Origin of the sequence: uncultured Paenalcaligenes sp. (assembly GCF_947630565.1) — a bacterium.
Taxonomy (GTDB): Bacteria; Pseudomonadota; Gammaproteobacteria; order Burkholderiales; family Burkholderiaceae_B; genus Paenalcaligenes; species Paenalcaligenes faecalis.
The window spans coordinates 1-57671 of record NZ_CANRIC010000002.1; the positions used below are offsets into that span (position 1 = coordinate 1).

Annotated in this window: 52 protein-coding genes and 1 pseudogene (1 of these 53 running past the window's edge); 12 read left to right on the forward strand and 41 right to left on the reverse strand. The window is 45.8% G+C overall.

Going from position 1 to position 57671, the window contains the following annotated elements; translation table 11 throughout:
* Positions 1-101 precede the first annotated feature (101 nt).
* The 6 genes from sodC to Q0Z62_RS00730 all read left to right on the forward strand — a co-directional run bounded on the left by sodC (position 102) and on the right by Q0Z62_RS00730 (position 7175).
* Positions 102-632 carry a superoxide dismutase [Cu-Zn] SodC gene (gene sodC, locus Q0Z62_RS00705; RefSeq protein WP_298050195.1) on the forward strand — a complete coding sequence of 177 codons (531 nt, stop codon included), beginning with the start codon at positions 102-104 and terminating at the stop codon, positions 630-632.
* Positions 633-682: 50 nt separating this feature from the next.
* Positions 683-886: a hypothetical protein gene (locus Q0Z62_RS00710; protein ID WP_269901766.1), complete on the forward strand. Its 204-nt coding sequence runs from the start codon at positions 683-685 to the stop codon at positions 884-886.
* Positions 887-1009: 123 nt separating this feature from the next.
* Complete coding sequence (locus tag Q0Z62_RS00715) at positions 1010-2317, forward strand: PAS domain-containing methyl-accepting chemotaxis protein (RefSeq protein WP_298050199.1); 1308 nt, start codon at positions 1010-1012, stop codon at positions 2315-2317.
* Positions 2318-2358: 41 nt separating this feature from the next.
* Positions 2359-5001, forward strand: coding sequence for a GAF domain-containing protein (locus tag Q0Z62_RS00720; RefSeq protein WP_298050201.1), 2643 nt, complete (start codon positions 2359-2361; stop codon positions 4999-5001).
* Positions 4998-6767, forward strand: a complete 1770-nt coding sequence (locus Q0Z62_RS00725; RefSeq protein ID WP_298050203.1) for an EAL domain-containing protein — start codon at positions 4998-5000, stop codon at positions 6765-6767. Before Q0Z62_RS00720 ends, Q0Z62_RS00725 begins: the two co-directional genes overlap by 4 nt.
* A 3-nt stretch (positions 6768-6770) precedes the next feature.
* Complete coding sequence (locus Q0Z62_RS00730) at positions 6771-7175, forward strand: YchJ family protein (protein WP_298050205.1); 405 nt, start codon at positions 6771-6773, stop codon at positions 7173-7175.
* A 52-nt stretch (positions 7176-7227) separates the two neighbouring features.
* Here the strand turns inward: Q0Z62_RS00730 and Q0Z62_RS00735 are convergent, their stop codons facing one another.
* The 5 genes from Q0Z62_RS00735 to Q0Z62_RS00755 form a co-directional block, all read right to left on the reverse strand.
* Entirely contained in the window at positions 7228-8529 is a 1302-nt protein-coding gene (locus tag Q0Z62_RS00735; protein WP_298050207.1) for a TRAP transporter large permease subunit, read from the reverse strand.
* Positions 8529-9080, reverse strand: coding sequence for a TRAP transporter small permease (locus Q0Z62_RS00740; protein ID WP_269901759.1), 552 nt, complete (start codon positions 9078-9080; stop codon positions 8529-8531). Before Q0Z62_RS00740 ends, Q0Z62_RS00735 begins: the two co-directional genes overlap by 1 nt.
* 65 nt (positions 9081-9145) lie before the next feature.
* A complete protein-coding gene (locus tag Q0Z62_RS00745) occupies positions 9146-10114 on the reverse strand; it encodes a TRAP transporter substrate-binding protein (protein ID WP_298050210.1) in 969 nt (322 codons plus the stop codon).
* 91 nt (positions 10115-10205) lie between these two features.
* Positions 10206-13862 (reverse strand): hydantoinase B/oxoprolinase family protein, encoded by a 3657-nt coding sequence (locus Q0Z62_RS00750; protein ID WP_298050212.1) that lies wholly within the window; start codon positions 13860-13862, stop codon positions 10206-10208.
* Positions 13863-14029: 167 nt separating this feature from the next.
* On the reverse strand, positions 14030-14968 hold the full coding sequence (locus Q0Z62_RS00755; protein WP_298050214.1) for a LysR family transcriptional regulator: 939 nt from the start codon (positions 14966-14968) through the stop codon (positions 14030-14032).
* 105 nt (positions 14969-15073) lie between these two features.
* Here Q0Z62_RS00755 and rlmF point away from each other — a divergent pair, with 105 nt between their 5' ends.
* Positions 15074-15949 (forward strand): 23S rRNA (adenine(1618)-N(6))-methyltransferase RlmF, encoded by an 876-nt coding sequence (rlmF, locus tag Q0Z62_RS00760; protein WP_269901755.1) that lies wholly within the window; start codon positions 15074-15076, stop codon positions 15947-15949.
* On the opposite strand, the gene Q0Z62_RS00765 is transcribed toward rlmF, so the two are convergent.
* From Q0Z62_RS00765 to Q0Z62_RS00775, 3 genes are read right to left on the reverse strand one after another with little or no spacing between them, the layout of a single operon-like run.
* Positions 15946-17037 (reverse strand): hypothetical protein, encoded by a 1092-nt coding sequence (locus Q0Z62_RS00765; RefSeq protein WP_298050217.1) that lies wholly within the window; start codon positions 17035-17037, stop codon positions 15946-15948. The two genes, rlmF and Q0Z62_RS00765, sit on opposite strands and share 4 nt — an antisense overlap.
* On the reverse strand, positions 17034-17744 hold the full coding sequence (locus tag Q0Z62_RS00770; protein WP_298050219.1) for an OmpA family protein: 711 nt from the start codon (positions 17742-17744) through the stop codon (positions 17034-17036). Before Q0Z62_RS00770 ends, Q0Z62_RS00765 begins: the two co-directional genes overlap by 4 nt.
* Positions 17745-17746: 2 nt before the next feature.
* Positions 17747-19003 (reverse strand): MotA/TolQ/ExbB proton channel family protein, encoded by a 1257-nt coding sequence (locus Q0Z62_RS00775; protein ID WP_298050220.1) that lies wholly within the window; start codon positions 19001-19003, stop codon positions 17747-17749.
* Positions 19004-19103: 100 nt separating this feature from the next.
* On the opposite strand from Q0Z62_RS00775, the gene Q0Z62_RS00780 reads away from it, so the two are divergent.
* Positions 19104-20318 carry an MFS transporter gene (locus Q0Z62_RS00780; RefSeq protein ID WP_298050221.1) on the forward strand — a complete coding sequence of 405 codons (1215 nt, stop codon included), beginning with the start codon at positions 19104-19106 and terminating at the stop codon, positions 20316-20318.
* A 456-nt stretch (positions 20319-20774) separates the two neighbouring features.
* On the opposite strand, the gene Q0Z62_RS00785 is transcribed toward Q0Z62_RS00780, so the two are convergent.
* The 5 genes from Q0Z62_RS00785 to Q0Z62_RS00805 are packed head-to-tail and all read right to left on the reverse strand — an operon-like array spanning position 20775 to position 25374.
* Positions 20775-21497, reverse strand: coding sequence for an endonuclease (locus tag Q0Z62_RS00785; protein ID WP_298050222.1), 723 nt, complete (start codon positions 21495-21497; stop codon positions 20775-20777).
* A gap of 45 nt (positions 21498-21542) precedes the next feature.
* Positions 21543-23456 carry an FUSC family protein gene (locus Q0Z62_RS00790; RefSeq protein WP_298050223.1) on the reverse strand — a complete coding sequence of 638 codons (1914 nt, stop codon included), beginning with the start codon at positions 23454-23456 and terminating at the stop codon, positions 21543-21545.
* A 2-nt stretch (positions 23457-23458) separates the two neighbouring features.
* Positions 23459-24013, reverse strand: a complete 555-nt coding sequence (locus Q0Z62_RS00795) for a gamma carbonic anhydrase family protein (RefSeq protein WP_269901748.1) — start codon at positions 24011-24013, stop codon at positions 23459-23461.
* The gene (locus tag Q0Z62_RS00800) at positions 24014-24463 is read right to left on the reverse strand and encodes an NfeD family protein (protein WP_298050224.1); all 450 of its coding nucleotides are present in this window, start codon (positions 24461-24463) and stop codon (positions 24014-24016) included.
* Positions 24460-25374 (reverse strand): SPFH domain-containing protein, encoded by a 915-nt coding sequence (locus tag Q0Z62_RS00805; protein ID WP_269901746.1) that lies wholly within the window; start codon positions 25372-25374, stop codon positions 24460-24462. Before Q0Z62_RS00805 ends, Q0Z62_RS00800 begins: the two co-directional genes overlap by 4 nt.
* A gap of 250 nt (positions 25375-25624) precedes the next feature.
* Between Q0Z62_RS00805 and Q0Z62_RS00810 the strand changes: the two genes are divergently transcribed.
* Positions 25625-25792: a hypothetical protein gene (locus Q0Z62_RS00810; RefSeq protein ID WP_269901745.1), complete on the forward strand. Its 168-nt coding sequence runs from the start codon at positions 25625-25627 to the stop codon at positions 25790-25792.
* A 56-nt stretch (positions 25793-25848) separates the two neighbouring features.
* Here Q0Z62_RS00810 and Q0Z62_RS00815 read toward each other — a convergent pair whose 3' ends face one another.
* Positions 25849-26424, reverse strand: a complete 576-nt coding sequence (locus tag Q0Z62_RS00815; protein WP_269901744.1) for an HdeD family acid-resistance protein — start codon at positions 26422-26424, stop codon at positions 25849-25851.
* Positions 26425-26556: 132 nt separating this feature from the next.
* Between Q0Z62_RS00815 and Q0Z62_RS00820 the strand changes: the two genes are divergently transcribed.
* Complete coding sequence (locus Q0Z62_RS00820; RefSeq protein WP_298050225.1) at positions 26557-27180, forward strand: bifunctional 2-polyprenyl-6-hydroxyphenol methylase/3-demethylubiquinol 3-O-methyltransferase UbiG; 624 nt, start codon at positions 26557-26559, stop codon at positions 27178-27180.
* Here the strand turns inward: Q0Z62_RS00820 and Q0Z62_RS00825 are convergent.
* From Q0Z62_RS00825 to Q0Z62_RS00860, 8 genes are all read right to left on the reverse strand, one after another.
* Positions 27141-27950: a phosphodiesterase gene (locus Q0Z62_RS00825; protein WP_298050226.1), complete on the reverse strand. Its 810-nt coding sequence runs from the start codon at positions 27948-27950 to the stop codon at positions 27141-27143. The two genes, Q0Z62_RS00820 and Q0Z62_RS00825, sit on opposite strands and share 40 nt — an antisense overlap.
* A 13-nt stretch (positions 27951-27963) precedes the next feature.
* Positions 27964-28824: a carbohydrate ABC transporter permease gene (locus tag Q0Z62_RS00830; RefSeq protein WP_298050245.1), complete on the reverse strand. Its 861-nt coding sequence runs from the start codon at positions 28822-28824 to the stop codon at positions 27964-27966.
* Between the two features lie 21 nt (positions 28825-28845).
* Positions 28846-29736, reverse strand: coding sequence for a sugar ABC transporter permease (locus tag Q0Z62_RS00835; RefSeq protein WP_269901741.1), 891 nt, complete (start codon positions 29734-29736; stop codon positions 28846-28848).
* 42 nt (positions 29737-29778) lie between these two features.
* Positions 29779-31041: an ABC transporter substrate-binding protein gene (locus Q0Z62_RS00840; protein ID WP_269901740.1), complete on the reverse strand. Its 1263-nt coding sequence runs from the start codon at positions 31039-31041 to the stop codon at positions 29779-29781.
* Between the two features lie 33 nt (positions 31042-31074).
* Entirely contained in the window at positions 31075-32175 is a 1101-nt protein-coding gene (locus Q0Z62_RS00845; RefSeq protein WP_298050227.1) for an ABC transporter ATP-binding protein, read from the reverse strand.
* 226 nt (positions 32176-32401) lie between these two features.
* Complete coding sequence (locus Q0Z62_RS00850) at positions 32402-32785, reverse strand: DUF4168 domain-containing protein (protein ID WP_298050228.1); 384 nt, start codon at positions 32783-32785, stop codon at positions 32402-32404.
* Between the two features lie 193 nt (positions 32786-32978).
* Positions 32979-34040, reverse strand: a complete 1062-nt coding sequence (locus tag Q0Z62_RS00855) for a c-type cytochrome (RefSeq protein WP_298050229.1) — start codon at positions 34038-34040, stop codon at positions 32979-32981.
* A gap of 11 nt (positions 34041-34051) precedes the next feature.
* The gene (locus Q0Z62_RS00860; RefSeq protein WP_269901736.1) at positions 34052-34726 is read right to left on the reverse strand and encodes a c-type cytochrome; all 675 of its coding nucleotides are present in this window, start codon (positions 34724-34726) and stop codon (positions 34052-34054) included.
* A 243-nt stretch (positions 34727-34969) separates the two neighbouring features.
* Here Q0Z62_RS00860 and Q0Z62_RS00865 point away from each other — a divergent pair, with 243 nt between their 5' ends.
* Both Q0Z62_RS00865 and guaD read left to right on the forward strand, forming a co-directional pair.
* The gene (locus Q0Z62_RS00865; protein ID WP_298050230.1) at positions 34970-36136 is read left to right on the forward strand and encodes a benzoate/H(+) symporter BenE family transporter; all 1167 of its coding nucleotides are present in this window, start codon (positions 34970-34972) and stop codon (positions 36134-36136) included.
* Positions 36133-37434, forward strand: a complete 1302-nt coding sequence (gene guaD, locus Q0Z62_RS00870; protein WP_298050231.1) for a guanine deaminase — start codon at positions 36133-36135, stop codon at positions 37432-37434. The genes Q0Z62_RS00865 and guaD overlap by 4 nt, the downstream gene beginning before the upstream one ends.
* Positions 37435-37508: 74 nt before the next feature.
* On the opposite strand, the gene rpoD is transcribed toward guaD, so the two are convergent.
* From rpoD to rlmN, 19 genes and pseudogenes are all read right to left on the reverse strand, one after another.
* The gene (gene rpoD / locus Q0Z62_RS00875) at positions 37509-39830 is read right to left on the reverse strand and encodes an RNA polymerase sigma factor RpoD (RefSeq protein ID WP_269901733.1); all 2322 of its coding nucleotides are present in this window, start codon (positions 39828-39830) and stop codon (positions 37509-37511) included.
* Positions 39808-39987, reverse strand: coding sequence for a hypothetical protein (locus tag Q0Z62_RS00880; RefSeq protein ID WP_269901732.1), 180 nt, complete (start codon positions 39985-39987; stop codon positions 39808-39810). Before Q0Z62_RS00880 ends, rpoD begins: the two co-directional genes overlap by 23 nt.
* Positions 39988-40116: 129 nt before the next feature.
* Positions 40117-42009 (reverse strand): DNA primase, encoded by a 1893-nt coding sequence (gene dnaG, locus Q0Z62_RS00885; protein ID WP_269901731.1) that lies wholly within the window; start codon positions 42007-42009, stop codon positions 40117-40119.
* On the reverse strand, positions 42006-42218 hold the full coding sequence (gene rpsU / locus Q0Z62_RS00890) for a 30S ribosomal protein S21 (protein WP_269901730.1): 213 nt from the start codon (positions 42216-42218) through the stop codon (positions 42006-42008). Before rpsU ends, dnaG begins: the two co-directional genes overlap by 4 nt.
* A 141-nt stretch (positions 42219-42359) precedes the next feature.
* Positions 42360-42905, reverse strand: coding sequence for a phosphoribosyltransferase (locus Q0Z62_RS00895; RefSeq protein ID WP_269901729.1), 546 nt, complete (start codon positions 42903-42905; stop codon positions 42360-42362).
* Between the two features lie 211 nt (positions 42906-43116).
* On the reverse strand, positions 43117-44415 hold the full coding sequence (locus Q0Z62_RS00900; RefSeq protein WP_269901727.1) for an adenylosuccinate synthase: 1299 nt from the start codon (positions 44413-44415) through the stop codon (positions 43117-43119).
* 74 nt (positions 44416-44489) lie between these two features.
* Positions 44490-45659: an ATP phosphoribosyltransferase regulatory subunit gene (locus tag Q0Z62_RS00905; protein WP_269901726.1), complete on the reverse strand. Its 1170-nt coding sequence runs from the start codon at positions 45657-45659 to the stop codon at positions 44490-44492.
* Positions 45660-45838: 179 nt separating this feature from the next.
* Complete coding sequence (hflC, locus tag Q0Z62_RS00910) at positions 45839-46705, reverse strand: protease modulator HflC (protein WP_269902161.1); 867 nt, start codon at positions 46703-46705, stop codon at positions 45839-45841.
* 9 nt (positions 46706-46714) lie between these two features.
* Entirely contained in the window at positions 46715-48055 is a 1341-nt protein-coding gene (hflK, locus tag Q0Z62_RS00915) for an FtsH protease activity modulator HflK (protein WP_269902160.1), read from the reverse strand.
* Positions 48030-49126: pseudogene (gene hflX / locus Q0Z62_RS00920) on the reverse strand (GTPase HflX). The gene hflK and the pseudogene hflX overlap by 26 nt, the downstream one beginning before the upstream one ends.
* Before the next feature lie 81 nt (positions 49127-49207).
* Entirely contained in the window at positions 49208-49444 is a 237-nt protein-coding gene (gene hfq, locus Q0Z62_RS00925) for an RNA chaperone Hfq (RefSeq protein ID WP_269901724.1), read from the reverse strand.
* A gap of 95 nt (positions 49445-49539) precedes the next feature.
* Entirely contained in the window at positions 49540-50619 is a 1080-nt protein-coding gene (gene hisC / locus Q0Z62_RS00930; protein ID WP_269901723.1) for a histidinol-phosphate transaminase, read from the reverse strand.
* The gene (gene der / locus Q0Z62_RS00935; RefSeq protein WP_269902159.1) at positions 50620-51984 is read right to left on the reverse strand and encodes a ribosome biogenesis GTPase Der; all 1365 of its coding nucleotides are present in this window, start codon (positions 51982-51984) and stop codon (positions 50620-50622) included.
* A 5-nt stretch (positions 51985-51989) separates the two neighbouring features.
* Positions 51990-53147, reverse strand: a complete 1158-nt coding sequence (gene bamB / locus Q0Z62_RS00940) for an outer membrane protein assembly factor BamB (RefSeq protein WP_269901722.1) — start codon at positions 53145-53147, stop codon at positions 51990-51992.
* A 3-nt stretch (positions 53148-53150) separates the two neighbouring features.
* Entirely contained in the window at positions 53151-53786 is a 636-nt protein-coding gene (locus Q0Z62_RS00945; RefSeq protein WP_269901721.1) for a tetratricopeptide repeat protein, read from the reverse strand.
* 5 nt (positions 53787-53791) lie between these two features.
* Positions 53792-55075, reverse strand: a complete 1284-nt coding sequence (hisS, locus tag Q0Z62_RS00950) for a histidine--tRNA ligase (protein WP_269901720.1) — start codon at positions 55073-55075, stop codon at positions 53792-53794.
* Between the two features lie 37 nt (positions 55076-55112).
* Positions 55113-56390: a flavodoxin-dependent (E)-4-hydroxy-3-methylbut-2-enyl-diphosphate synthase gene (ispG, locus tag Q0Z62_RS00955; RefSeq protein WP_269901719.1), complete on the reverse strand. Its 1278-nt coding sequence runs from the start codon at positions 56388-56390 to the stop codon at positions 55113-55115.
* Positions 56387-56872, reverse strand: a complete 486-nt coding sequence (locus tag Q0Z62_RS00960) for a helix-turn-helix transcriptional regulator (RefSeq protein ID WP_269901718.1) — start codon at positions 56870-56872, stop codon at positions 56387-56389. The genes ispG and Q0Z62_RS00960 overlap by 4 nt, the downstream gene beginning before the upstream one ends.
* Positions 56869-57671, reverse strand: the 3' portion of a protein-coding gene (gene rlmN / locus Q0Z62_RS00965; RefSeq protein ID WP_269901717.1) for a 23S rRNA (adenine(2503)-C(2))-methyltransferase RlmN. The gene runs 349 nt beyond the window's last position; only the last 803 of its 1152 coding nucleotides appear in the window; its start codon lies off the right edge, out of view; its stop codon occupies positions 56869-56871. Before rlmN ends, Q0Z62_RS00960 begins: the two co-directional genes overlap by 4 nt.

Consider the following 57671-nt stretch of genomic DNA (forward strand, 5'->3'; position numbering starts at 1 on the left):
CCTGTACCGCAATTTGCAATTGGATGTGTTATTTTACTGCTAAAGACCTCAAAATAACGTATTACTAATTACGTATCATGACGTTCTCAGGAGACTTTTAGATGAAAAAACAATTATCCACCGCCTTAATTGGGGCCGCCTTAGGGTTAAGCGCAGCCGCTCATGCTGACACTTTGATGATTCCTATGCATCTAGTCGATGAAAAAGGGGCGTCTCAGCCCATAGGAGAGGTGGTAGTCAGTCCATCTGACTATGGACTGGTCTTTACTCCTGCTCTACAAGGGCTCAGTCCTGGGCTACATGGCTTCCATATCCATGAAGCCCCCAGTTGTGACCCTAGTGAACAAGATGGAAAAATGGTGCCTGCAGGGGCGGCTAAAGGGCACTGGGACCCAGAAAAAACGGGCATTCATGGAGAGCCTTGGGGCACAGGTCACTTAGGTGATTTACCCCCACTCTATGTCGCCGACAATGGAGAAGCTGCCCAACCAGTATTGGCGCCACGCCTAAAAAATATTGAAGACTTACGCGGCCACTCACTCATGGTTCATGAAGGTGGCGACAATCACTCCGATCATCCTAAACCGCTTGGGGGCGGAGGCCCTAGAATGGCTTGCGGAGTAATTAATTAACAATTAAAGGTATACTGTATTTATCCACTAACAAACAAAAGGAGTCTGTTATGTCAGGATCAATCGAAGGTACTGTTGGTGCAGCCCTTTCTCTACAGCACTGGAATGCTGTCCAAGAGAAAGACAATCTGCTACTTAGAAAAGTGTTGGATAATCAGGCTGACAGTGTATTGAGTCTCATTAACTCTGCCACGGGCCCACAACCACTAGCCCAAGGCGGTATGGTTGGAACCAACATTCATGTAACAGCTTAAATCCAATACCTATTCGGTAAAAAGGGGGATCAGCAGCTTGATCCCCCTAAGACGTTAAGCATGTACATCTATACATGATGGGCTCAACTACCCCTTTTTTGAGCCCCGCTGGGAGCGTTTCAATTGCTTTTTTCCAAAAATAAACTACCCATTACCTCATCCAAACAAGCGCAACAAATTATTACAGCCATTCGTAAGACGATGGCTGTTATTGAGTTCACTCCTAACGGCACTATTCTTACCGCTAATAATGCATTCTGTGAGTTAATGGGCTATTCGCCCCAAGAGCTAGAGCATCAACATCACCGGTTATTTTGCTCGCCTGACATTTACCAAAGCCCGCGCTATCAACAAGCATGGAACCGATTAGCGGCAGGAGAAAGCCGGAGCAATCGATTTGTACGAATCAATAAAGCAGGAGAGGAAATCTGGCTTGAGGCGAGTTATATCCCCGTCTCTGATTCAAATGGCAGCGTCGTGCGTATCATTAAAATCGCGACTGACATTAGCGAACAAATTCGACGTGAACAAGCAGAACATAGCGTGATGACTGCGATTGACAGGTCAATGGCCGTTATTGAGTTTTCATTAGATGGCTTAGTCATTAGTGCCAATGAAAATTTTCTAAAAACAATGGATTATTCTATTGATGAAATTCTAGGGCAACATCACGCGATGTTTTGTAGTCCAGCCTATACCGCCAGTCCTGAATATTCCGCTTTTTGGGCAAAACTAAACCGTGGTGAGTTTATCTCAGATCGCTTTGAGCGCATTGATAAGCACGGAAAAAAGGTCTGGCTACGTGCTACCTATAACCCCTTATATGATGCTACAGATCGCTTATACGGCGTGATCAAAATCGCAAGTAATATTACCGCCCAAGTAGAACAACGCCATGCTGAGTCCAATGCGGCTTTATTAGCCATGCAGATTGCAAGTCAAACAGACAATAGCGCAGAGCAAGGAGCCTCTAGTGTTACGCAAACCGCATCTATGGTACAAGACATTGCTGTCAGTTTAAACCAAACGGCAGAAGCCATTTCGGACCTAAGCATTCAGTCAGCAAAGATCAGTGAACTAGTCAATAGCATCCAAGACATTGCAGTGCAGACTAATTTATTAGCGCTAAATGCTGCCATTGAAGCCGCCCATGCGGGTCCACAAGGTAGAGGGTTTGCTGTGGTTGCTGATGAGGTTCGAGGGCTAGCCGCACGTACTCATCAAGCAACACTTATGATCTCTGATGTTGTGCGACAAAACCAAGTTTCCACTAAAAATGCTGTTTTGCAGATGCAAAACAATCAACGTAGTGTAGAACAGGGTGTAACAATGGCTACACAAGCTGGCGTCATCATGCACACGATTCAAAATGATGCGCGTAAAGTCGTCCATGCCATAGAGCAGGTTGCTGACACCCTGGGCAGCAAATAACAGATGTATACCATTACGCTTTCCACCTCAAGAGGTTTTCTATGACAAAGGTATCTTTGCCTAAAACAGAACAAGAAAGACTAGAAACTCTCGCTCACCTCGAAATTCTAGACACCCTCAATGATCCTGCGTTTGATAATTTAACGCAAATCGCTGCCAATCTATTTGATGTGCCTATTTCGATCGTATCTTTAGTTGACGCAGATCGCGCTTGGTTTAAGTCCAGCGTAGGCTTAAATATCACGCAATTACCTCGTAAGGGTTCATTTTGCTGTCGAGCCATTACCGCCGATCAACTGCTGGTCATTGAAGATACATTGCTAGATTCAGAGTCAACCTCTAGCCCTTTGGTGACTGATTCACCCTTTATCCGCTTTTATGCTGGAGCGCCTATACGAGCCGAAAATGGCTTGATGCTAGGTACGCTTTGCCTACTGGATTACAAGCCCCGACACCTCACTCCTAAAGATCAACACCGGCTTACATTATTAGCACGCCAGGTTGAGCAGCTAATTCATTTGCATTATCGCACTATTCAATTAGCCCATCTTTCCAAAGCTCGCATCACAACTAATGCTCGTTATGAGGCCATTATTGAGGGCGCTGCTGCTGGAATTATTCGTATTGATGGTCGTGGCTCGATGCTACAGGTCAATAACTCAGCCCTACATATGCTCGGTTATGAACGTGATGAGCTATTAGGGCAAAACGTAAAAATGCTAATGCCTGCTCGTTGGGGTGACCACCATGATGGCTATTTATCAGCCTATCAAACTACAGGCAACAAAACCATTATAGGTACTGGGCGTGAAGTTGCGGCTTTGCATAAAAATGGCTCTACCATCCCTGTACACTTAGCCGTCAGTGAGGTGCAGTATGGGCATGCTCAAGCTGCACCAGAGGCGCGTGAATTTATTGGTATTTTGTCCGATTTACGAGCAGTTGTCGCAGCCAGAGAAAGAGAAGCGCAAGAGCGCGCTCTACTACAGGTATTACACCGTGGCCTCACTGACTACAGAGCCTTATTGTCTGGAAATACTCTGTGGGGTTTTTTACAAGAAGCCTTACAAGAGCTAACGGGCAGTGATTATGCTTTAATTGGTGAGGTTATTCCCAAAAATGGCAAATCAGCCCTAAAAATCCATGCTATCAGTGACTTATCCTGGAACGAAGCCTCTCGTAAGCTGATGGAGGAATTACGTAGTGGACAGATGCTCTTAACCGGTCCAAATACCATGTTGGGTCAGGTGTTTACTCAGGGGAAAATGGTACTAAGTAATAACATGGAAACAGATGCACGCGGTGGAAACCTTCCCCCGGGGCATCCTCCCTTATACCGTTATTTAGGTGTGCCTATTATTGATCGCGGTGAACTCATTGGTATGTATGCCATTGCAAATGGCAAAAAAGATTATGACGAAGCCTTAGTTCAGTGGTTAGAGCCTTTTACCTCTACCTGTGCATTACTCATTAATCTTTATAGACAACTCAGTGAGCAGCAACGTTTTACGGAAGAACTTAAAGTGGCTAAAGACTCTGCTGAACTCTCTAGCCAAGCCAAAACGGACTTTCTTTCCTCCATGAGCCATGAGCTACGTACACCATTAAATGCCATATTAGGTTTTGCTCAGCTATTAGCGAATGGACGACAGCCTCTTTCCGAGCGCCAACAACGTCAGGTCGACCAAATTCTACGTAGTGGCCGCCACTTATTAAACTTAATCAATGAGGTTTTAGACTTAGCTCGTATTGAGTCAGGTCATACACAAGTCTCTTTGGAACCAATTAAACTACAAGAGTTAATTGATGAAACTGCAGAAATTATTCGCCCTTTGGCTTTAGAGCAGCAATTACAGTTAGATATTATTGTCGATAAAACACATACCTATTTTGTACAAGCTGACTACACCCGTCTAAAGCAAATTCTGATCAATTTACTCAGTAATGCCGTCAAATATAATAAACCGAATGGCTCTATCACCTTATCTTGCGTAGCTATAGATGGACTCATGCGTTTTAGCATTCAAGATACAGGTATTGGTATTGCTGCGGACCACCTTGACTCTTTATTCGAGCCTTTCAACCGATTAGGGGCAGAAACAGGAAGCATAGAAGGCACAGGGGTTGGGCTGGCTCTTACACGCAAACTAGCCCGCCTGATGAATAGTGACGTGTATGTTAAATCCAATCCGAATGAGGGCAGTCTATTTTGGTTTGATTTACCGATTACCTCGGTTTGTTCTAATCCAACGATAGACACGACCGAAACGACGACATTAAGCACCCCTACGGCAGATAGTCATCAATACAAAGTCTTGTATATCGAAGACAACCCTGAAAACCAACGTCTTATGCAAGATCTCTGTAGTGAAATTATTGGGGTTCATTTGCAATGCGTGTACTCGGCTGAGATTGGCTTTGAAGTTGCTTGTTCTGACCCACCAGATCTCATTCTTATGGATATTGATTTACCAGGAATGAATGGCTTTCAAGCCCAACGTATGCTGAAGCAAAACCCACTCACCTCTGCTATTCCTGTCTTAGCTATTTCGGCTAGCTCTGCACCCCAAGATATCAAATGTGCGGAGGAAGCTGGCTTTATTGGTTTTTATATAAAACCGTTTAACTTAGATGAAATGACTCAACACCTGAAAAAAATCTTGACCCAAAAGGATCATTCATGACTATCGTTGCCCAGTTATTTAGTGAGGCAGACATTCTAGTCGTTGATGACAACCCCGTGAATGTAGAGCTACTCATGGACCTCCTTGAAGATGAAGGCTATACCAACATAGAAGGTATGTGTAACCCGCTTCAAGTAGAAGACAGAGTGCAACGTCAACGCCCTGACTTAATTCTGCTCGACATTAGAATGCCTGGTCTGAGCGGATTAGAGTTGTTACAACGACTCAATCACACGATGGGTGACAAAGCCCCAGCTGTCATTATTTTGACGGCTCAAATCGATGAAACCACTCGTCATGATGCGTTAGAACTTGGTGTCCAAGATTTTTTAACTAAGCCATTTAATCATATTGAAGTCTTGCAGCGTATTCACAATACTCTGCAACTACAACGTTTACTGGTAGAGCGCACAGAGCGAGCGAATTTACTTGAAGAGCTAGTCCAAGCGCGCACCACCGAGCTTGCAATACGTTCGCGTCAAGACCCAGTAACCGAACTACCCAATCGACATGTGATTCTTGAGCACTTACTCACCTTACAATCCGACAAAAAAGACGCTTTTGCTTTCTTTATTGCGCTAGAAGGCTTAGATGAAATAGCCCGCTTACACGGTTATGAGGTGGTAGATCAGACTCTTTGCAAAACCTCTTTACTCCTCAACTCGATCACAGAGATACCCATAGCCCTACTCGGAGTTTGGGGGAGCGATAAGTGGGTTGTTTTATGTGAAGACTCATCTACACCCGCCCTCTCTGTAGCATTGATCGCCCAATGCTTGCTTGACACTATTCAAGCCCCATTACGTTTAGGGCAACTACTATTACATGTACGTGCTCGCATTGGCATCAGCCAACTGCACCCCTCTGATAGCCCTGAACAAACCATACGCAGAGCCGCAGTAGCCCTGCCCTCCACAGACGGACTCTGGCAGTGCTATAGCCAAGAGCTAGAAGATGCTTTGATGCGTAAAATTCACGTTCGTGATGCTTTACATCAAGCTATCGAAGGCAATGAATTTCACTTACTCTATCAACCTAAAGTAGATGTACGTAACGGGCAAGTTCGAGGTGTAGAGGCGTTATTGCGGTGGGAAAGCCCCGTACTAGGAAGGGTCTCTCCTGTGGAGTTCATTCCTGCAGCAGAGGCCAGTGGTGATATTATTCACATTGGTAAATGGGTTATTAAGCAAGCCATTCAAGCCATTTCGCGTTGGCGTGAACAACAACAAGTTGATGAGTTTTTTACTGTTGCAGTGAACGTTGCTAGCTCACAGCTAATGCAGCACGACTTTGCTGAATGGTTAATTAAAACAGTAAGCCAATCCGGACTTCCTCCCTATGTGTTAGAAATCGAAGTCACCGAATCAGGCTTAATGCAAGATATGCAGCTCGCCATGCGCCAACTACAGGCCTTATCTCAAGCTGGCTTACGCATTGCAATTGATGATTTTGGAACTGGCTACTCTTCATTGGCCTATCTAAAAGTTCTGCCTGTTTCAGTCCTAAAAATAGATCGTGCCTTTATCAAAGAGATGCATTGCAATGCCCAAGATCAACGGCTAACCAGCACCGTGATTGATATGGCTCGTCATTTTGAATTTATGACAGTCGCCGAAGGCGTTGAGGAATCAGCACAGTTGAATTTATTACGTGCGATGGGCTGTGATTTAGTGCAAGGATTTATTTTCTCACCCCCTCTCAATGAAAGCACCATGCTTAAACTGGCTGCTACTGGTTTTTCACAAACCGACTATTTTAAAAACTAAGCCATGCTGAATACTCCTTGTCCTTGCCAAAGCCATAAATCGTATGCCCAATGCTGCCAGCGTTGGCATCAGGGCGATTTATACTTACAAGCCCCGGATGCTGAGCAATTAATGCGCTCCAGATATAGTGCCTTTGTTCTAGACTTATTGGACTATTTACTGGCCACTTGGCATCCCAGTACTCGACCTACAGGGCTAGAACCTAATCCCACTGGGGGTAAGTGGTTAGGCTTAGAAATTAAAAAGCATCTGATACTTAGTCCTACCACACAGCAAGTCGAGTTTGTCGCTCGTCATCGTTTACAAGGTAAAGCCTCTCGTTTACACGAAATTAGCCAATTTGTGCTAGAAAATAACCAGTGGCTCTATGTAGATGGTTCATTTAATAAACGACCTCTATACAAATAAAAACCACGCTATTTTTATCTAGCGTGGTTTTTTTATGGCGATATAGCAAGGTTTAGTTGTACATCAGCTTTGGCAATAGAAGAATAATGTCTGGGAACACGATAACTAAAATCACCCCGAGTACTAACAAAAAGAAAAACGGCATGGATGCTTTAGATAAATAAACAATATTTTTACCTGTCATACCCTGCAATACAAATAGGTTTAAACCGACTGGTGGCGTAATTTGCGCCATTTCAACAACCAAAACCAAATAAACCCCAAACCAAATAGGATCAATACCTACGGCTTGAACAGCGGGCATCAAGATGGCGGTGGTCAACACCACAATGGAAATACCATCCAAAAAGCTACCTAGAATAATGAAAAATACAGTCAGTACAGCTAAGAGCATGTAATGGTTCAGACCCAAGTCACCAATCCAGCGCGCCAAGGTAATAGGAATATTGGAATACCCCATGGCAATGGTTAAAAAAGAGGCCCCAGCCAAAATGAATGCAATCATGGACGAGGACAACGTCGCGGCAATTAGGCTTTCTTTGAAATTTTTCCAGTTCAAATCACCAAATGACCAACTTAATAATAACGCGATCACTACCCCAACCGCCGCAGAATCAGTGGGACTAGCAAGCCCTAAATAAATTGATCCGATCACCCCTAAAATAAGCAAGGTCACAGGTAACAAAGTACGTGTAGCGCGTATTTTTTCTTTAAAGCTTAATGGTGGATCTTTAGCAGGAACTTTATCTGGATTACGTAAAGACCAAATGGATACATATGCCATGAACAACACGATCATCATAATGCCTGGAATAACTCCAGCAATAAATAATCGAGAAATAGATAGCTCGGCTGAAACCCCGTACACAATCAAAATAATAGAGGGTGGAATCAACAACCCTAGCGTACCCGACCCTGAAATTGTCCCTAGAATTAATTTTTCATCATAGCCTCTGGCTTTAAGCTCAGGCACGGCAACCTTAGCTACGGTGGCACAGGTTGCTGCGGATGAGCCGCTAACCGCTGCAAAAATACCTGAAGCTAAAATCCCTACATGCCCTAACCCACCAGGTAAAGATCGCATCCACGGCGCTAAGCCCGTAAATAAGTCTTTAGACATACGTGAGCGAAAGAGAATCTCACCCATCCAGATAAAAAGCGGTAAAGCAGCTAAAGACCACTCTGATGAAGTGCTCCAGACATTGGTGGCAATCACATTAGTGATCGGAGCGCTAGAGAATAAAAAGATCCCTGCTACACCCGTTACAAACAAGGCCAATGACACCCATACGCCCAAAGCCAAGCTACCAATCAAGGTAACAATTAAAATACTTGAAAGTACTAAATCGGACATTACATGCCCTCCTCTACAGGATCTACAGCACGTAACGCAGAAGATTGCTGATCACGCAGCATCTCGATGAATGTATCTATGGTTGCAATCCAAAAAATAATGGACCCTATGGTCAATACAGATTGAGGAATCCATAACGGAACGCGAATCAATCCGGTGGCAGTATCACCCCATAACCAAGACTCATAGCTCAACTGCCCTAGGCTCCAACTAAAAAGCCCCCCCATCAGCACACCAAGTAACGCCACTATAGTTAACGTCCAACGACGCACCCGCGGATTTAGTGTGCCCTCGATCAAGGTGACTCGTATATGTGCAGCTCGTCTAATCCCTAGCCCCAAAGAGAGAAATGTTGCAAACCCTAGGGCATATCCAGAAAAAGAGGCGTAGGAGGGAATTAATAACCCATAGCTTTTACCCACCACTTTTTGAGCTATAAAATCAATAAAATTCAGCACAACCTGGCCAAATACAATGATCACAATTAGCACTAGCGATAAAGCAGCGATGGCTCCGCTAACCGCATACAACTTGTCGAGACTTTTGCGCATCAAACTTCCTTAAAAAATCTCGACGCGGCCTACGCTGCGTCGAGATAGTAACTGCTATGAATGGCTTATTTGTGATAGGCCTCAAGAATCTCTTGACCCTGTTTGCCCGCCTCTTTGCTCCATTCTGCTGCCATGGTTTCGCCAATTTTACGGAATGCAGCATTGAGCTGTTCGCTACCTGCCTCGACTTTAATACCGTTATCAGCAAGCGCTTTTAACTGTGTATCGTGTTCCTCTTTGGACATTTCCCAACCGCGCTCTTCAGCAATCACGGCGGCATCTAACAAGACTTTTTGCGTATCTTTGTCTAATGAATCAAAGCTAGCCTGATTGACAACAACGACATTTTTAGGCAAGAAAGCCGATACATCGTAGTAATGCGTTAAATAATCCCAAGCGGCTGAGTTCACGCCCGTCGAGCTAGACGTCACCATTGCATTAACGCGACCGGTGGTAAAAGCTTGAGCTAAATCAGCTGCCTCGACTTGGGTGGGAATAGCACCAGCCAACTGAGCAAATCGTTCAGTTTGGGGGCTGTATGCACGTACCTTCATACCTTTTAAGTCTTCAATTTTCTCTATAGGGCGTTCTGTATAAAGCCCCTGAGGCGGCCAAGCAACCGAGTACAACACTTTCATGCGCTGCTTTGCAAAGACTTCCTCTAGATAAGGCTTAGAGACCTGATACATTTTGGCAGAGTCCTCGTAGGAGACAGCCATAAAAGGAACCGAGTCTAAAGCAAAAATAGAGTTTTCATTTGCCAAGGTAGACACCAGGAACTCGCCCATTTCAATTTGGCGAGAGCGCACCGCATTTTTAATCTCAGGTGGTTTGATTAACGAGCCTGAAGCATGCACATTGATCTGCAGTTTGCCATCCGTGCCTTGTTCAATCTCTTTAACGAACTGATTAATATTACGAGTGTGAAAGTTTGCCTCGGGGTAAGCCGTGGCCATACGCCATGTCACAGCCTGTGCCGCGCTAGCAGAAAAGGCCAACATAACGCCCGCTATAAGAATTGGTTTTAGTTTCATAAATGTTCCTAATTACGCCCAAAAATGGATAGGCCATTATTATCAATAATCAAAAAAACGAAAATGGGGATCAGCCCTACATTCGAAGATATTATTTTTTACCAAAACCACCGCCACCTGGCGTATGGATGACAAATACATCTCCAGCTTGCATTTCAATTGAACCTGTAGCCCCCAATTCGATGCGATCACCGTCCGTTTTTTCTACATAGTTCGATCCCACCTCTCCCGCTGCACCACCGGCTAGGCCAAAAGGGGCAACGCGACGATGGTTAGCCAAAATGGAGGCTGTCATAGGCTCTAAGAAGCGAATACGACGTGTACCGCCATTCCCCCCCCTCACGGCCCCTTCACCACCACTATTAGGACGAATAGCAAAGCCTTCTAGTAATACGGGATAGCGCCACTCAAAAATCTCTGGATCTGTTAAACGTGAGTTCGTCATATGTGTCTGAACCACATCTGTTCCAGGGAAAAGCTCTCTGCTGCCATCGGCATGTAAAATAACGCCCGCTCCAGCACCACCTGCAATGGTTTCGTAATACTGATACGTCTCATTACCAAAGGTAAAGTTATTCATCGTGCTTTGTGACGACGCCATCACTCCTAGGGCGCCATACAACGTATCTGTAATCGCTTGTGAGGTTTCCACGTTACCGGCTACTGTGGCTGCAGGATATTGTGGATTCAACATACACGCCTCTGGAATAATGACCTCAATGGGCTTTAAGCAGCCTTGATTCATCGGGATGTCATCATTCACTAGTGTTCTGAATACATACAAAACCGCTGCCATGCATACGGCTTTAGGCGTGTTGAAATTACTGTCTAACTGAGCTGAAGTTCCGGTGAAGTCCACCACAGCACTACGATCTTTATTATTGACTCGGACTGCCACACGAATCTGAGCCCCACAATCCATTTCGTAACTGAACTCACCATCTTGCAACGCATCAATCACGCGTCGTACCGATTCCTCAGCATTATTCTGTACGTGTTGCATGTAGGCTTGTACCACATCCAAACCAAAGGTACGAACCATACGATGTAACTCTTGAACTCCTTTTTCGTTTGCCGCAATTTGTGCGCGCATATCTGCCAAGTTTTGATCGATATTGCGTGCTGGATAAGGACCTGAGGCAAGAAGTTCTCGGAACTCACGATCACGAATCTGCCCTTTTTCTACTAGCTTGAAGTTATCAATTAAGACTCCTTCTTCGATCACGCTACGACTGTGCGGAGGCATTGAACCCGGGGTCATACCCCCCACGTCAGCATGGTGACCTCTAGAGGCGACAAAGAACAGGATTTCTGTTTCGCTTTCATCAAAGATTGGCGTAACCACAGTAATATCAGGCAAGTGTGTACCACCGTTATAGGGATCATTTAATACATACGTATCCCCCGGTTGCATCTGACCTTCATTTTTACTGATAACCGCTTTAATACTTTCCCCCATTGAGCCCAAATGCACAGGCATATGCGGAGCATTAGCGATCAAGTTCCCTTCAGCATCAAACAATGCGCAAGAAAAATCTAACCGTTCTTTAATGTTGACGGAGAAAGCAGTATTGGCTAGCGTGACGCCCATTTGCTCAGCAATCGCCATGAATAGATTATTAAAAATCTCAAGCATGACGGGATCTACATCTGTACCAATCGCGACAGCTTGCGCCTTTGCTTTGATACGGGATAGCAACATTTCGCCACCGCTTAGCAACTCTAACTGCCACTCGGGCTCCACCATTGTGGTACCGTTGGCATCAAACACAATCGCAGGACCAACAATACGCATACCACTATGCAGCACACTGCGGTCATAGACGGGAGTCTGATGCTGCTCATCATGAGAGAACACAGAGACTGATGTACACGCCTCGGGCAATGCCACAGCCTGTTCTGTAGCACTAGATGCCGTCACTTGCTCGCCACTTTGGCCAATAACCTCTAGTGACACGGCCTCTACAACCAAATTACGATCCGCCATTAAAAAGCTGTAACGCTGTAAATAAGCCGTATTGAACTGTTGTACCATGTCATCAATCGTGCCAAAGTTCACCACAATAGCGGAATCGGTTCCGTCATAGCGTAAATGCACACGCGGCACAATTTGAATATGATGTTTTGCTACGCCCTGAGCCAATACCTCTGCACATGCATCTTGGGCCAACTGATCCAAACGTTGCTCGCAAACAGGTAAGTGCTCTGCATTTAGTTCTAGTTCAATACTGCTTTCACGCATCGCCGTAATGTCAGCTAGACCCATACCATAAGCAGACAATACACCCGCAAAAGGGTGGATTAATACACGACGCATACCGAGCGCATCAGCGACTAAACACGCATGCTGACCACCCGCACCACCAAATGACACCAAGGTGTATTGGCTCACGTCATAGCCTCGTTCAATCGAGATTTTTTTCACTGCGTTCGCCATGTTAGCCACAGCGATTTGAATGAAGCCCTCGGCCACTTGCTCAGGAGTAGAGCTCAAGCCTGTTTTCTGCTCAATATCAGCGGCTAGATCAGTGAATTGACGCTGCACCTCTGCCACATCTAAGGCTTGATCTGCTTTTTCACCAAAAATCGCAGGGAAAAACTGTGGCTGTAATTTACCCAACATCACATTACAGTCAGTTACCGTTAAAGGCCCACCATTGCGGTATGCCACTGGTCCAGGAAAGGCTCCTGCTGAGTGTGGCCCCACTCGCATACGATTACCATCAAAGTGAACAATCGAGCCACCACCTGCCGCAACGGTGTGAATGTTCATCATAGGAGCACGTAAACGTACGCCAGCAACCACTGTTTCAAAGACGCGTTCAAACTCACCATCATAATGCGATACATCCGTAGACGTGCCGCCCATATCAAAACCAATGAGCTTATCGGCTCCCATCGCAGAGGCAATACGGGCCATGCCTACAATACCGCCAGCAGGTCCAGACAAAATCGCATCTTTACCTTGGAATTGATCTGCTGCGGTCAAACCACCATTTGACTGCATAAACATCAAACGAACTTGATCTAACTCACTGGCAACGCGGTTCACATAACGACGTAGCACTGGAGATAAATAGGCATCCACAACAGTAGTATCACCACGACCCACAATTTTCATGAGGGCGCTCACTTGATGTGAAACTGAAATTTGAGTAAAACCAATTTCACGGGCTAAGGCTGCTAATTGGTTTTCATGCTCATGAAAACGGTAAGCATGCATCAACACAATAGCGATAGCACGGTAGCCTTTGTCAAACATGTGCTGCAATTGCTCGCGGCTTTTTTCTACGTCTAGGCTCGCTTCTACCTGACCGTCGGCCCGTACACGCTCATCAACCTCAACCACATCACCATATAACAATTCAGGCAAAACAATATGTCGTTGAAAAAGCTGAGGGCGAGCCTGATAGCCAATGCGCAAGGCGTCTCTAAATCCTTTGGTGATAAACAATACGGTATCGTCACCTTTACGCTCTAATAATGCATTAGTAGCAACCGTAGTCCCCATTTTTACTGCTTCGATCTGCTCGCTAGGAATAGGTTGATCAGAAGTCAAGCCTAATAAACGGCGAATACCTTCTAGGGCAGCGTCGGGATATTGCTCTGGGTTATCAGAGAGCAATTTATGAGTGACTAACTCACCGTCAGGCTGTTTAGCGACGATGTCAGTAAAGGTACCACCACGATCCACCCAAAACTGCCATTTTTCTTGTTTTGATCCCGTATTTTCTGCCGTTTGCTGCATGTCTAATCCCATATAAAAAAACAATGACTAGGCTTAGTTTGCGTTGCCCTCTTTGTAAACTCAAGCCGTTTTTATTTACCCTAATCGATAACAAAAAGTTATCAATTGAAACGCCAGTTTTTCCATGCTTTGACCTATTCTATCTATTTTTAATGGGGGAAAACCCGCTATAAGTGAAAAACAGGGAGTTCTGCAGCAGCAAAAGCAAATTCGTTATGAGCCGAGTAGTTTTTCATCTCACTTAAGCTTAACTTAACCATTTCGGTACTCAGACCTGTGACTAACTCTGGGCGCCAGCTAGCAACTAAGTGCATATCGGTTAAGGCAGGCAAGTGTTTAGCCACACGAAACAAGGCAGATTGCGCCTTATGATTAAATACCGCTGTAGGCAGCACACCTACACAATGCCCTGTTTGCAATAGCTGCATACCTGCTGCAATGGACGAGGCAAAATGAATGCGAGGCTCGGTCATAATTCCTTTACTCTCCAAAAGTTCCAACAGGGATAAATGAGGTTGGGAATACCGAGGAAAAGTAACTATTGCCCATTCATTTAATAATTGATTTAAATCGGTAGGCAACACCAGATCCGTATTAGCAGCAAACATCCATGATAAAGAAAACCGACCTAAAGGAGTGTTACGTAAGCCCTTCTCTATTACCGGATCAGTCTGTATCGCTACATCCACTAAGCCACGTTTTAATAAGTCATGCAAACGACGACTCGATTCAACCGTCAGCTCTATCTCCACATCGGGGTGTTGTTGCTGCAGCTGCGCAAGAAAATGAGGAAACCAGGTATAAATAATGGACTCGATCACCCCTAACCGAACTCGCCCCCGTAATAATGTAGGGCCGGTTAGTTCTTGGCGTAAATCATGTTCAATGCGCAAAATATGCTCAGCATGATGTAATAGCGTCTTGCCTGCACTGTTTAAACGCATTTGTCGGCCATGACGCTCGAATATTTTCTTGCCCACATCATTTTCCAGAGCCGCAATCCGCCCAGAAATAGCAGCCTGAGTTAAATGAAGTTGGCTAGCTGCAGCTCTAAAGCTTCCCAGTTTTGCCACCCACACAAAGGTTTCTAAAAATCGAATATTCACCGAATCCCCACTAGAACAAAATGCGTTTACATCTATTTTCTTATTGTAAGTGGCTTTCGATTTCACGGTACACTAGCCACGACCTTATTGTTGACTCTATTTCCCATGTCCTTATTTCATCCACGCAATCGCCACACTGGCAACTATGATTTTGAGCGCTTGTACGCTGCCTATCCTGAGCTCAAAAAATATACACGCCTTAATCCTGTTGGGCATTACACCATTGATTTTGCTGATCCACATGCTGTGAAGCTATTAAATGCGGCCATTTTAGCCACCGATTATGGTGTTGCCTTTTGGGATATTCCTGCGCATTATCTTTGTCCGCCTATCCCAGGCCGAGCTGACTATATTCATGCTGCCGCGGATTTGTTAGCTGATCACCATCAGGGTGTAATCCCGACCGGGCCAGCGACTCGTGTCCTTGATATAGGTGTAGGAGCCAACACCATCTATCCCCTGTTAGGCCAAGCTGAATACCAATGGTCCTTTGTAGGGGTAGACATTGACAAAAAAGCCATTGCCGCTGCAAAGCAAACTATCGAAAAAAATCAATTACAAGAATTCATCCAATTACGACACCAGCCTAATCCTGAACATATTTTTAATCAGGTCGTTCTACCCACAGATCACTTTGATCTATCGATTTGCAACCCTCCTTTTTTTAGCTCTGCAGAACAAGCTACACATCAGAATCAACGTAAATGGAAAGGCTTAGGCAAACAATCAGGACAACGTAATTTTGGTGGCCAAAGCAACGAGTTATGGTGCGAGGGCGGCGAGCTGGCATTTATTAGCCGCATGATTCAACAAAGTGTCAACGTTAAACGACAAATCGCTTGTTTTAGTAGCCTCGTATCTCGCGAAGCCATTTTGCCAGCCCTATATAAACAATTACGTAATGTTCGGGCTACAGATGTGCAAACCATCGATATGGCTCAAGGTCAAAAGAAAAGTCGCTTTATTTCTTGGCGTTTTTAAATTCTATCTACGGTTTGCTTTGGCAGCTTAATCTGTCTGAAACCAAAAATCTGCCACTGAGGAATCATGCCTACGGGCCAGAGGCTTAATGCTTTTTTTTGCTGGGGCCATGCCATATCCAGAATGACAGTTTTGTTATGGCTATTTTGTACCGCATAGTGCAAAACGGGGGGTGGCCAACCTTTATCACGTAATTCGTGAGCATCTCCATACAACGCCGGATCACACAGACGCAATACATCCGCCCAAGAGCTGATCGCAAATAACCCTTGATCTGCGCGCAATTGCTGAATAGTTCGCATTTCTTTTTGTGTTACACGCATAAACTGAGGCTGTGATTTGCGACAGCAATCAGCACACAGCACCTCTAGATTGTCAGGGTTGTTATCTGTTAATACCCTGTTTTTATGACGAACATGACTCAGATATGAGTGCGAGCTGCAGTTAACCCCACAATCGGCACAACAAAACTGAGATGACGGCCTAATTGGTAATGATAAGGCGGCCCAATCCGTTGTATATAGTGCACTCTCATGCTCCACTCCACTCGGGCTATGTCTAAAGCAAGACGTAAATGTTGCAAAAAATCGCTGCAAATCAAATTCATCTACAATTTCAGTGCGTCTAGCTCCCTGTGTCTTATACCCTTGATAGTTCAATGTGTTGAGACAGTTTTTACACACATGGAGCTTTACCTGCGTCTGACGCTCTTGGGGGCGAGTAGAGCTAATGGTAAATAGCCGATCTACGCTATTTTTTACTACATACCGTTCATAGCGCTTTTTATCAATCATCTCTGCTAGCGTGCTGCAATGGGCTAAATGAAATTTATTACCCTCGCTAGGTTGCGCTACGACACGATCAAAATTATGACTATGGTCCTTGATATACAACACCACTTGTCGCCCCTTATAAGACAACAAACCACCTGCCGTACTTACCTCGGTAATAGGAACCTCACGACCATCTCCAATCACAATAGGATCAAAGTCACGGGGATCTGCATCAATCCCAAACTGTACAGACGGCGCACCTATTTTTTGCGCTAACTGATGCAATGCAGAAAAGTCCAGATGCAGCTTCATCATTCATTCGCAATAATTTTACGGATTTGGGTCTCGGCATTTGTTAATACCTTAAAGCTAACCCGACGCGAACGCTCTGCGTCTTCCTTGCCTAATTCATCAAGAACAATATGCGCGGACGAAAAGCCCACCGCCGCAAACTGCTTTTTAATCCAATCTCTCTCTGAGGCGACAGCAGGCAAACTATACACATATTGCAATACAGCTCGGGTACGGCCTTGAGACAGCTCCATATTATTAAAATAGGCCTCTTCGGGACTACTCTGTTGATTCCAGACTGAGCTAGTGTGCCCCTCTATACGTACCTCACTGATCGTGTCTTTAAACGCTTTAATGACATGAATATATCGGGGGAAAAAATCATCTAAGATCTCTTGAAAACGCGGTTTAATCGCTATTTTCCCCATATCAAATAACACTTCAGGCGCATTAAAACGAAACTCTAATGTATGACTATCGACCTGAGCATCCCAACGAGATAAATCTTTCTCAAACTCCAGCATTAATTGCTGATATAAAGCCACTTGTGACTCTTGATATGTCACAGCAACCTCTTTGATTTTGTCTCGCTCTACTTGGACATAGCGCATAAAGGCCACCGATATAAGCAAAAACACCATCATCAGACCAGCCATTAAGTCTGACATGGATAACCAGTGCTCTTGGTTACTCTGCTTTTTCTGCACAGTTTTACCAACGATATTCTGCATACCTACCCCTGACGCTTATGCTGCTGAACAACAGTATTCATCGCATTCATCATTAACTGGTAATCACCCACAAATCGGGTCGTAATTTGCACCAAAGAGCGCCCCATTTCCTCGATGGCCGTTTGAATCTCACGGGCTGTTGCCGTTTCTAGTTGCTGTAATTGTGTGTTCACGCTTTGGCCGGTATTAGTCACGATTTCCGTTACATAACGCTCAAATCCCTGAGCACTACGCTCTAGATGGGCCACTGTTCCTATCACTTGCTCATTCATTTGTAGGACATGGCTTTGCATAGTAGGAATTGCCGCTGCAGCTGCCTCACGTATTGTGACTAAACCCTCTAGGTGTCGTTCTAGCTCTTTAATTTGATGCTGATTTATCTCTAGGGTCTCACGAATATCATCCATTGCTGCCGGGATATTGGCGCACTCTTGCCAAATGCCCGCGACGGCTTTACGTGTTTCTAAAAGTGCTGTGACGCTTTGTTGATATTGATCGCTCATGGTGTCTACCTGAGCTTTGTATTGCTGCTGCCAAATTACGAGCTTCTGCACAGAGGCATCTAACGCTTTAAAATTATCACCAAACTGTTCCGTTAGGTTCTTATTGAAATCAACAATGACGTGTCGTAGGGCATCAATCACCTGCTCTGTGGCTGACTTAGACAACATCTGACTAAACGTATCCATACGTTGCCATAAATCAAGGCTAAATAATTCAGCTTGTTTTTCCTGTGCCTCTTGCCAGCTACCTAAGCGCTGTTGTAGTTGCTCATTATGGCGCGCTTGTTGTTCCAGGACACGCTCTAACTGACCGTGCTGCTGCTCCATCAGTTGCTGTTGTCCAGTCAAGACCTGATAAATATCAGCGGGGGTGATCTCTGACAGCAAATCGACATCTACGGAACGCCGTTTTTTACTTAACCATAATGAGTCAATCAAACTAAATAACATGGCTGAGCTCATCCCTGCTACGCTAGTAATGAAAGCCGTTTTTAGGCCCTCAAGTAGAGTAGGGATACTCTGATCAATCTGATCCGTATCAAAATGAAACAAGCCCAGCACAATTCCCACAAAGGTACCTAAAATACCAATCGAGGTCATTAAGGTAGGCGCATAGTGAATAAACTCGGCGTGTTTAGCCCTTAAGCCCATTACACAAGCCAACACGAAAACCAACAATAAAATCAATAAAAATACATCTGTAACTACGGGCGCTGCTAATTGCAGTGCTCCAGCCTGTATCAAAGCAGAGAACATAGTAAAAAACCAAGAAACGCAACGAAAGTGAGTATTGTAAGCGCACCACCCTAAGGGCAGCGTGATATCCTATTTATTTATATTTACTGTTACACCATCTATGAATACCTACCATCGCCTCAAAATCAAAATACAACAACAACCCTATCTTTGGGTCTGTTTTGCCATGATTGTCGGGGTCATGGGTACGGCATTAGCTAGCCCACTTTACCCACTTTACCAACAGGCCTGGAGCCTAAGTGCTGGGGATATTACGCTGCTGTTCGTGGTTTATATGTTTTCTGCCTTAAGCAGCCTACTCTTTTTAGGGCGTATTAGTGACCAACGGGGTTTTATTGTGGTGTTGCGTGGTGGGCTGATTTCCATCACCATTGGGATTATTTTATCTGCCATAGCTTGGGATTATTGGTCATTTATGCTGAGCCGTATTCTGATTGGCTTAGCTTCTAGTCTGATCGTTACCTCTGCCTCTATCGGTCTAACGAGGCTCAATCGCTCTAAAGACCTACAGCGGGCAGCTGCCACCACAAGCTTATTAATTGCTTTTGGATTTGGCCTAGGCCCCGTAATTGGGGGGTTAATTGCTCAGTGGGCTCATTTCCCTCTGCAGTCTAGCTATATTCCCTCTATGCTAATGGGCCTCATCGCTATTTTTGCGTTATTTATGCTTTCAGCGCAAGACTACAAACCAACGAATCCTCCTAAACAAAAAGCGTTCTGGCGACCTTCCTTAGCCATTCCTGCTGGTGCTGCACGCGCGCCCTTTTTATTAGGTTGCATGGCGGCTTTTACTGCTTTTTCTATGTTTAGTCTCTTTGCCTCATTAGCACCCAGCTTTATGCGTGATATGGTGCCTTGGCATGGCCCTGCCGTCAGCGGCCTATCCATTGGGATTATTCTCTTTATGTCTTCAGGCTTTCAGTTGCTGGTGCGCCAGTGGCCTTTAAAGCGCAGTCTACTCATTGGCCTCGCCTGCTTTTCCCTTAGCAACTTATTATTAGTTGCTAATCTATGGCATGCCTCAGTGCTGTTATTTAGCGCCTCGGTACTCTTGATCGCTATGGGTCACGGATTAAGCCTGATCTCGGGCATGGGTATTGTGAATCGACTTGCCCTACCCGAGCAACGCTCTGCTACTACATCAAGCTATTTAATTATTGCTTATTTAGGGGCTATTTTACCGATTTTAGCCATTGGTTATTTAGCCGATCAGTTTGGAATGCAAACTGCCTTAACGGCTTTTTGCTTCTCTATTTGCAGTCTAAGCCTTGCTCTGTTTTTCTTAACTTGGCGCCGAGTCCAACTACCTGATTAAGCCACTAGACCGACTGGGCGTGGGCTAAATATGACGTTTGTGTTAATTACTATACAATGAACCTCAGATTCGCCATTGGTGCGGTTTTGCGCAAAATACCCACAGCTTATCAACAAGGTTATCCACAGGTTCTGGGGATAACTTTATTGGTTTTAAATGCCCTAGTAAAAACCCTTAGCTATTTATTTTTCAGCCTTTTTACTCAGAAAAATATGACACTAACCCGTTACTAAGACTAGCTAGCATTTAAATTATTTACACATAAAATCAACAACTTAAATAAAAAAACTCTCTTCTAACCCTCTATATATTATTTTTCACCTATTTTTTGAAAAAATGATTTAACGGAAAAAATCAAGGGAAACTAAGGCAAAAAACCGAAGCCAAACGTCTTGACAAAAAAGATATCCACTCTTTTCCACACTGCGTTCATCTGTTTGAAATAGAGTTGAAAATCTAACGACAAACCCGATCAATTAAGTTTGGCTGAGAGATAAATGGGTTCACATTTCCTTGAATGGCGGCAATACGCTGATTACGAATTTGCTCCCACCGATCCACCGGATAGGCTTTAGCCCACACACAATACAAACGACGCTCTTGGGCACTTAAATTTAAGTTGTATTCATTCACCATGTAAAATGTGATTCGGGCTATTTTTCCACGCGAATTTTCAGGTGGTTGAACGCGACGACCTTTAAAATCCACCAGCATCTGACACTGACCATACATACGTGGCTGTTGAGTCCATACACTAAATCGGAAATTACCTCGGTCATTATTGACCTCCCCTATAGCGGGGACGAGGTTATGCAAATCTCCTTCAGCCTTGGCATACACCGGATCATTTTTAGAACAATTAGCACGTCCACCGTCTTGCCAACATTGGCGTTGATGACCAATAGCCCAAGCTGGGACCACATGCTCCCACTCGACCCGACCTGCTCGACGGGGATCTTTACGAACCCTATAGCCGCAAGAACTGTGGTCAACCTCTTTATCTTGATAAGAGCAACCACAGTAGAATGTTTGGTTTAAACCTTGATGCACATCCGGTAACAATGTCTTAGCGCGCGTAAAATTACGGTGCCCGACCTCGTTTTTACGGCTCACCAAGTCGGTGGCGGATAAGGGAAGTGCGACGAATAAAAGAAAAAAGAGGGAGACTACGCGTTTCATAGCGCATAGTGTACCCGTCTTTTTCCTCAGAGGTAAAATCGAAACTTAGTTTACTCTCGTTTTTTCTGTAGATGAATGCAAGAAAAACAAAACGGGCGTGGACTCGTCTAATGCATCCGCTATGTCATAGATAGCATAAGCCAATTGCGGATCAGAGAGGCTTTGTGCTAGAGCCAATAAACGCCCATGACTTTCCTCTGGCTTTCGATCAAAATCATGCAAAATAGCTTGAACCTGTAAGCCCAACTGATAATGCGCTGTTTCTCGTCCCGTTAGGCGCTGCCAAGCAATCACCCCATAACCAAAGTTCATCAGCCCCAGTAACCCTTTAGGTGTTTCCGCCCCCATCCATTGCAATAAGCTGAGCAATTGACGGGAAATGCGAGCTCGCCATTGGGAAACACCCTGAGGGGGGCGTTGCTGCACGACATCATGCAAATCTTTAATAATTAAACGAATAATAGTCCTAGCCCATTGCTCGGTTTGCCTAGGTAGCAAATAAAAGCTACCACACACCATCGCCGCCCCAAAAATTAGGGCTGCAGAGCCCTGAACAACCTGAGACAAAGAGGCTGCTGGCATCCCCATCTGACTGGCTAACAAAAAACACATCATGGCATCTAAGGCTGGAATTGTCGTCGGCGGGTTTGCCCTAGCCAAACCACCCAACAGCACAAAAGGCAATAGACTCATCACCATCCAGAAAGGGGCCTGAGCGTAAGGCTGTATTCCTAACCTATACCCAGCTGCCAACAAAGCCCCTATTGTCACCCCGGTTATCACATACCGAACCATCAAATGTGGACGGGGTAAAGAGCCAAGCAACATAGAGAAAATACACACACCTGTCGCGGCTAATTCTAAAGCAGGACTTTGCGTTAAATAGGCTATCAGGCCCGCGCTGAATCCAGCCGTAGCGGATACAAAGGCGACACGTCGCGCCGTAATCCAGTCTCGCCCTGAGCCAAATCGACGTAAGCTCACCCCTGTACGCCAAAAAGGAAAACGGTCTGCAAATAATGCTGCCTCGGCGCGTTTCATTTGCCCTAAAGCTCGACGCAATCGCGCCAAGCTGACTTTATTGGGCATCAGCTCAGGATCTTGTCTACGCAAAGGAGCAAGAGCAATGCCTTGTTCAAACTGATAACTAAAGTCTTCTAATTGCTTAATAGCGGTAGGAGATATTTGCAAGCCACGATGAATCTGACAATGCAGCTGCCGAGCTGCTGCCAAGGTTTCTAGAGCTGCAAATAAAAGCGCCTCTACATACGCATTGCGTTTATGCCCCTCAACCGACCCCGCTGCCATAGCAGCAGCCTGAGCCTCTAATTGAGAAACATCCATATTAACGCGTCGTAGCATTTGATCCACTTTATGCTGCTCTTGATGCGTTAGCATCAATACCGCTGTTTGCACCGCATCCGACGCCAATTGACGTACTTGTTTATAAAAGGTCTGCCTAGCGCTAGTGGGAGTGCCTAAACCCGTTATTAGCGTGCCTACTACCACGCCAATTAATGTGCATTGAATGCGAGCCCAAGCCAAATCAAAGGCTTGATCAGGTGCTAATAGTGCTGGCAGCACCACAACAGACACCGTTATCCCTGATAGTAGTGCCATGTAGCTACGCACACCCGCCAACAAATGCAGTGCGCCGGCGCTACAAAAAATAACCGCCGCCATTAGCACCAATTGCCAGATAGGCTGGGCGGTAGCCAAAATCAATAAACCAGCACCCGCACCGATAAGCGTGCCAATAATACGATAAATGGCTCTTTCTACGGTGAGCCCTCGCGTTGACTGAGCAATTACCCATACTGGCATGGCAGCCCAATAAGAGTTATCTACCCCCAACAGCACCGCAATTAAAAAAGAAAACCATGCTGAAAAGGCGAGTAGCATGGCTTTTTTTATCGCAGCAGAATTTAACTGAATTAAGGCAAATGTTTTTGAGCTCATCGTCATTCTGAAAGTGGCTTCGTATACTCGAGCAAATACTCATTTTTTAGGGTTACGTAATTAGCTGCCGTATATATAAAATAGGATTTCTCGGCTTCGGTGAGTGGGCGCACGGCTTTTACAGGCCGCCCCACATAAAGATAACCGCTTTGCAGCACCTTGCCCGGTGGCACAAGACTACCCGCCCCCACAATAACGTCGTCTTCGATGACGGCCCCATCCATAATGGTTGAGCTCATCCCCACAAGAATGCGACTGCCTATGGTGCAGCCATGTAATGTCACCTGATGGCCTACCGTGACATCATCACCCAGAGTCAACGCGAAGCCATCTGGATTAAAAGGCCCTGCATGAGTGATATGTAAGACACTGCCATCTTGGATACTGGAACGCTGACCAATACGAATCGAATGCATATCGCCTCGTATAACGGTATAGGGCCAAACTGAACTGTCTTTCCCTATCTGCACATCACCAATAATAACCGCAGTAGGATCAACCCAGACCTGAGCGTCTAACTGCGGGGTTTTCTGTCGAAATGAACGAATATTTTGCATTTAACTGATTGCCTGAACTTGTAAAACTGTTTCGTTTACGTTTATCACGATCACAGACTGCCCTGTAACCAACGGTTGATTAGCAAGGGCAGTAAAAAAACTATCATCTAATCGTACTCGTCCCTGACCACTGACAAAATCTTGGCTAACGATTGCCGTGCGACCGATATAACTCTCTAGACCTTGATTAAGGCCGTGATGATGCGTTTCTCGGTTTTTCTTTTGCCAAACCATTCCCAAGCAAACAGCAGCCGTTACACTGAACGCCAAAGCAATCAACTGTAAGGCCAAAGGCGCCTCTGGAAAAAGCAGCAAAAACACCCCTACCCCAGCCGCCCCCAGACCTATCCACATCAAGAATACACCTGGCGCTATGATCTCAAGGATAAAGAGAAGCAAAGCGGCACTTAGCCAATACCAATAGGAGTCAAAGATAGCACTTATGGTCATTTTGCGTTTGTTGCCTTTAGTAATTCACTAATTCCCGCCACTGCGCCCGTTACACCAGCCGCCTCTAGTGGCATAAGAACCAATTTACTATTATCCGATTTGCCTATTTCCTGTAGGGCCTCTACGTATTTTACCCCTAAGAAATATTGGATCGCCTGTACATCGCCCTCGCGAATTGCAGCAGACACATCACGAGTCGCTTGTGCTTCGGCCTGCGCCTCTCTTTCACGGGCTTCGGCGGTTAAGATCGCTGCTAATTTTTCGCCCTCTGCCCGTAGTACGGCTGCCTGACGCATCCCCTCGGCTTGCAAGATTTCGGCCTCTTTATCACCATTCGCTTTGGTCACTACTGCACGACGATGACGCTCTGCCGTCATTTGTAGATTCATGGCTTCTTGAAGTTCGTCTGACATATTTAAATCACGAATCTCAATACGTGTGACCTTGATCCCCCATGGCGAGGTCGCCGCATCAACCGCCAATAGTAAACGCTCATTAATTTTTTCACGATTCGACAGCATATTGTCTAGTTCCATAGAACCCAAGACTGAGCGTAAGTTTGTTGTCGTTAAGTTAATAATGGCATGGGTTAAGTTATCGACTTGGTATGCTGCTTTAGGGGCATCTACGATACGATAAAAAACCACCCCATCAGCTGTTACTGCAGCGTTGTCTTTAGAGATCACCGTTTGTGATGGCACATCTAACACCGATTCCATCATGGACAGCTTACGACCCACTTTATCCATAAAAGGAATAATTAACCCCAAACCTGGTTCTAACGTACGGGTATAACGACCAAAGCGCTCCACCGTCCATTGCTGCCCCTGTGGCACCACTTTAATACCAGCAAAAACAACTACGATCACAAACATCACCAGAAAACCGGTGAAAGACAATAACTCGTGCATAGCACCTCCAAAGAAAATAAGCCTATATGCTCTATTATCGGCTTATTTGATGACAATTAACACAAGAATAGAAAACAATCATTAGGGGCGCTAGCCCTATACATCAACGTTTAGGTCAGAAAAAACTGCCCGCAAATTAAGCACATAGAAATCAGCTAGTAAAATCAACATAGTCACGCAATTAGTAAAAACCCTATATTTGTGGTATAATAACTAATTATCCGAATAAATAATAATTATAGGAGTATTTATGTTTAAACATATCTTGCCTCAAGAAGCTCAAATTTCTCGTCGTACAAATCCACAAATGGATTCTCATTTGCAGGGTTCCGCATTCTCCCCACTTTCTAATGCCTTATATCTAAATGCAAAAAAGTTAAGTGCTGCCTTACGACGCTTTTCAAAAAAAATGAATTAATTTATTTTAATTTTTAAATAAAAAAAGGCCACGTTTTAATCACGTGGCCTTTTTTGTTATGGTCTCATTTTATAGGCTCTGCGCAAAGCAATGCCCACCCACAATAACGCCCAACCCTGAAACAACAAATCAATAGATAAAAGCATGCCTAATATATAAAGACTATTGGTTGGCCAGCCAGCTGCTATTAACAACCCAGCTACCAAACTAAACAAACCACTAAGAGCTAGCCATTGCCAACCCACCTGTGATCTATTTTGAAACCACAACCATAACCGCAATGCCCCCATTGCAATAAGACTACCACCCAAAAGCAATGTTAATAGTGCGGCCCCTGCAATAGGGTTAATTAAAGCAAATACACCCGCTACAACGTATAACGCCCCCGTGACACTCCAGAGAAGAAAATTTGCCCACGGCCGAATACCCCACGCATGGATCAATTGAGCAACACCACCCAAAATCATTAATGACGCAATAAATACCACACTTGCTAAGGTTGCACCCACCACATATATCATGGCAATAGCGCCCAGCAGCAATAGCACAATGCCCACCCCAAAAAACCACGGCCAACGAGCTCGCAATTGTTTTAATGCTTGAGCTAGCACCACAGAACGATCAGTAGACATTTCTCACTCCTTAAAAGATGTGTATTCACTCCTTAGCATACAGTAACGCTAGAATAAGGGTTTGAGCTAACTCTCAATTAAGGTAAATACTTAGCCCCTGTCCATTCCCCCATTCTACTTTTGGTGACTTATATGACGACTTCTGATAATTTCTGGCACAAAAAGTTCGATCAGGAATCCTACTTTTACGGCACCCAACCGAACGACTTTTTACGACTTCACGCCCACCATATCCCTACTGGTGGTCGTGTGCTTTCCATTGGCGAAGGCGAAGGTAGAAATGCGGTCTATTTAGCCGAACAAGGCTATGAGGTCACGGCATTAGATGCCGCTCAATCCGGTTTAGATAAGGTTAAAAAGCTCGCAGATCAACGAGGTGTACAGGTAAAGACTCAACGTGTAGATCTAGAGGACTATGTCTTTGAGCCTGCGCAATGGGAGGGGATTGTGAGTATATTTTGTCATTTACCAGCGCTATTACGCCAGCATGTGCATGCTCAGATTGGTCAATCCCTAAACACTAACGGCGTATTTTTACTTGAGGCCTACCGCCCAAAACAGCTTGAATTTAAAACGGGGGGCCCTAGCCATTCCGCTTTGCTTTACGAGGCAGCCATACTACAAGAAGAGCTATCAGGATTACACTTTGAGCTATTACAAGAAATAGAGCGCTCGATATACGAAGGAGATGGACACCAAGGCATGTCTGCTGTAGTTCAAGTCCTAGCTCGCAAACGTAAAGGTGGCCCTTGGTAGGCAAAACGTGCATAGTTTTGTGCTAATTGAAAATGCACGGTGATGCTGTGCGCCAGAACTGAAATAACCCCATACCCAGCGGGCTCTAAACTGGAATCAGAGGCTCCCGTTTGAGTAAAGTGCAAATGGTGCTGATGACTAGCACCTGACACAGTAGCAAACGGAACCCCATGCCATATGCCAGCCGCTGGTCTATGCACATGCCCTGCAAACATATAAGCCACCTTATTGTCTTGTTTAATGAGCGCCATCACCTCTTCATGTTCTCGTAGCTTAATCCAATCCATACTTGGAAACTGCAAATCCATAATAGGGTGATGCGAAAATAACAAAATAGGCTTATGGCTGGTTGCTATTGCTTGGGATAGCCACTGCAATCGTTGTGCGCATAGCTCTCCCTCTGGTGAGCCTACTGACAAAGTATCTAAAAAAACTAAGGTATATAAATCCGTATCCACAATGCGCTGCACAAATCCATGGCTATCTACGGATTGATCGGGAAAGTAGGATCGAAAATGATGCCTATCATCATGATTACCTACTAAGAGCTGCACAGGCATTGGCAACTGCTGTAGTTTCTCCGCTAACACCTCGTAGGCCCCCACCTCGCCCTTATGCGTTAGGTCGCCTGTAATCACACAAAGATCTGCATCACCATGGTGCTGTAAAGCATGATCGATCAATTGCTGCAATTGTTGAGCAGGATTAAGACCAAATAGGCGCTGCCCTGCCGGTACTATATGCAAATCTGAAAAATGAAGAATTTTCATATACGTCTTTAACTTAACGAATACCTGCACGTAAAAATGCTTGGATGAAATGACGTTGAAACAATAAAAAACCTGTCAACAAAGGGGCCACGGTCATTAAAGTCGCCGCACTAATCAAAGCAATACTCACACCACTTTCAGGGGCACCAAATAATGATAAGCCGACTGTCAATGGACGAGTCTGATCAGAGCTACTAATCACTAATGGCCAGAGAAAGTTATTCCAGTGCGTAGAGACGGAGACCAAGGCATACGCCACATAAATAGGTTTAGCTAATGGCACATAGACTCGCCACAATACCTGCAGCCAGCTACAGCCCTCTACACGGGCAGCGTCCTCTAGTTCTCTAGGAATTTGCTTAAAATTTTGACGTAATAAAAAAACACCAAAAGCACTGGCCATATACGGCAAGGCCATCCCCCACACGCTATCCATCACGCCTAATCGAGAAACCATGGCGTAGTTTTCTACGATCAACACCTCTGGCAAAATAAAGAGTTGCAATAAAACCAAGCTAAAAAGTAGACCTCTACCCTTGAACTGAAAGCGCGCAAATGCAAACGCAGCAAACGTACATAATATAAACTGCCCGATTAAAATGACAGTGACTAAGACGACTGTATTAACAAAATACTGTAACCAGGGGGCACGCTGCCAAGCCGTAGCAAAATTCTCTAAAGACCACCCTCTTTCCCAGTCAAAATTCAATGCCGCCTCTGGCGTCCTAAAAGCCGCCCATGCAGCAAACAACAACGGCGCTATCCACAGCAAAGCCAGTACCCATGCGCCCACCTTATCTAAATAGGCTCCCCACTGGATGGGTCTTTTTAAGGCAATAACAGCAGGTCGTTGTTGTAATTCCGTACTTACCATTCCACTCATTATCATGACCCCTTATTGATAGTGAGCGCGACGCTCAATAAACCGAAACTGCAATACCGCAATAACAGCCAACAACACAATTAACAATACGGTCATCACTGCAGCACTCGGTCTATCCATATAGGCAAAGGCCATTTCCCAAATCCAATACAACACCAACTTAGAGGCATTATTAGGCCCCCCTTTGGTCAATATAAATAAGTGATCAATTAACTTAACAGAATTGATCAACGCATTAATCAAAATAAACAAAGTGGTTGGCATTAATAACGGCCACAGTATTCGCCGACCATACTGCCAACGTGATGCGCCCTCTATACGCGCAGCATCCCTTAAATCAGGCGCAACCCCCTGCAAGGCCGCCAGATAAAAAATCATAAAAAATCCGGCTTCTTTCCAAATAGTGACTGCGACTACCGCCCATAAGGCCGTGTCTGGCTGGCCTAGCCAGTTCGTACTCTCCATCCCAACCAAGGCCGTCAATCTATCCAGCACCCCTAACCCAGGCGTGTAAAAAAAGAGCCACAAGTTCGCTGCTGCGATCATTGGCAACATCGTTGGCGTAAAATAGGCACTACGCACCACAGACCTTAAGCGCATAGATTGATTCGCCCACAACGCCATCAATAGTGCTAAAACAATAGAGACAGGAATGGTCGTTATGGCATACCAAAAGTTATTACTTAATACCTGCCAGAACACGGGGTCAGCCAATAAATCCTGATAGTTATCCAGCCCCGTAAACTGAGGGGGACGGCGACTACTGCCTTTGGTCAAGAGACTGGCCCACACGGTTTGAAGCGTAGGAATGAAAGCAAACAAACTAATTAAAACAAGCAGAGGTGTCAGCATCATCCACGCATACATGCTCTGACGCCCCCTTATCCGTGATGAACCAGTCATAATTACTACTTATAAAATCCAAAAAACCTAAGGCATTATGTATTATTGATAATCGCGCAGTAAACGCTCGGCACCTTGCTGAGCTTCATCTAGCGCAGCCTGAGGTGTTTTGGTTTCTGTAATAGCGGCTTGTACGGCATTTGATAACAATTCACGTACACGCGCTGTTTCATACGTTGCAAACTCAGGCACCGCTACCTCTAGCTGATCTCTAGCCACTAGAGCCGGAGGAAAGCTTTGACCATATTTTTTCAGAGTCTCTGTTTCATAAGCGGCGGGACTTGTCGCCACATAACCAGTAGCAATAGACCAAGCTGCAGCACGTTCAGGAGCCGTCATCCAACGCATAAAATCCACTGCTGCTTGCTTTTGATCGTCAGAAGCCCCTTTAAAGAGATAAAAATTACCCCCTCCAGTAGGAGACGCAGGTTGTTTTTTACCTGGTAACATAGCCACGCCAAAATCAAAATTAGCTTCTTTTTTTACCGCAGTTAGATTACCTGTGGTGTGCCACATCATAGCGGTTTGACCTTGGACAAAGGCTTGACGCAAGGTTCCCCACTCAATCGTCCCTTTAGGACTGACCTGATGCTTAGTAGATAGCTCTTTGAAAAAAGTGAGGGCCTCTACGGCTTCTGGTGTATTTAAATAGGTTTTGGTACCTTCCTCGTTCATCAGCATTTGCCCATTCTGAATAGCTAAAGCCTGAAACATCCAGTAAGGGTAGCCAGTAGAAGGAATCATGATGCCGTACTGGTTGTCTTTGCTTAGTTTTTTAGCACTATCAACCAGCTCATCCCAAGTAGTCGGTGCTTTTTCTGGGTCTAAACCGGCGGCCTTAAAAGCATCTTTGTTGTAATACATAACGATGGTAGAGCGTTGAAAGGGAATACCCCAGACCTTACCCTGAATCGTGCCATTCGCCATTAAAGCCGGATAAAAGCTCGTTAGCCATGCTTTTTCTGCTTCGCTTTTTGTCACATCACTAAACGACTCAACCAGTCCTTGCTCAACTAAATCATGGGCATCCAAAGCCCCTAATACAGATAGCTGCACTGATTCGCCACCACGAATGGCAGACAAAGCTCGCACTCGCGTTTCATCATAGTTACCGGAATACACGGCTTTCACTGTGATATCAGGATTTTCTTTATGAAAATCCTGAATCATGCCATCGACTACCTCGGTGAGTGGGCCACCCACCGCAATCGGGTAGTACATCGTTAACTCTGTTTTTGCTGCAGCGCTGGCCGCATAAGCCATCATTAGCGCGCACGAAGACGCATAGACTACTTTTTTTAACATCTCTTTCATCACTTATAAAAAAACAGAATACCGTTATGCGCACTGCGCAACGGCGGAAGGAAATCGAAACGCAGGAAGAGTCGTGGCATCATCTATGCGCAAACCATCTTCTGGCTGAAAAAAATGACTGTGTGATTTGTCCCAACACAAGCCAAGTAACTGACCTATGGCATATTTCTTTTTGGGATCAGAACGAACAATTAACGTGCGAGAATCAGGCAGCTGCACATAGACATACGACTCAGCTCCTTGAAATTCTTGCTGCAATACCTCAACCGTCAATAACGCAGGATGCGGAGTAATCAGCTGCAAATGCTCAGGACGCACACCTATGGTGCAATGCAGCATTGCGCTATTTTTTAGACCAGCCCATTGCGCCGTTGGCAACAGATGACTCTCTATTAGCATCATAGGCGGGCTACCAATGAAGCTAGCTGCAAACGTATTCGCTGGATAGGTATAAAGCTGTTGTGCTGTACCTTGCTGCGCAATACGTCCTTGATTCAACAGTACGACCTTATCCGCCATTCCTAAGGCTTCTGTCTGATCATGCGTTACATAAACCACTGTCATACCTAGACGTTGCTGCAATGCTCTAATTTCATGTCGAACACTATGGCGTAATTTTGCATCCAAGTTCGACAAAGGCTCATCCATTAAGCAAATGTCATGGCCGGAAACAATACTACGAGCCAATGCAACACGTTGACGCTGTCCACCAGAGAGTTCCCCTGGTTTTCTATCTTCAAAACCTACCAAGTTAGTCAACTGCAATGCTTGGGCTAAACGCTGATCACGCTCGTGCTTATTCACTTTACGCACCGTTAACCCAAAGACAATATTTTGGGCCACCGATAAATGTGGAAATAGCGCGTAGGATTGAAAAACCATAGACAAATGACGCTCAGCCGGCAAGGCATGGGTAGCATCTACCCCTTTGATCTCAATGCTGCCTTGATCAACGCTTTCTAACCCTGCAATCATGCGCAACAAGGTTGACTTACCGCAACCTGATGGACCTAATAAAGCCGTTAACTGGCCTCGCATAATGTCCAAATCCAAGGCTTCAATCACAGTATGATCGCCCCAGGATTTATGTATATTTTGCAAACGTATTGCTGCTTGTTCGCTCACAGCGCATCCTTTTTCACTATCCTTAGCTCTCTAAGGGGTATGGAATAAAGACACAGTGTAAAAATATGAAGTGACAGGTTTGTTAAACCCACATGAAGAGAATATGACACCCCCACCCGTGGCGGGGTTTGCTTGGCTTAACACGCGTAGAGACTACGTTTTTTAGTGATAAAAAAAACCGCTTTGATATTGCATCAAAGCGGCATAAGCAACACAAGAGGGAGACTTACTTGGTTTTAATTCGCTGTTCAACTTGCTGACGTAAAGTGGGGTCCTGTTGAATCGCTAAACTAATACCATTATATTGGTCAACGCTTAGCCCACTTTTCTCTACGACTGCCACCATTTTCCCATCTGCTTCGCGCATAATATTCTGACGAGCCTGATCATCGGTAGCCGCCTCTAATTTGGGTTGATAGTCTGCCGCCACCACGGTTAGCTGTTGAGCGGCTGTCGCATACTGATCAAGTTGCTGATCTGAGGGCTCAATGATCTGTGGAGCTGGTGGTGCGGACGGTACAGGAGCCGTGCTTTGAGCATGAGCAATAGGGGCTGCTAATCCAAAACTAATGGCTGCAGCGGCGATAAATGCTTTCATATTCTGGGGCATTACTAGCCTCCTTTAATCGACATCAATGAGACTTCATCTTCAGTCAAAGCACGACGATCAGCAAGTTTCTTTGTGTTAGCGCCTGTGTCCTTTGCCCGAAATCCACATATAAAAATACCCGCACATCACGGCTAAGCCATTGATATGCGGGTATTTTCGTAATAGAAAATCCTGCTAGGATTTAATTACAGATTTACTCGGCTTTTTTGCCACCCGTGAAATCACGTGAACGTAGGATCTCTGGTTTTAAGAAATCTTTATGACCTACATTATCATGATCACCCAGAATTTTTCCTTCGTACTCTAGGCCGTACATTGAGTGTTTATGGAATGTGTCTAGGTATTTTTCACGTGTTTCTTTGGCATTGCCTGTATAACGAGGCTCTTGAGGACGCTCTTGGCTATCTACGTATTGAGCAATATCCCACGCATCTTGCTCAGACAGCGAATTAGGCTGACCTAAAGGCATGTTGTGTTTAGTAAAAGAAGCCAATGTGTATACACGAGCGATACCTGCACCCCAGTTATACGAATCATCCCCCCATAAAGCAGGGAAAATCACCTTATCACCGTCTACTTTACCTGCCCCATTTTCACCATGACAAACGGCACAGTTAGCTTGATAAGCGGCTTTACCACGAACTGCATCCGGCTTTTGCTCTGCATCTGCTAGGCGAGGGAAACCACGACCATAAAGTTTATCTTTAGGGAACATAGGTACGCCTGTAGCCAACCACTGATGGTAGAGCGACAACGCCAACATATCGTCACTGCCGTATTCTAGAGGTTTACCATTCATGGAGTAAGTAAAACAGCCCACAATGCGTTCTTCTAGGTTGTTAACGTGACCATTTTTACCCCGGTATGCGGGCAAATCCACCGCTGCAGGCCATACTGGCCCCGCAAAAGGGAGACGACCTTCGGCCATGTGACAGCTAGAACAGTTCATGTTGTTAAACACATTTGTGCCACGTAGCTGTTGTGTGTTCACAAACAAATCGTGCCCACGACGAATGGCTTCTTTCATTTTAGGATGTAAGTCAGACGCCTCTAGGTCTTCCATGGTAGGAGGAATATGTACGAACTCCTCATCTTTGGGTGCTGGAACCCCAGGAACCATAGCGCTGATTTTTTCGCGCTCTTCATCGGTGAGGTCTTTACCATATTTGGTAATTTGTGCATTCGCTGCTGCTGTGCCCAGTAAAAAGGCACCCGCAACAGCTACTGGCAATAATTTTTTAAACATCATTTTCATTACGTATCCCCTTACTCTTGGCCTTTAGCAGGCTGCGTAGCTAACCACGCAGAAACAGCCTCAATATCACGATCGTCCATGCGTTTGGCGATAACGGCCATCAAATTCTGAGGATCGTTTTTACGTGTTTCATTTTTCCAAGCCGTAATTTGCTGAGCAATGTAGCCTGGATGCTGGCCGGCTAAACCAGGGAAGGTCGCCCCATTACCCTGGTTGCCTACCCCATGACAGCTAGTACAGGCAACAATGTAACGGTCCCAATCCCCTTTAAGAGCCAGTTTCTCACCATGCTTTAATAAGGCTTCATCCACGGCAGGTGCGTCGGCTTTAGTAACAGGCAGGCTCGCGTAATAAGTAGCCACATCAACCATTTGCTCATCATTTAGCATGGTTGCAAATGCCAACATAGACGCATTATTACGTGAACCGTCTTTAAATGCCTTTAATTGGCTGACCATATAATCACGATCTAAGCCTGACAAACGAGGCCAGGACTCACCGCCAGGAATATTCATGCCACTGCCGTCGGCTTGGTGGCAGGCGATACAGGTGACGGCAGAGGTCTTGCCGCGCTCGATCGCCTCAGCGTCTAGCTCTGCGGCTACCGCTGTTGTCATGGCCGATGAAAGGCCTACCGCTGCCAGCACACCAGCAATCGGTAATCGAGAAAAAATATTACGAGTCATAATATAAACTCACAAAAGAGAGCTAAAAAACGCTAAATTGCGCCCTATATACAACTAAATTCTATATGGTTATTAGTAAATAACCAAATACTACTATTAGGATCTGTTTATTCTTAATATTCATCAAAAACAATCATGCATAAGCCCTTGTTCTTATCCATTTCCCAATCGAAATATAGCTAACGCTATAACGATTTTAGCGCATAATGGCATGTTTTATCTTATTTGTTGCAAGTGATTTTTATGGCAAAAAGCACCGGACAATTCTCTACTTTTACAGCAGGTTTACTTGCTGTCATCATCAGTTATAGCAGCTCAATTGCGATTGTGCTGCAAGCCGCTAAAGCCGCTGGCGCCACTGAAGCTCAGATAGGCTCATGGATGCTGGCATTAGGGGTGGGGATAGGCATCAGCAGCATTATCCCCTCGCTGCTGACTCGCACGCCTGTACTGATGGCGTGGTCTACTCCCGGCGCAGCCCTGTTAGCAACGAGTCTAATGCAATACAACTATGCGCAATCAATTGCTGTCTTTATGTTTGCTTCGCTATTAATGACCTTAGTCGGTCTGAGCGGCTTGTTCTACCAATTTAGTCGTTGGATACCTGCGCATCTAGCAGCAGCGATGTTAGCGGGTATTTTGGTGCATTTTGGTATAGGACTATTTATTGCAGCAGAGGAAAGTTGGTCTTTAGTGCTGCTGATGCTAATTAGTTATTTTACAGTGCGTCATTTTAGTCCACGTTTAGCTGTGGTAATCACGTTGCTAATAGGTGTTGGTTTTTTATTTTTTCAAGACTCACTCTCTTTTAGTCATTTACGCTGGGGACTGACTGCCCCGATTTGGCAAACACCAGAGTGGAATCTAGGGGCCTTAATTGGCGTTGGTATTCCTTTATTTTTAGTCACCCTAAGCTCTCAAAACCTGCCTGGGGTCGCCGTCATGCAAACGTATGGTTATCAGCCGCCTATGTCTCCTATTATTGCAGGCTCTGGTTTGATGGGTGTTATCTTGGCTCCATTTGGTGGTTTTGCGTATAACCTCGCTGCTATTACTGCGGCTCTTTGCATGAGCCCTGAGTCTCATCCTGAGCCAGCTCAACGCTATAAGGCCGCTATCTATGCGGGACTTATCTATCTACTATGCGGTGTGTTTGGTGCGACCTTAATTAGTTTCTTTCTTGCCTTACCTCATGCGTTAATTGCAGCTATTTCCGGTATTGCATTAATAGGCACAATCAGTCAAAGCTTTGCCACTGCCTTTAATGAATCTAGTCATCGTGAAAGCGCTCTGTTTACCTTTTTAGCCACGGCCTCCGGTATCAGCCTATTTAATATAGGTAGTGCCTTTTGGGGTTTAGTGATTGGTTTAATCGTGCATCATTTACTGCAACTAAAAAAGACATCATGACATTCACTGTACACGCCTACAGAGGGCAGATTCTTTTCTTTGACCCCATCCTTTCTACCATACAACAGCCTAAGCCTATCTGGCACGAGGACGGTTTGCTAATCGTTGCTGATGGCCGGATTCAACATGTAGGAGACTATGAAACACTTTACCCCTCCCTGCCTCCTCACGTATTAGTACATGATTATCGAGGCAAGATTATTAGTCCAGGTTTTATTGATACGCATATTCATTATCCACAAACCGATATGATTGCCTCACCCGCTCCCGACTTATTGCCTTGGTTAGAAACTTATACGTTTCCTACCGAGTCAAACTTTCATGATCCACAACACGCCGATCAAGTGAGTCGCTTTTTTCTCAATGAGCTATTGCGTAACGGCACTACCACTGCCTTAGTGTATGGCAGCGTACACAAAAGCTCTGTGGAGAGCTTTTTTAACCAAAGTGCGCAGCGTAATATGCGTATGGTTGCGGGCAAAGTCTTAATGGATAGAAACTGCCCTGAGTATCTACAAGATACCGCCATCACAGGCGCACAAGACAGTGCTGATTTAATTGAGCGTTGGCATCATAAAGGGCGACAGCTTTATGCCCTCACCCCACGTTTTGCCCCTACTTCTAGCCCCAGTCAACTCCAAAGCTGCCAAGCCCTTGCCAATGCATACCCTGACATTTTCATTCAAACTCATGTAGCAGAAAGCCAAGCTGAAATTGCATGGGTTCATGAGCTATTTCCTTCGTATCGTAGCTACTTAGACATTTATGACCACTATGACCTGGTGCGGCCTCGGGCTGTCTATGGTCATGGTATTTATCTAGACCAACAAGATTGGCAACGTATAGCCCAAAGTGGGGCCAATATTTCTCACTGCCCAACCTCTAACTTATTTTTAGGCAGTGGCCTTTTTGATAGCCACCAAGCGCTTCACCATCAAGCCTCTTTTAGCCTAGGAACGGATGTGGGCGCAGGCACCTCCTTTTCTTTGCTAAAAACCATGGCAGCAGCCTATCAAATAGCGCGCTTAAAAAATCATTACCTTAACGCCTTTCAGTTGTTTTATTTAGTCACTGCTGGTGCTGCTCAGCAACTACAGCTAGAGATGGTCGGTTCATTTTCAATCGGTAATGAGGCTGACTTCATCATCATTGATGATACGGCTACCCCATTGCTCTCTAGACGACAGAATGGTGCCGCTAGCCTTGAGGAACGGCTATTTTCACTCATCACGTTAGGTGATGACCGCTGTATTCAAGCCACCTATATTGCCGGTCAATGCCAACATTTACGCTCCTAACCAGACAAAAAAAGCCCCATCTATTTTCATAAATGGGGCTTTGTACCGCCTATCAGCTATTAGCAGATAATGATTTACTTACCTTCGAGGAAAGACTTCAACTTATCTGCGCGGCTTGGGTGACGTAGCTTACGTAAGGCTTTGGCTTCGATTTGACGAATACGCTCACGCGTTACATCAAACTGCTTACCGACCTCTTCGAGTGTTTGGTCTGTACTCATTTCAATACCAAAACGCATACGCAATACTTTTGCTTCGCGCGGAGTCAACGAATCCAACACATCTTTCACCACATCACGCATTGAGCCATGTAAGGCTGAATCCGAGGGTGACACGGTATTGGTGTCCTCAATGAAATCGCCTAAGTGCGAATCATCATCATCACCAATCGGTGTTTCCATGGAAATCGGCTCTTTAGCGATTTTTAGGATTTTGCGTACTCGATCTTCGGGTAAGTCCATTTTTTGAGCCAAAGTCGCTGGATCTGGCTCTACGCCTGTTTCCTGCAAAATCTGACGATTGATACGATTCATCTTATTGATCGTTTCAATCATATGAACTGGAATACGAATCGTGCGAGCTTGGTCCGCAATAGAGCGAGTAATTGCCTGACGAATCCACCATGTTGCATAGGTAGAGAATTTGTAACCACGACGGTATTCAAATTTATCTACTGCTTTCATCAAACCGATATTACCCTCTTGGATTAAATCCAAGAACTGCAAACCACGGTTTGTGTATTTTTTAGCAATAGAAATAACCAAACGTAAGTTGGCTTCCGTCATATCACGCTTTGCTTTTCGAGCTTTGGCTTCGCCGGTTAGCATGCGCTTATTGGCCTCTTTGAGGTCCGTTAACGGCAACACCACACTCGCTTGGATTTCCAATAGTTTTTCTTGGATTTCCTGTACCGCAGGCACGAATCGCTCAAGCGTCTCTGCATACGATGGGTTAGAGGCCAATTCGTTGGTTACCCATTCTAAATTAGTCTCGTTACCAGGGAAGCTTTTGATAAAGTGGGAGCGCGGCATTTCGGCACGAGTCACACAGATCTGCAGAATTTCACGCTCTAGGGCACGCACCGCACCAACCTGCTCACGCATCGTATCGGCTAGTTTCTCTACCATTTTTGCGGTAAAGCGAATACCCATAAATTCATTCAAAATATTTTCTTTAGCTTGAATGTATCCAGGACTGCGGTAGCCTTCTGACTCAAAGGCCACACGCATCTTTTCAAACCACTCTTGAATGACATCGAATTTTTTAAGTGACTTAGTGCGTAGGTATTCTAGCTGTTTACTGCTCATACCACCGGCTGGACCTTCGTCGTCCTCATCCGTTACCCCTGAGCCAGCGTAGTCCTCTCCTTCATCATCAATTAGGCCATCCACCACGTCATCAATGCCCATGCTGCCTTCACGTACCTCGTTAATGTAGGCAAGCACCTCATTAACTGTGGTAGGACATGCTGCAATCGCCATGATCATGTGCTTCAAACCGTCTTCGATGCGTTTAGCAATCTCAATCTCGCCTTCGCGAGTTAATAGCTCTACTGTCCCCATTTCACGCATGTACATACGCACTGGGTCTGTAGTACGACCAAAGTCTGAGTCTACTGTGGTTAACGCGGCCTCGGCTTCATCGTCCACATCATCATCACTGGAAGCCAATGGCGCATTATCGCTCATGAGTAAGGTCTCAGCGTCGGGAGCTTGGTCGTAGACCATAATCCCCATATCACTGAAAGTACCAATAATACCGTCAATCGCCTCAGCGTCTACCAAATCATCAGGCAGGTGATCGTTGATCTCGCCATAGGTCAAGTATCCGCGCTCTTTACCCAACTTAATGAGGGCTTTAAGGCGATTACGACGGGCTTCTTGTTCCTCGGGTGTTAACTGACCACGGCCACCAAACACATCACGAGCACCACCACGTTTACTGCCTTTTTTTACGGGCTTTAAGTCTGGGATGACCTCGTCACCATCTTCGATATGATCGTCATCATCAAAGGCAGATGTTTTAGCTGGTCGACCACGGCGCCCTGCAGGAGCTGCTGGCGCTGCGGGGGCTGCTTTTTTAGCGGCCTTTTTGGCAACTGCTTTTTTAGCCACCGCCTTTTTAACAGCTTTTTTGGCTGCCTTTTTAGCTGGAGCTGGGCTGTCTTCATCCACGTCAATATCTGCAGCCAGCACGTCTTCCACGACTTTTTTCGTCGCTACTTTTTTAGCCACTGCTTTTTTGACTGCCTTTTTCACCGCTTTTTTAGCCGCTTTTTTGGCTGGCGCAGGCGCACCCAATGTCGCGTCGACGTTAACAGAAGTGCTATCGTCATCCGAAGATGCCGCCATAGTCACAGTGCGAATCGTCGAGTTATTGCCAGTCGATTGAGTCATATTGAATCCCATTGACGCAAAACACCATAACGGTGTGAATATAGATAAATGCAAATGCAACTGCACCAAAGGTAAAATAAGCGAACAAGTAGCTGTTGACTAAATAAGAATAAATCCTTGTGTAATCAAACAAGGCAATGGCAGTAACAACATGCATTTTGCCCACATTATTTTATGATAGCGATAGTGCCCTAAAGGCGAGTCGTATTTGCGATTCCTTAATAGGTTTTGCATCGGCTAGTTTAATCACCAGCAGCGATGCAATAAACGTACTATTTTACTGCAGTTAAGACAATGGCGCAGTAAGCAACTGAGCCATTCTGCGTGACAAGTCTTGATAACGTTGCCGTGATGCCGCATCGGGCAATCCGGCAGCAATTAAATCAGATTGTTCCTGTTTAATCGCCTCAAGCTGTATTTTACGCAACGCATCATTCCATTCGCCCTTGGGATCGGGAAGATCGTCTTGCTGCAGTAGCTCTGAGGCTAGGCCTTGTAATACATGCGCTAAGTCAGAATCTGAATCAACCGCTTGGGTTAATGCCCCAATATGCTGAGCTTGGGTATCATTAGCCAAAGCAATTAAATCCTGTACTAAGACTAAGGTGGGGCTTTGTACAATAATTTCAAGCGCCTCATGGTCTAAGTCTTGAGCTAAATGCGGATATGCCGCTAACAATTTCAATAATCGTTTCGCAATTGGCGTCACCGTCCGTGCATTTTGTGGTGCACGCGTTCTTTTTTTCTTAGGGGCTGACTCGGGTTCATAATGCTCCATTGGTATGGATGCCATCTGCTCCCAAGCATCTGTAGACGGCATAGGAGCCGTATTAGCGTTAAAGCTATCAACGCTAGCTGAAGCCTGCTGAGAGTGAGTATGCACTGACTGAGCCTGCATCAAACGTAACTGCAGCTCATCCGGCGTTAGTCGCACCATTTGTGCAAACTCTTGCTCGATCTGCAAACTAAGCGTGCAATCAGGTAAAGCATGCAATAAAGGAATGGCTTCGTGCACACAGGCAGCCCGACCTTCGGCCTCGTCCATTGCATGCCTAGAGGAAAGCTCCTCCAACATAAAACGCGATAAAGGCGCTGAATTTTTGGCTTGCTCTCTGAATGCCTCTACCCCAAATTCACGCACATAAGAGTCTGGGTCATGCTCTGGGGGCAGAAATAAAAACCGCATAGAAACATCATCTCGTAATTGCGGTAAGCATGTGGTTAAGGCACGCCACGCTGCTCTACGGCCTGCGCCATCACCATCAAAACAAAAAACAATACGATCACTGGCTCGCATTAAATGCCGAATATGAAACTCTGTCGTTGCTGTACCCAATGTGGCAACGGCATTATTTAATCCAACGTCAGATAACGCCACCACATCCATATAGCCTTCTACAACCGTAACAAAGCCCTCGGTACGAATGCCCTGTCGGTTTTCCCATAAGCCGTACAATTCATGGCTTTTGGAAAATAACGGCGTCTCAGGTGAGTTCAGGTATTTAGGCTCGCCTTTGGCTATCAGACGCCCACCAAATCCAATCACATCCCCTTTACGGCTTCGTATAGGGAACATCACTCGCGAACGAAATCGGTCATAACGACGGCCGTCCTCAGACTCGACGACCAATCCTGACTCGACTAACAACGGATCTTGGTAATTCGGAAAAATACGGGCTAAGTCTTGACGATCTGCTTGTGACCAACCCAAACCAAAACGAGCAATAGTCTGCGCAGACAGGCCTCGCTGTTTAATATAATTTTGAGCAGGTTCGTAGTTTTTGAACTGACGCAGATAATGTTCCTGCGCCGTATCCAGAATTTGTTGATGAACAGAACGCTGTTCTTTACGCAACTGATCGTATTCACGTTGCTGTGGAGAGCGATTTGTTTCAGGTACTGTTAGACCGACCTCGCTCGATAATGAGCGTACGGCCTCGGGGAAAGTCGCCCCGGTATGTGCCATCAGAAAACTAATAGCGCTGCCATGTGCCCCACAACCAAAACAATGATAGAACTGTTTTGCAGGACTGACAGTAAAAGAAGGAGATTTTTCGTTATGAAAGGGACATAGGCCAATTAAATTGGCCCCACCCTTGCGTAACTGTACGTAGCGCCCTACGACATCTGCAACATCGACACGCGCTAGTAGTTCCTGAATATAGGATTCAGGTATCAATACAGACGCGGAGGCAATTGCTGGCTGCGAATACGTTTGTAATGACGTTTTACAGCAGCGGCGCGTTTGCGTTTGCGTTCAGCTGTTGGCTTTTCGTAGAATTCGCGTGAGCGCAATTCAGTTAATAGACCAGTTTTTTCGATGGTGCGCTTGAAGCGACGCATCGCGACCTCGAAAGGCTCGTTTTCTTTCAGGCGGACAGTAGACATGTACTTTGGAAGCCTTGCTTAAAAAAGGGTTAAAAACAGTTGTGTACGTGTAGCGTTAATCAACACATACACAATACGCAAAATATAAGGTTAGACGTTGATACTAGCATGATTTAGCGCCCAACGTCAAAACCAAACCGATTATTTAGTGCCTTTCCCTTTGCGAATCCATGCCTCTAACTGGTGAGGTCGAATGCTATCGTAGTCCTCAAAAGGCTGGTGAATCCAAGGATTAGTAGGCAGGTGATCAACAAAATAGTCCGGCTCAACTTGGGAGTGGCCTTTCCACCATAAAACACCAGTGCGTAGTTCGTTGATGGCAGGAAACTGTGTGCGCAAATGATCACGCACCCGTTTAAAGGTCATGCCAGTATCTACCATGTCGTCAATCAGCAACACATTGCCATCTAAGGTGCCACGTGTAATGGTAATAAACTGAGCAATGTCTAATGACCCCTGCTCTGTGCCAGCGGCCTCACGGTAACTACTGGTCGCCAAAATACCTAAAGGCACATCATAAATACGCGAAACCACATCACCCACGCGCATACCACCGCGGGCCAAGCAGACAATTTTGTCAAATTTCCAGCCTGACTCGTGAATTTGTAACGCCAGCTTTTCGATTAGTTCGTTGTATTGTTTCCAGTTAACCCATAGGTCACTGTCAGTATTTTGGGGCAGACTCATAGCCGATCCTAACTATTTATAAATGTGGTGCATAATCTTAAACCAAAATGCGCCTGCTAGGTAGCAATAACCCACAAACGCATAGAGCGGCCTATAGCCGCCCATCGTATTAGTTTAACAAAGCACATCCCTATTGAAAATATAATTAGTTATTATTTTGCTCACGTGACAAAAAAAGCGACCCAAAGGCCGCTTTTTTATTACGAGCTATTTACTTAGTAAATGGATCACGCAATACGATGGTCTCATTACGATCAGGACCTGTAGATACCATATCAATAGGTACCTCACATACCTCGGCGATACGCTCTAGGTAGCGACGCGCATTAACTGGCAATTTGTCGTACTCAGTGATACCAACGGTGGACTCAGTCCAGCCTGGCATTTCCTCAAGTACGGGTTCGGCTTCGGCCACCGCATGCGCACCATGAGGCAACACATCCAAGAACTCGCCTTTATAGCGATAGCCCACACCAATTTTAATGCTATCCAAACCATCAAGCACGTCTAATTTAGTGACACATAAACCCGAAATCCCATTGATCATGACGGAGCGTTTCATCGCGGCACCATCAAACCAACCACAGCGACGCGCACGACCCGTTACCGAGCCAAACTCTTTACCGACCTCGGCCAAACGTGTGCCGATTTCATCATGAAGCTCGGTAGGGAAAGGGCCTGATCCCACACGAGTGGTATAGCATTTAGCAATACCCAATACGTAGCTCAGTTGCTGAGGACCAACACCAGCCCCCGCAGAAGCGGCACCAGCTAAACAGTTGCTGCTGGTCACAAAAGGATAAGTACCATGATCAATGTCTAACAAAGCACCCTGTGCACCCTCGAAAAGCAGCTTATGATCTGCTTTAAAAGCTTGGTATAGGTTGTTGCTGACGTCTGCAACCATAGGACGTAGTTCTTCGGCAAAACGAACGGCTTGCTCCATCACCACATCTGCAGAAACGGGCTCTGCATTTAAGTAATTCGTTAGAACAAAGTTGTGGTAATCCAACACTTCGTCTAACTTTTCTTTAAATAGATCCAAATCATATAGATCTTGTACACGCAAAGCACGACGAGCGACCTTATCCTCGTAGGCTGGCCCAATACCACGGCCTGTAGTACCAATTTTCTTATCGGGGCTTTTTTGAGCCTCACGCGCTTGGTCTATCGCAATGTGATAAGGCAAAATCAATGGACATGCCACTGAAATTTGCAAACGATCACGCACGTTTAAACCAGCAGCCTCAAGTTCTTTGATTTCAGAAAGCAAAGCCTCGGGCGAAAGCACCACGCCATTACCAATATAGCAAGTAACGTGATCATGCATGATGCCGGAGGGAATCAAACGCAAAACCGTTTTGTTACCGTTAATCCATAAGGTATGGCCTGCATTATGACCGCCTTGGAAGCGAACTACGCCCTGCGCAGATTCTGCTAGCCAATCGACGATCTTGCCTTTACCTTCGTCACCCCACTGGGTGCCGATCACCACAATGTTTTTGTTCATGTTACGTATCAATAAAATAAGGGCCGGATGTATCTGGCCTGTTAGTAGCTAAAAGCCCGAAAAATGTGTTGCAGTTAAACAGCCAAAGACCGCAACTGCCATTCCCCATCAAGCTGTACCAGCTCTCTGTCAATAAGGAACTCGTCCAGTTCGGGGGACTGATCGGGTAGCATCTGAATCACGATTTCACCCGACTCGCGTAAACTATTTAACTTGTCCTGCAAGGCCGCCTCAGTACCCCAAGGTGCCCGAATTGCACGCACCCGTTGCGCTGCAGCTAAACCAGCAGATAGTTTACGTAAATCCATACTGAATCCCGTAGCAGGTCGATCTCGGCCATAGGTTTTACCCACGCCATCATAACGACCCCCACGCACCAACGCGTCATGCCAGCCATCAGCATAAACACAAAAAACCACGCCGGTATGGTAGCTAGAGCTGCCACCCATATCAGCTAAATCCACCGTCAGCACAGCAACATCCAAAGACTGAACTAGAGCCTGTAACTGATCTAGGGCTTTAGTGATATTTTCCGTGTGCGGTAAAACCTGTCTTGCCTTTGCGATGACCTGATGAGCATCACCATACAAAGAACATAATGTCAGTAAAGCCTGAATGCTCTCGGTTTGACAATTAGGAATACTACTTTGTAGTTCTTGTAGACCAGGAATGTCTTTAGCGCTGAGCAAGTCAAAAACTTTTTCAGTGTAAGGCAGCAACGCAGGGTCCATCTGAATAATGGCATGCCCAATACCGGGCAGGTTTAAATCCAGGCGTGCATTTTTCACACCCGCCTTAGAAACACTAGCTAAGGCTAAACGAATGATTTCAAGGTCAGCTTCTACGCCTGCATAACCGTAAATTTCTGCACCAATCTGCAGCAGTTCTCGATCAGACAGCAGCCCTTGAGGACGAGCATGCAATACAGAACCGCAATAGCACAAACGGGCTACGGTATTTCGATTCAGTAAATGAGCATCGATACGAGCTACCTGAGGCGTCATATCCGCCCGGATTCCCATCGTACGACCTGAGAGCTGATCAACCACTTTAGTGGTGCATAGATTGAGCTTGGAGCCAGAAACGGCTTGCAAGGACTCTAAGTATTCAGCGAGTGGCGGAGCAACGAGCTCGAAGCCATAGCTACGATACAAATCAAGTAAATAACGGCGCAGTTCCTCGATACGTCGAGCTTCTGCAGGCAAAACATCCGCCAAACTTTCTGGCAATAACCAATTGGACATGAGAATAGCCTTCGCTTTTTCTATGTAAATAGGCAGGACAACAAAAAAGCGACTTGGGGGCCGTAAGCCTCCCAAGTCGCCTGCGATATGGTGTAAAAACTTACACATTAGTATATACGAATCATTTCAAAATAGCCAAGCCCTAAAGTCCGGCCTTTGATCTAATTGCATTAACTCAACTATTGTGTATTTTTCCAATAACGGAAGAACTCCGACTCAGGACTTAACACCAAGGTATCATTTTGTGAGCTAAACGCATTGCGATATGCCTCTAGACTTCGATAAAAGCGATAGAACTCAGGGTTTTTAGAGTAAGCAGATGCATAAATCTCTGCAGCCTGAGCTTCACCTGTACCACGAATGGTTTCGGCTTCAGCATAGGCCTCAGCAATCAGCTCTTCACGCTCACGATCCGCCTCGGCTCGAATGCGCTCACTTTCAGCAGCACCAGTAGCACGTAATCGGTTCGCCTCTTGTTTTCGCTCGGCTTCCATACGTCTATAAACAGACTCTGAAATCTCTGGAGCAAAATCAATGCGTCGCAAACGAACGTCAACCACTGCAACCCCTAAAGGTTTAGCTCGGTTTTGCACAGCCTCAAGAACCTCACGCATAATGCCATCACGCTCATCCGAAACCACCTCTTTTACGGTTCGGATATTGACGGACGCGTTTAATGCATCTCGAATTTGTGCTTGCAAGCGCTCAATCGCACCACGATCCGACACACCAAAGGTCACATAGAATAAACGAGGATCGTCAATACGCCATTTGACGTAGGAATCGATAAGCAAGTTTTTCTTTTCAGCCGTTTGAATACGCTCAGGGTCTTTAGCCTCGATGGTTTGCAAACGTTTATCTAGAAACACCACGTTCTGGAAAGGCGGTGGCAATTTAAAATATAAACCGGGTTTAGTAATGCTTTCTTTGACCTCACCCAAGGCAAATACCAAGGCAGAATCGCGTTCACGCACCACAAACACAGATGAAGACAGTACCGCCAGAGCAATAGCCAAAGCGATCAGAGCAGGAAACAGACGTTGCATCATGACCTCCTAGCGGGAATAAGGTGAATAAGGACTGGCCAAACTACCCATATCGCTAGAGTTAGGGATAGTTACGGGAGCATTAGATCGCACAGGTGCAGTGGTAGTACGCACTGGTGCCTCTGGTGTCGCGGGCGCTGTTGTCGCTGCACCGGTGGCTGCCGCATGAGGAGCCTCTGTGCTACGCACGGCATCACGAGCTACATTTTTTGCCATTTGATCTAGGGGCAAATACAACATATTGTTGTTTTTGCTATCAACCATAATTTTGCTGGTAGCAGATAGAATCTGCTCAAAAGTGCTGATATAGAGACGGTCACGCATAATGGCTGGCGCCTTATCGTATTCTGTCACGATGCTATTGAATCGTGCGCTATCCCCTTTTGCATCACCCAGTACTTTGGCCTTGTACCCTTCGGCTTGCTGTAGCATACGCGCCACTTGACCACGAGCCTCTGGCAATACTTTATTTGCGTAAGCGTTACCTTCGTTAATTTGACGTTCACGGTCTTGACCCGCCTTAACAGCGTCATCAAAAGCGGCTTGGACTTGCTCTGGGGGCTGCACGTTTTGAATCGCTACCGTACTAATTTGGACGCCGGTTTTATAACGATCTAATATCGTTTGCGCTAATTGCTGCACCTCTGAAGCGACCTGAGTACGTCCGGAATACAACACAAAATCCATCGGTTTTTTACCTACGATTTCGCGCATAGCGGTTTCTGCAGACTGACGCACGGCCTCGTCTGGATTATTTGTATTAAACAAATAATCGGGCGCACCTGTTTGCAATAGACGATATTGAACTACAAACTGCACATCCACAATGCTTTCGTCAGCGGTCAGCATCAAAGACTCCGTCAATACCTTATTGCGCGAGTTTCCTCTAAAGCCAATCTCAAAGGTACGCAATTGTGAAATATTAACAGCCTGATGATCCTCGATGGGATTAGGCAGACGCCACTGCAAGCCGGGATTCAAGGTTTTGATGTATTGACCAAAACGCGTTACCACTGCGACTTGCCCTTCTTGGACAATTACAAAACCGGTTGATAACCAAAACCCAACAACCAATATCAACAAACCTAAAAATAATTTAGGTGAGCCTTTAGGCATTTTCATGGGCTGGCGTCCACCAGAAGGAGGCTGCTGATTATTGCCGCCATTCCCTTTTTTACCGAACATAGAGGAAAGCCGTTTATTAAAGTCTCGCCATACCTCATCTAAATCAGGTGGCGTATCTTGATTGTCTGGACGACGGGGTGGCTGATTTTGATTGCCACTGTTTTTGTTACCGTCACGACCCCAGCCGGGATCATTTAAATTATAAATTCTCGTCATGGAATGTATTACTTTCCAGTGATTGACCTGACTCAACAATGGCTGTACGCAAGTCATCTAATCCGGCTCTGTCTAGAGCACTGACAAAAACTCGCACAACGTTGCCGTTTTCATCACGCTCTAGGCGCGGCGATAATCCTGCGGAGTCAATCTTGTTATAGACCAAAATAGTCGGAACCTGATCTGCGCCAATATCGGCGAGGACCTTGTTGACTTCGTGAACTTGTTCGTCTTTTTGCGGACTTGAGGCATCGACCACATGCAAGAGTAAATCCGCATGGATGGTTTCCTCGAGTGTAGCCCTAAACGCAGCAATGAGCGTGGGTGGTAAGTCGCGGATAAAACCCACGGTATCGGAGATAACCACCTGCCCCGCACCCTCGATCCAGACACGTCTAGTCGTGGTATCTAGCGTAGCAAACAGCTGATCCGCCGCATAAGCACCCGCCCGCGTCAGCGCATTAAATAACGTGGATTTACCCGCGTTAGTATAACCCACCAATGACACGTTTAATGTGCTACCACGCATCCGTGAACGACGCTGGGTCTGACGCTGACGATTCAATTTATCGAGGCGTTCCGTAATTTACGAACCTTTGCACCGATCATGCGTCGGTCAAGCTCTAGCTGTGATTCCCCCGGCCCTCGTATCCCAATACCACCCTGTTGACGCTCTAGGTGAGTCCACATGCGAGTTAATCGAGTCGATAAATGTTGCAACTGAGCTAGCTCAACTTGCAATTTACCCTCGTGGCTTTGGGCTCGTAAGGCAAAGATATCCAAAATCAACAAAACCCTATCTACAACACGACGATTAAATTCGCGCTCAAGGTTTCGCTGTTGAGCAGGACTTAATGCCTGATCAAACAAAATAATTTCTACTTCGTATTGATCTGCAAGAAGCACGGCGTCTTGGAGTCGCCCTTTGCCTATAAATAAAGCCGCATCAGGACGGTCGCGTTTTACGACCACGGTTTCCATGATTTGAGCCCCTGCGCCTTGGGCCAGCATCTGGAACTCTTCGGCATGGGCCGCATAGTCTAAATCGCCCATGTTGACGCTAATAATTAACGCTTTCATAGGTGCTTTAAACCAGAAAAGAAATGCCCGCTAAGCATAGAGGCGGGCTTAGCGGGTAAAAGATAGGATAGAGAAAACAACTTATTCAGCGTCTTCTTCCGATTTTAGGGTGACTGGACGTGCAGGCACTACGGTGGAAATAGCGTGCTTGTAGACCATTTGTGTCACAGTATTACGTAGTAAAACGACATACTGATCAAAGGATTCAATTTGACCCTGCAATTTAATGCCGTTCACAAGGTAGATAGAAACAGGAATGTGTTCCTTGCGTAGGGCGTTTAAAAATGGGTCTTGTAGTATCTGCCCTTTGTTACTCATTGGCTAGGCTCCAATTATGTTGTTATTTAAGTTAGTTAGATTTCTTGTGAGGTGTATTTAATATACCACTCATCAAGCCAAGCATGGCCAGGTATCTATGACTGCACAGATAAAATATCGCGCAGCGCTGTTAGTAGTGTAGCGCATTGTTCGGGTGTGCCGATGGTTATACGCAAAAACTGTTCGATTCTGGGCTGATTAAAATGGCGTACTAAAATGCCATGGTCACGTAGTGCCTGATGAATATGCTTTGCATCAACTTGTTCATGTCGAGCAAATACAAAATTTGTTTTTGAAGGCAAAACCTGAAAGCCCAAGGAGCGTAAGGCTGCTGTAAGCTGCTCACGACTTTGCATTATAGCAGCACGCTTTTCATCAAAGTAACTGCGGTCTTGGATAGCCGCCAACGCACCGGCCTGAGCAAGCGTATCTAAAGGATATGAATTAAAGCTATCTTTAACCCGTTGTAATCCAGCCACAACCTCTGGATTAGCCAACGCATACCCCACTCGTAATCCAGCTAATGCATAGGATTTAGATAAAGTATGAATTACTACAATATTGTCATACTGCCCTAAAAGGGCTGCCGCAGATTGAGCACCAAAGTCCACATATGCCTCATCAACCACAATAGCAGAATCAGGATTTGCCTGAGCAATCGCTGCAATATCATCTAGTCCTAACGCAATACCAGTGGGCGCATTGGGATTCGCAAAAATAATAGCAGCAGGCGCCACATCACGGGGACGAGTGTAATCAGACACCGTAATCGTGTAATCATCCGCCAGAGGCTGTAGTTCTGATGGCACACCAAAAAAACGGCAATAGGTCTTATAAAAACTGTAAGTAATGTCCGGCATTAACAGCGGTCGATTATCACGCAAAAACAACGTATTAAAAACATGCGCTAAGACTTCGTCCGAACCATTACCCAAAAATACCTGATCTGTCCCCACCTGATGTAAGTCAGCAATGGCAGCAATCAATGCCGCACTGTCGTATGGAGGATACAAACGTAAACGATCATTCGTTACGGCCGCAATCGCCTCTAAGACCTTAGGGGAAGGACCATAAGCATGCTCGTTGGTATTGAGCTTTAATAAATTTTGCTTTGGTTGCTCGCCCGGCACATAGGGTTGCAAGGCATGAATGTGATCACTCCAAAAACGACTCAATTACTTCTCCTGAACATAAGGGTTACGAGAGGACTTGAGCTCTACACGCATTGGCGTGCCTTCGAGATCAAAGGTCTCACGGATTTTACCTTCAAGGTAACGTTTATAACTGTCTGACACACCATCCAACCCACTGCCATGCACAATAACAATGGGGGGGTTTTGTCCACCTTGGTGCGCATAACGCATTTTGGGACGGAAAATCCCTTTGCGAGGCGGTTGTTGTTGCTCTACGGCTTCGTGAATAGCACGCGTTAATTTTGGCGTAGACATACGACGGAATGCAGCCGCATGTGCAGATTTAACCGCACGCATCACATGATTAATACCCTGCCCTTTAAGTGCTGAGGTCGTTTGAACCTTAGCAAAATCAAGGAAGCGTAATTTACGAGCATATTCACGTTTTGCCCACTCACGTCTGTAGCTATCCAGATCGTCCCATTTATTCATGGCGATCACGACAGCACGACCTGTTTCCAGAACAAAACCGGCAATACTTGCGTCTTGATCGGAAATCTCAGTGGAGCTATCTAACATCAACAACACCACATTACATGCCTCAATAGCTTGTAATGTTTTAATAACCGAGAATTTTTCGATGGTTTCAAAGACCTTACCGCGTTTACGCAAACCGGCCGTATCAATCAGCGTATAAGGCGTACCCTTGTAATCAAATTCGATTTCAATGGCATCTCGTGTCGTACCGGGTTGGTCAAACGCGATCACACGTTCCTCGCCCATTAGCGCATTAATAAAAGTCGATTTACCCACATTAGGGCGACCTACAATGGCTAATTTAATACGATGTTGAAAAGGCTCTTCGGGAGCATCAGGGTCAAACTCTGGCTCGTCTTCGATTTCTGGTTCAGGGATAGTGGCTAAGGCTGCCTCAATGAGCTCGCCCACACCATCACCGTGAGAAGCCGAGATAAGATGGGCCTCACCCAAGCCAAGCTCATGAAACTCTAGGCCTGCTGTGCCATAGCGCATCCCTTCTGCTTTATTAATGGCCAACAATACTGGCTGACCACTACGGCGCAATAACTTGGCAATATCAAAGTCCAAACGATTTAAGCCTTCACGCGCGTCCACCAAGAAAATGATGACATCCGACTCAGCAATTGCTTGCTCAGTTTGTTTAGCCATTTCACGCACAATGCCATCTTTGGCTACAGGCTCAAAACCACCTGTATCTACAATAAGATAAGGGCGTGAACCCATGCGACCCTCGCCATAATGGCGGTCACGTGTTAACCCAGGCAAATCAGCAACAAGCGCCTGACGAGAGCGGGTTAAACGGTTAAATAGCGTCGATTTACCCACGTTAGCACGGCCAACGATGGTTACGACGGGTTTAAAAGCTATGCTTTTCAATTGACACCAACCAATACTAAATTGCCATTGCCGCTTTGGACAAGTACACCGTGTTCGGTGCCCACCAATGGCGAAACAATAGCCCCAGAGCCAACGCTTACTCGTCCAAGAAGACGGCCGTCGCTACGGGAAAGAAAATGAATATATCCCTGATAGTCGCCCACAGCAATTTCGCTATTTAAGACGGCTGGGCCAGAGAGTTTACGATTACGCAATCCGTCTTGCGTCCAGACAGTTGTGCCATCACCCAAGGCGAAAGCATTAACTACATCACGTTGATTTGAGCCAAATAGCAACTGGCCATCTGTCACAATACCTGCTGTTGTGGAGTAATCTTTTTGCCAAACAGGAAAACCGCCCTGAGAGACATCAAAACAAACAATGCGCCCTTGGTAGGAAGAGCCACACAGTAGCGGCCCTGCAGCGGCTGGACCACCCACTACATCATTAATACGCTCTAGATCCGTCGCACCACGAGACTGTGACACCACGCCTTCCCACTGTACGGCGCCCGTTTGCCCATCAATAATCATAAGACGTCCATTTGGCATGCCAGCAATTACCATGCCATCAAAGACTTCCATTTTGATATTGGTTTTAAGAGCTAAAGCCGGACCTGGGCGCTGTAGGCTCCAGATCAAATCACCATTACGCGCATTAAAGGCTTGAATGCGATAATCAGAACTACGCACTACCACCAAGCCATTACCTACGGCTGGAGGGACGTTGACCTCGCTACTGGCTTGAGATGTCCATAAATGATTACCACTACTATCATAAGCAATCACCGAGCCATCATTAGAAGCCACTGCTACCAGATTATTATCCGCCCCCACTCCCGCCGACAGTTGTTTAGCTGCGTTAACTGTCCAACCCACGCGACCCGATGACAAGTCAACTTGCGTTAACTGCCCAGATGGCGTTGCCGCATAAACACGATCACCGACTCGGGCTGGCACAAAACCAAACCCAGCCCCTTTACCAATGGATACAGACCAACGTACATTTGCAGCCACTTTGGCGTCATAGTCAGCTAAAGGTGCCGGCATAAAACGCGGATCTTTAGAAGAAAACATAGAGCAAGCACTGAGCGCAGCAAGGCTAAGTGCGGCAGCGGCAAATTTAGCCGAGCGTAGATTCAGTAACATCGCCATCCGTTATTCCTTTCCTAAAGCATCAAGTTTTAATTGAACAATTTGGTTATAGGCCACCTCATTCAAAGCAGCCAAGGCTTTTGTCCACTCTGAGCGCGCTTGCTCTAGTTGACCTTGGGCATAATGAATATCACCACGACGGTCTGCAAAAAGACCTACATACGCAGCCGATGGGTTTTTTAGCTGTTCTAGCGCTGCCACATAATCTGTTTGCTCTAGTAAAATACCCGCCAAACGCAAACGAGCCATATCCACCAGTGCCGTTTCCGCGCTGTGCTGAGCTAACCATTGCAGTTGAGCTTTAGCCCCGTCCAAGTCACCTTGCTTTTGCAAAGCTTGGGCGGCAACCAGCAAACCACGACTGGTATAGCCTGATTTAGCATGATCTTTTTTTAAGGCTTCACTAGCTGCCAAAATACGCGCTGTTGACTCCTCGGAAGGCTGAGCGGATGCTACCTCTAGGGCCTCAAAGTAGCCCATTGCTTTAGTTGCTTGGTGTTGCTCATACCACTGGTAGCCTCGCCAACCTAAAATAGCAAGAGCAAACAAAAAAGCCAACACCATGATTTTGACGCCGTTTTTATCCCACCAATCTTTCAGGGCGTCTAGTTTTTCCTGTTCTTCTAAATCGTATGCCATGCGGATTAAACCTTTGACTGCAAATATGTAGCAAGTTGATCAAAAGCAATGCTTTCCTGTGGTTGTTCTGCATCACTAGCTCGTAACCATTTAACGCTAGCGGCGCGCTCTTGGATCTCCGTTTCGCCTAGAATGACAGCAACCACTGCCCCACTTGCGTCAGCACGTTTAAATTGCGACTTAAAGCCCGTAGAACCCGCATGCACTAGAACATTAACGCCTACATCACGTAGTTGTTCGGCTAAGATCATGGCCTGACGTTGGGCTTGGTCACCTTGGTGAATCATATAGACCTGACATTCAGGTACTGACAAAGGCTCTTGATCCTGCTGGCATAAATCTAATAGACGCTCCATACCGATCGCAAAACCAACAGCGGGGGCAGATTTGCCACCCAAAATCTCCATCAACCCATCATAGCGACCACCGCCACACACCGTACCTTGCGCACCTAAACGATCTGTGACCCACTCAAAAACGGTTAGGTTGTAATAGTCCAAACCACGAACCATGCGCGGATTTAAGGTATAAGCAATGCCGGCATCATCCAAACGCTGACATACGCCCTGATAATGAGCAAGAGAGGCTTCACCTAAGAAATCAAATAATTTAGGTGCATTATTTGCCATGTCTTGCATAGCTGGGTTTTTACTATCCAACACACGCAATGGATTGGTATACATACGGCGTTTGGCCTCATCATCCATCACCTCTGTGTGTTGCTCTAGATAAGCAATTAAGGCTTCACGATGCGCGGCTCGTTCTTGGCTATGGCCTAAGGAGTTAATTTCCAAGCGTACATCGTGAAGACCTAATTTTTTCCATAGGCGCGCCAGCATAATGATTAATTCTGCATCAATGTCTGGACCAGGCAAACCCAAGGCCTCTACGTCAATTTGATGAAACTGTCTATAGCGACCACGCTGAGGGCGTTCGTGCCTAAATACGGGACCTATAGAATAAATACGATGCGCACGATCATAAAGCATATTATGCTCAATCGCAGCACGCACAATGCCGGCAGTAAACTCGGGGCGCATCGTTAGTTTGTCATCATTGAGCGAGTCGGTAAAAGAGTACATTTCTTTTTCGACAATATCAGTGACCTCTCCGATACCACGAGCAAATAGCTGTGTGTATTCCAAAACGGGGGTACGCATATTGCGATAGCCATAGCTGGCAAGCCAATCACGTACAGTTTGTTCTAATTGTTCCCACTGAGCACTTTCACCGGGGAGTATGTCCTTCATGCCTGTTAGGCCACGAAGTTTTTGTACAGACTTCGACATAAAATTCTTTTCCGTAGGCCTACGCCTAGTACCTTATTTATGGAGCGTACCGTTTTTGTACGTAATCCAAAACAATTTGTTGAAACTCTTGGGCAATCGTATCACCTTTTAGCGTGATAACACGTTCGCCATCTACATATACAGGAGCGGCGGGAGTTTCCCCTGTGCCGGGTAAGCTAATGCCTATATCCGCATGACGACTTTCACCGGGCCCATTCACTACGCACCCCATGACCGCTACATTCATGGTTTCCACACCGGGGTATTCATGACGCCACAATGGCATTTGCTCGCGTAGAAAGCCTTGGATATCGTTAGCTAACTCTTGGAATACCGTACTGCTAGTGCGCCCACAACCCGGACAGGCTACCACCATCGGAGTAAATGCCCGTAAGCCCATGGTTTGCAATATCTCCTGCGCAACCACAACCTCTTGGCGTCTATCGCCGCCGGGCTCTGGCGTCAGCGAAATACGAATCGTGTCACCGATCCCCTGCTGCAATAAAACGGACAATGCAGCGGTGGAAGCTACGATCCCTTTGCTGCCCATACCGGCCTCGGTCAACCCTAAATGCAAGGGATAGTCACAGCGCGCAGATAGATCTTGATAAACCGTAATCAAATCTTGAACATGGCTAACTTTACACGACAAAATAATAGCATCAGCAGGCAACCCTAACTGCTCGGCTCGTTGTGCATTTGAAATGGCCGATACAACCAATGCCTCACGCATAACGGCCTGTGCCTCCCAGGGTCGACTGCGCTGCGCATTCTGGTCCATCATTTTTGCCATCAGCTCGTGATCTAAACTACCCCAATTCACCCCAATACGCACTGGCTTATTGTGTTTGCACGCCACCTCAATCATCTGGGCAAAATTATCATCACGGCGTTTGCCGCCACCCATATTACCGGGATTAATGCGATATTTAGAGAGAGCTTGCGCACACTCGGGATAATCGGTCAGTAACTTATGGCCGTTATAGTGAAAATCACCCACTAAAGGCACATCAACATTCATGCGATCTAACTGCTCGCGTATCGCAGCAACCTCTTGAGCAGCAGCAGGCGTATTAACCGTAATACGAACCATTTCTGATCCCGCTAGCGCCAATTCTTTGACTTGAATCGCTGTCTCAATGGCATTTGCTGTATCCGTATTGGTCATGGACTGCACCACTACGGGGGCTCCCCCACCTACCAGCACATGGTTATCCCCCCAACTCACGTCTACGCGACGTGTTAGTTTACGAGGAGTAGCGCCCACAGCTAAAGCATCGCGCTCGGATGAAGCAAAATCAAATAAATCAATCATGACTTAAACTCTTTGAGCCAATCAAAAACCAACCAATCCTCTGGGATCAAGCCTTGGTCTAAGGCATAAAAGACGGCGATTAAAATAAGTACAGCAATCACTAACAACCATCCCCATGATCGCTGAGAAGGCTCTGCATATAACGACATATCAGAACCGCTCCAGTCAGCGCCCTTACGCGTGGTTTTAACTACTCGTTTTGTTGTTGCTGTGCCTTGTTGTTTATCTAACATATCCAACAAAACATTTTCGTCCGTTTCCAAAAAACGGGCATAACTTTTGACCATCCAACGTAAAGGAACCCCACTGGGCAACACCGCCCAGTTCTCCTGCTCTAGAGCCTCAAGCTGAGGCACAGAGTATTTTAAACGTGTAGAGACATCGTTGTAGCTCAGACCACGTGCTTGACGTAACTCTGCAATAAATGCGCCAAGTTGATTAGCAGTAGTCTCTAGCTCTGGACTAGAGGAGGTTAAGCTCATGCTCGCTCCGGTTGAATCATAATCGTTCCCTGTTGAGGCAAGCGTTCACGAATACGAGTTCGGTCACGAATATCACCAGCTAATTGACCACAGGCGGCATCAATGTCATCACCACGTGTTTTTCGTACCGTAGTGACCACACCACCATCCTGAAGACGTGATGCAAAATCACGTACGGCTGATTGTGATGAACGCTTTAGCCCTGACTGAGGGAACGGATTGAAAGGAATTAGGTTAAATTTACAGCGTACTTGTTTAGCAATATCAAGCAGTTGCTGGGCGTGCTCTGGTTGGTCATTAATACCATCAAGCATGATGTATTCAAAAGTAATAAAGTCACGCGGCGCATACTGTAAATAATTATTACACGAGGCGATCAATTCGCGTAATGGGTGTTTTCGATTTAATGGTACTAATTTATCGCGCAAGGCATCATTAGGCGCATGCAAAGAGACGGCCAATGCCACAGGGCAGTCTTGAGCCAGCCTGTCCATAAATGGCACCACCCCTGAAGTAGATACCGTAACGCGGCGTCTAGACAAACCATAAGCATTATCATCAAGCATTATTTGCAAGGCAATAAGCACCTGATCGTAATTAAGCAAAGGTTCGCCCATGCCCATAAAAACAACGTTACTAATAAACCGGTTGTCCACGACGGGTTGCGGATTATTGCCTACTCGAGCAGCCGTTGGGTCTTGTCGCAATTTATCGCGAGCAAACCATAGCTGTCCAATAATTTCGGCAGCCGTTAAGTTACGATTAAACCCTTGATAGCCAGTAGAGCAAAAAGGACATG

What these genes read in the sequence shown, in the direction of transcription:
- hisS (WP_269901720.1), bottom strand. Translation starts at nt 55,075, where the DNA reads ATGTCGAAGTCTGTACAAAAACTTCGTGGCCTAACAGGCATGAAGGAC.
- Q0Z62_RS00725 (WP_298050203.1), top strand. Translation starts at nt 4,998, where the DNA reads ATGACTATCGTTGCCCAGTTATTTAGTGAGGCAGACATTCTAGTCGTT.
- Q0Z62_RS00835 (WP_269901741.1), bottom strand. Translation starts at nt 29,736, where the DNA reads ATGACTGGTTCATCACGGATAAGGGGGCGTCAGAGCATGTATGCGTGG.
- Q0Z62_RS00785 (WP_298050222.1), bottom strand. Translation starts at nt 21,497, where the DNA reads ATGAAACGCGTAGTCTCCCTCTTTTTTCTTTTATTCGTCGCACTTCCC.
- Q0Z62_RS00960 (WP_269901718.1), bottom strand. Translation starts at nt 56,872, where the DNA reads ATGAGCTTAACCTCCTCTAGTCCAGAGCTAGAGACTACTGCTAATCAA.
- sodC (WP_298050195.1), top strand. Translation starts at nt 102, where the DNA reads ATGAAAAAACAATTATCCACCGCCTTAATTGGGGCCGCCTTAGGGTTA.
- Q0Z62_RS00775 (WP_298050220.1), bottom strand. Translation starts at nt 19,003, where the DNA reads ATGTTCTCTGCTTTGATACAGGCTGGAGCACTGCAATTAGCAGCGCCC.
- Q0Z62_RS00745 (WP_298050210.1), bottom strand. Translation starts at nt 10,114, where the DNA reads ATGAAACTAAAACCAATTCTTATAGCGGGCGTTATGTTGGCCTTTTCT.
- hfq (WP_269901724.1), bottom strand. Translation starts at nt 49,444, where the DNA reads ATGAGTAACAAAGGGCAGATACTACAAGACCCATTTTTAAACGCCCTA.
- Q0Z62_RS00750 (WP_298050212.1), bottom strand. Translation starts at nt 13,862, where the DNA reads ATGCAGCAAACGGCAGAAAATACGGGATCAAAACAAGAAAAATGGCAG.
- Q0Z62_RS00740 (WP_269901759.1), bottom strand. Translation starts at nt 9,080, where the DNA reads ATGCGCAAAAGTCTCGACAAGTTGTATGCGGTTAGCGGAGCCATCGCT.
- Q0Z62_RS00865 (WP_298050230.1), top strand. Translation starts at nt 34,970, where the DNA reads ATGGCAAAAAGCACCGGACAATTCTCTACTTTTACAGCAGGTTTACTT.
- guaD (WP_298050231.1), top strand. Translation starts at nt 36,133, where the DNA reads ATGACATTCACTGTACACGCCTACAGAGGGCAGATTCTTTTCTTTGAC.
- Q0Z62_RS00770 (WP_298050219.1), bottom strand. Translation starts at nt 17,744, where the DNA reads ATGCAGAATATCGTTGGTAAAACTGTGCAGAAAAAGCAGAGTAACCAA.
- Q0Z62_RS00800 (WP_298050224.1), bottom strand. Translation starts at nt 24,463, where the DNA reads ATGACCATAAGTGCTATCTTTGACTCCTATTGGTATTGGCTAAGTGCC.
- Q0Z62_RS00945 (WP_269901721.1), bottom strand. Translation starts at nt 53,786, where the DNA reads ATGGCATACGATTTAGAAGAACAGGAAAAACTAGACGCCCTGAAAGAT.
- Q0Z62_RS00795 (WP_269901748.1), bottom strand. Translation starts at nt 24,013, where the DNA reads ATGCAAAATATTCGTTCATTTCGACAGAAAACCCCGCAGTTAGACGCT.
- Q0Z62_RS00880 (WP_269901732.1), bottom strand. Translation starts at nt 39,987, where the DNA reads ATGCATGTTGTTACTGCCATTGCCTTGTTTGATTACACAAGGATTTAT.
- ispG (WP_269901719.1), bottom strand. Translation starts at nt 56,390, where the DNA reads ATGATTGATTTATTTGATTTTGCTTCATCCGAGCGCGATGCTTTAGCT.
- Q0Z62_RS00810 (WP_269901745.1), top strand. Translation starts at nt 25,625, where the DNA reads ATGTTTAAACATATCTTGCCTCAAGAAGCTCAAATTTCTCGTCGTACA.
- Q0Z62_RS00720 (WP_298050201.1), top strand. Translation starts at nt 2,359, where the DNA reads ATGACAAAGGTATCTTTGCCTAAAACAGAACAAGAAAGACTAGAAACT.
- Q0Z62_RS00790 (WP_298050223.1), bottom strand. Translation starts at nt 23,456, where the DNA reads ATGAGCTCAAAAACATTTGCCTTAATTCAGTTAAATTCTGCTGCGATA.
- Q0Z62_RS00815 (WP_269901744.1), bottom strand. Translation starts at nt 26,424, where the DNA reads ATGTCTACTGATCGTTCTGTGGTGCTAGCTCAAGCATTAAAACAATTG.
- Q0Z62_RS00905 (WP_269901726.1), bottom strand. Translation starts at nt 45,659, where the DNA reads ATGTCCAATTGGTTATTGCCAGAAAGTTTGGCGGATGTTTTGCCTGCA.
- rlmF (WP_269901755.1), top strand. Translation starts at nt 15,074, where the DNA reads ATGTCCTTATTTCATCCACGCAATCGCCACACTGGCAACTATGATTTT.
- Q0Z62_RS00855 (WP_298050229.1), bottom strand. Translation starts at nt 34,040, where the DNA reads ATGAAAATGATGTTTAAAAAATTATTGCCAGTAGCTGTTGCGGGTGCC.
- Q0Z62_RS00850 (WP_298050228.1), bottom strand. Translation starts at nt 32,785, where the DNA reads ATGCCCCAGAATATGAAAGCATTTATCGCCGCTGCAGCCATTAGTTTT.
- Q0Z62_RS00780 (WP_298050221.1), top strand. Translation starts at nt 19,104, where the DNA reads ATGAATACCTACCATCGCCTCAAAATCAAAATACAACAACAACCCTAT.
- Q0Z62_RS00805 (WP_269901746.1), bottom strand. Translation starts at nt 25,374, where the DNA reads ATGCACGAGTTATTGTCTTTCACCGGTTTTCTGGTGATGTTTGTGATC.
- rpsU (WP_269901730.1), bottom strand. Translation starts at nt 42,218, where the DNA reads ATGTCTACTGTCCGCCTGAAAGAAAACGAGCCTTTCGAGGTCGCGATG.
- Q0Z62_RS00900 (WP_269901727.1), bottom strand. Translation starts at nt 44,415, where the DNA reads ATGAACAAAAACATTGTGGTGATCGGCACCCAGTGGGGTGACGAAGGT.
- Q0Z62_RS00860 (WP_269901736.1), bottom strand. Translation starts at nt 34,726, where the DNA reads ATGACTCGTAATATTTTTTCTCGATTACCGATTGCTGGTGTGCTGGCA.
- Q0Z62_RS00710 (WP_269901766.1), top strand. Translation starts at nt 683, where the DNA reads ATGTCAGGATCAATCGAAGGTACTGTTGGTGCAGCCCTTTCTCTACAG.
- Q0Z62_RS00730 (WP_298050205.1), top strand. Translation starts at nt 6,771, where the DNA reads ATGCTGAATACTCCTTGTCCTTGCCAAAGCCATAAATCGTATGCCCAA.
- bamB (WP_269901722.1), bottom strand. Translation starts at nt 53,147, where the DNA reads ATGGCGATGTTACTGAATCTACGCTCGGCTAAATTTGCCGCTGCCGCA.
- Q0Z62_RS00765 (WP_298050217.1), bottom strand. Translation starts at nt 17,037, where the DNA reads ATGATGAAGCTGCATCTGGACTTTTCTGCATTGCATCAGTTAGCGCAA.
- hflC (WP_269902161.1), bottom strand. Translation starts at nt 46,705, where the DNA reads ATGCAACGTCTGTTTCCTGCTCTGATCGCTTTGGCTATTGCTCTGGCG.
- Q0Z62_RS00830 (WP_298050245.1), bottom strand. Translation starts at nt 28,824, where the DNA reads ATGGTAAGTACGGAATTACAACAACGACCTGCTGTTATTGCCTTAAAA.
- Q0Z62_RS00895 (WP_269901729.1), bottom strand. Translation starts at nt 42,905, where the DNA reads ATGAGTCTGCCCCAAAATACTGACAGTGACCTATGGGTTAACTGGAAA.
- Q0Z62_RS00840 (WP_269901740.1), bottom strand. Translation starts at nt 31,041, where the DNA reads ATGTTAAAAAAAGTAGTCTATGCGTCTTCGTGCGCGCTAATGATGGCT.
- rpoD (WP_269901733.1), bottom strand. Translation starts at nt 39,830, where the DNA reads ATGACTCAATCGACTGGCAATAACTCGACGATTCGCACTGTGACTATG.
- Q0Z62_RS00735 (WP_298050207.1), bottom strand. Translation starts at nt 8,529, where the DNA reads ATGTCCGATTTAGTACTTTCAAGTATTTTAATTGTTACCTTGATTGGT.
- Q0Z62_RS00825 (WP_298050226.1), bottom strand. Translation starts at nt 27,950, where the DNA reads ATGAAAATTCTTCATTTTTCAGATTTGCATATAGTACCGGCAGGGCAG.
- Q0Z62_RS00820 (WP_298050225.1), top strand. Translation starts at nt 26,557, where the DNA reads ATGACGACTTCTGATAATTTCTGGCACAAAAAGTTCGATCAGGAATCC.